Raw genomic sequence first — 53,399 nt, 5'->3', positions numbered from 1 at the left:
CACCCCCGAGGACGCACTCGACACCGCCTGCCACCTCCACCTCACCGGTCTCGACACCTGACACGGGCAAGCGCACGCCAAGCCCGACGTCAACCCCCGAAGGATTTACGACGCAGACCACTTAGCGGCCCGGCGGGGCCCCGGAGCCGCCCGTACGCGCACGAGCGCCGCCGTCCGGCCTGGGCCGGGCGGCGGCGCTCGTGGTGGTGCTCGGTGGTGCGGGGTGCCGGGTGCGGCGCCGGCGAGCGGCGGGTCGGTGGCCGGCTGTCGGGGTCAGGACACGGGGGTCAGGGCGCGGCGGTCAGGGCGTGGCGGAGTTCGGCCTCCAGCCGGTCCAGGTCGTCGGTGTGCCCGTGGGCCGCCACGTGCCCGTCGGGCCGGATCAGGTAGTACCCGGGTCGGGTGCACAGCCCTGCCCGGCCGGGCAGGTCGGGTGTGGCCCGAAGGACGCGGAGCGCCGGCCAGGGGCCGACGGTGTGCTCGACCCGGGCGGTCCAGGCGGTGTCCCGGGCGGGCGGGCGCAGCAGCAGCGTCCAGCCCGCCGGGGCCCGTCCCGGTCCGGCCAGGCCCAGCGCGACGGCGGCGGCCCGGGGGAAGACGGAGCCGGCCCGGATCCCGCCGGGCAGCCGGTCGCGTACCCGGCAGGCACCGGTCGACGGCTGCCGGGTGTCCCGGTCGGGGGTGTAGGCGAGCCGGCGGCCCGCCATCACGGGGGCGTAGAGCCGGGCGGCGGCGCCGGTGCGGTCCAGGATGCGGAACGCGGTGTCGCGGGCGGCGACCCGGCGCCGGGTGCGGGCGGTCAGGGCCCGGGTGTGCAGGTCGGTGTCGCGGACGATGCGGCCGGTCGCCTCGACGCGTTCCCGGCCGTAGCTCTCCAGGAGCGTGGCGGGGGCCTCGCCGGCGAGGACGGCGGCGAGCTTCCAGGCGAGGTTGTGGGCGTCCTGGAGGCCGTTGTTCATGCCCTGGCCGCCCGCGGGGCTGTGCACGTGCGCCGAGTCCCCGGCCAGGAAGACCCGGCCGCGCTGGAAGTCGGTGGCCCGCCGGGCGTGGACCCGGAAGACGGTCTCCCAGACCGGTTCGGTGATCCGTACGCCGTGGGGGCCCCGGGTGTCGATGAGGCGCTGCATGTCGTCGCGGGTCAGGGTGGTGCCCTCGGGCATCACCGACAGGAAGCGGAAGACCCCGTCGGGCTGCGGGACGACGCACAGGGTCCCCGAGGTGCTCTGGTAGTACGAGATCTCGTCGGGCGGCAGGTTCCCCTCGATCCGGGTGTCGAGGAGGGCGAAGGCCATCTCGTAGGTGGATCCCTCGAAGCCGATGCCGAGTTGGCGGCGGACGTCGCTGCCCGCGCCGTCGGCGCCGATGACGAAGGGCGCGGTGAACCGCTCGACGAGGCCGTCGCCGTGTTCCAGTACGGCGGTGACCGTGCCGCCCGGCTCGATCCGGCCGGAGTAGTCGACGTCGTCGAGGCACAGCAGCCGGACGCCGCGCTCGATCTTCCCGCCGAGGGAGTGCAGCCGTTCGGTGAGGATGCGTTCCGTCTCGGGTTGGGGCAGCTGGCGGGCGGCCAGCTCCTCGGTGAAGGTGAGCGAGGCGACCGGCTTGCGGTCGGAGAAGTAGCGGAAGGCGCGTACGGGTACGGAGGCCTCCTGGACGGCCTCGCCGACGCCGAGGTCGGTGAGGATGTCGCGGACCCGGGGCCACAGCGACAGCGCCTTGGGTACCCGGGCGGCTTCGTGGGCCCGGTCGACGATCCGTACGCCCACGCCGCGCCGCAGCAGTTCGCAGGCGGCGAGCAGGCCGGTGGGACCGGCTCCGACGATCAGCACGTCGGCATCGCTGGTGGCGTTCACGGGTGTTCTCCTGCCTGTCGCCGGACGGTGGTCAGGACGACTGCGGGGCGGACAACCGCCGCAGTCGTGCGGTGAGTTCGAGGCGCTGGACCTTCATCGTGGCGGTGCGCGGCAGTTCGGAGAGCTTCATCTGCACCGGCTCCGCGAGCTGCGGCCACGCGGCGGCGGCGGCACGCCAGCGGGCCGGGTCCAGCGGCAGGTCGTCGCGGGTGCAGAGCACGGGGACGCCCGCGCCGTCCGGTCCGGGGACGACGACCAGTTCGGTCAGTTCGTCGAGCCGGCCGAGGACGGTGTCCTCGATCTCCAGGGTGGAGTGGATGCCGGGGATGGCGTCCACCTCGCGGTCCAGGAGGTGGAGGCAGCCCTCGTCGGTGCGGTATCCGAGGTCCATGCCGCGCCACCAGCCGCCGTGCACCTGGGTGTCGTAGCGCTCGCGCTCGCCGAAGTAGCCCAGGGCCCGGCCGGCGGCCTGTACGTCGATGTAGCCGGGGTTGTCGCGGGTGACCTCCTTGCCGTTGCGGCTGACGAGGCGGAACTTGGTGTCGGAGGGGAAGGCGTGGCCCTGGCAGCGGCCGTCCGCGCCCAGGGCGGTGGCGCGGGTGAAGCCGCGGCCGACGAGCGGACCCGTCTCGCTCTGTCCGTAGATCTGGTAGAAGAGCGGCGAGCTGCGGTCGGTGGCGTGCAGCAGCTTGTGCATGGTGCTGGGGTGGATGGCGTCGAAGGTGGTGCTGAAGTACTTGACGTTCGCCAGCGGGCGCAGCGGGTGATCGGCCAACACCTCCCATTCCATGAAGGAGTTGGGGTGGGACTCGATGAAGCCGGGGCGGGTCTCGGCCCACAGTCGCGCCGCGTGCTCGGGCTCGGCGTCGTTCATGATGACCATCGGGTTGCCGCGGGGCAGCAGCACGGCCAGGGCCAGGGGCATCCGCGAGTGGACGTAGCTGACGTGCAGGGCGACCGTCTCGTGCTCGCGGATCATGTCGAAGAGCTTGGCCTGCGGGCGGTAGCGGCCGTGCAGGGTGCGGGCCGAGTGCACGACCAGCTTGGGCAGGCCGGTGGTGCCGGAGGTGTGCGTCATCAGCGCGGGCAGGTCGAGGTGGGGGACGACGGGGGCCTGCCGCGGGGAGCCGGCCAGGTCCGCTAGGGAGACCGTGCCCGGACGGGACCCGGCCACGATGATCACCTGGCCGGCGATCTCCGCGAGGGGGGTGCCGGCGAAGGGTCCGTCGAGCTTGTCGGTGTCGGTGACCAGGTGGGGCGAGCCGAGCCGGCGCAGCAGCGCGAGGACGCTGTCGGCGTCCAGGTACGGGGAGAGCTGGACGGGGACGGCTCCGAGGCGGGCGACGGCGGAGGACAGGATGTTGATGTCGAAGCCGTTGGACTTGTGGAGGGCGACGTGGTCGCTGCGGCGCACCCCGGCCGCGTACAGGCGGGCCGCGGTGTCGTCTGTGTACTCGGCCAGTTCGGCGAACGTCAGGCGTCGCCCCGCCGCGGGGAAGAGGTCCAGGTCGTGGTCGAGGATGATCAGCTGGTCGCCGTGGGTCTGGGCGGCCCGCTCGGCCACGAGACCCATGTACAGGCCCTTGTCACTGCCGTTGACGGGAAGCATTGCGGAACTCCTTCGTGGGAGGGGTGTGGGTGGTGGGCCGGTCAGATCAGGCCGGTGAGCAGGGACTCGACGATGCGGACGCCGTCCCGGGTGAGCACGGATTCGGGGTGGAACTGCATGGAGGCGAAGTGCGGTCCGCGCAGGGCGTGCACCTCGTCGGTCTCCGGGTCGCGGCTGATCTCGAAGACGCCGACGCCCTCGGCCTCGGCCTTGTCCTCGGCGCCGCGGGCGGCGAACGTGTTGTAGAAGCCGACGCGTTCGGTCGAGCCGAAGAGTCGGATCTGTCGCTGTACGCCCTGGTTGGGGTGGTCGCGGCGGACCAGGTCGAGCCCCAGTTCCCGGGAGAGGACCTGGTGGCTGAGGCACACGGCGAGGAAGGGCCGCCGCTTGGCGAGCAGTGCGCGGATGTCGGCCGACAGTCGGGCGATCTTCGGATGGTCGGCGTCGCGCGGGTCGCCGGGTCCGGGTCCCATGACGACCAGGTCGTGGTCGTCGAGGGAGTACGGCTCGTCGAAGCGGCTCACGGTCACCCGCAGGCCCATCGAGCGGAGCTGGTGGGCGATCATCGAGGTGAAGGTGTCCTCCGCGTCCACGACGAGGACCGAGCGTCCGATCAACGAGGCCTGGGGCAGGGCGCGTTCGCCTTCCTCGGCCAGCCAGTAGCCGGCGATGGAGTCGTTGCGACGGGCCAGGGCGGCGCGGACGTCCGGGTGGGCGGAGAACCGGGTGGCGCCGTCCGATTCCAGTGCGGCGAGCAGGCCGGCGGCCTTGGCCTTGGTCTCCGCGACCTCGGACTCGGGATCGGAGTGGCGCACCAGGGTGGCTCCCACGCCGATGGAGACCCGGCCGGCCGCGTCGATGTCGGCGGTGCGGATGAGGATCGACGAGTCGAGTTCCCGTTCGCCCGTCTCGTCCGTGCCGATGAGGGCGACGACTCCGCTGTAGTAGCCGCGGCCCCGGGGTTCGTACCTGCTGATGACGCGGCAGGCGCTCTCCAGCGGGCTGCCGGTGACGGTGGGGGCGAACATCGTCTCGCGCAGGATCTCGCGCGGGTCGCGGGTGGTGCGCCCCTCGATGAGGTACTCGGTGTGCGCGAGGCGCGCCATCTCCTTGAGGTAGGGGCCGACGACCCGGCCGCCCCCCTCGCAGACCCGCGCCATCATCTTGAGTTCCTCGTCGACGACCATGTACAGCTCGTCGGTCTCCTTGCGGTCCGCGAGGAAGTCCATCACCTGCGGCAGGGTGGGGCCGCCGGCCGGGTAGCGGTAGGTGCCGCTGATGGGGTTCATCACGGCGGTGCCGCGGTGCACGCTGATGTGGCGTTCGGGGGTGGCGCCCACGAAGGTGCGGTCCCCGGTGTGGACGACGAAGGTCCAGTAGCCGCCCGACTCCTGCTCCAGGAGCCGGCGGAAGAGGGTCAGGGCGCTGCGCGGGGTGTAGTCGGTGATCTCCGCGGTGAAGGAGCGCTTGATGACGAAGTTCGCCCCCTCGCCGGTGCCGATCTCGTCGGCGATGACGCGACGGACGATGTCCGCGTAGCCGGCGTCGTCGATGTCGAACTCGCCGCCGGTGAGTCGGATGGGCCGGTCGCCGATGCGGGCTGCGGCCTCCGCGAGCGCGAGCCGCTCCTGACCGGTGACGGCGAGGGTGATGAGCGGGGAGCCGTCGTCGGCGGCCTCGAAGCCGCGTTCGCGGATCTGCCGGAAGGGTACGAGGACCAGCGCCTCGTGCCGGCCGGGCTCGGCCGCGCCCCGGTCGGGCAGGGGTACGGACTCCAGGGACTCGGGGTGGGACACGTCGCCGACGAGGACCTCCACCAGGCCCGGCCCGGTGGCGCCGGGCCGGTGCAGCAGGGCGAACGGCGGGGGTGCGGGGGCGAGGATCAGATCGAGCAGGTCGCGCACCGCCGGCTCCCGGGCGGCGGTCATGCCAGGGTCTCCTTCACGGTGGTGACGACGGCGCAGCGCCGGGCGGCGTAGTCGAGGGTCCGGTGGTGGTCCTCCTCGGTGAAGTCGGCCAAGGCGTCCGCGACCAGGAAGGTCTCGATGTCGTGGCTGAACGACTCGACCGCCGTGGCGAGTACGCCGACGTGGGCGTACACCCCGCAGACGACGAGTTGGTCGCGTCCGGCCTCCCGCATCCGGGCCAGCAGGTCGGTGTGGTGGAAGGCGCTGTAGCGCCACTTGGTGAACACCCAGTCCTCGGGGCCGGGCTTCAGTTCGTCGGCGATCTCCCGGTCGGCGCGCGAGGGCTTCATACCGGGCCCCCAGAAGTCCCGCAGCAGTCCGCGCTGGCGCTCGGTCATGCCGCCGGGCTGGGCCGTGTAGGCGACGGGGACGCCGAGTTCGGCGCATCTGTCGCGCAACTGGGCGCAGTTGCGTACGAGTTCGCTGCGCAGGGGTTCCGGCAGCGGGGCCAGGAAGTAGCGCTGCATGTCGTGTACCAGCAGGACGGCGCGGGCCGGGTCGACGGACCAGGCGGCGGTGTTGAGGGGCAGGTCCCCCGATGTCGGCATCGGGTAGGCCTCGATGGTCGGGATGCCGGCCATGGCTTCCTCTCGTGGCTCTGACGTGGTGGAGGGTGCGGGTGGGGGTGGTGCGGGACGGCGGCGGGTCGTGGGCGCGGCGTCAGACGCCGAGAGTGGCGCCGCCGTCGACCGTGAGCGTGTGCAGGGTGATGTGCGCGGCCTCGTCGGAGAGCAGGAACGCCACGGCGTCGGCGATGTGTCGGGGCTGTGCGAGCCGGCCGAGGGGGATGCCGACGCGGTACGTGTCCCCGTGTCCCTCGATGGAGCCGCGCGGGCCGGATTCGTCGTGCCACATGGACCGCAGCATCGGCGTGTCGGTGGAGCCGGGGGCGACGACGTTGCAGCGGATGCCGTGGCGGGCGACTTCCAGGCCGAGGGACTTGGTGAACATGGTGGCCGCGGCCTTGGAGGCGGCGTAGGCGGCCATGTCGGCACGGGGGGTGCCGGCGGCGTTGGAGGCGACGGTGACGAGGGAGCCCCTGGCACGCTCGGCCATCCGGTTGACCACGGCCCGGGAGACGTGGAAGACCCCGGTGGTGTTGACGGCGAAGGTGGCGTTCCAGTCCTCGTCGGTGAACGCGCGGGCCTGGCCCAGGCGCAGGATGCCGGCGGCGTTGACGAGGTGCTCGATGGGGCCGAGTTCACTCTCCGCGGCCGCGACGGTCCGCTCGACGTCGGCGCTGCTGGTGACGTCGGTGGGGAAGGCGACGGCCTTGACGCCCTGGTCGGCCCACTCCTCGACGGCCCGCCGCAACGCCACCGGATCGCGGTCCACGGCGGCGATGAGGACGCCCCGTTCCCCGAGGGTGAGGGCGACCGCGCGGCCTATCCCGCCGGCCGCTCCCGTGACGAGGGCTGTGGTGCCTTCCATCAGAAGCTCCAACTGGATACGACGGATATGGCCTGTCCGGGGTTGAGCCGCGGGTCGCAGTGACTGGTGTAGAACTCGCCGACCCGATCGATGGCGGACGGGTCGGAGACGCATTCGGTGACGGCGTCCGGGGTGGTCTCCAGGTGGAAGCCGCCCGCGACACCGCCGGCCTCGGTGACGGCGAAGTGGAAGGCCACGGCCTCGCGTTCGACCGTCTCGACGTAGCGGGTCTTGTAACCGTCGGGGGTGCTGACGGTGTTGCCGTGCATGGGGTCGGTCAGCCAGATCACCGGGTGTCCGGCCTCGCGGACGGCGGTCACGAGCGGGGGCAGGGCGTCGGGGACGGCGTCGGCGCCCATCCGGGCGATCAGGGTGAGGCGGCCGGGCTCGCGGTCCGGGTCGAGCCGTTCGCACAGGGCGAGGAGCTCCGCCTGGCTCATGTTCGGGCCGACCTTGCAGGCCACCGGGTTGCTCACCCGGGACAACAGCTCGACGTGGGCGCCGTCGACCTGCCGGGTGCGCTCGCCGATCCAGGGCCAGTGGGTGGAGGCCAGCATCAGTCCGCCCGCCTCGTCACCGCGGAGCATCGACACCTCGTAGTCGAGGAGCAGCGCCTCGTGGCTGGTCCACACCATGGGGTCGATGCCGGCGCCGGGGCTGCCGGGGCGCCAGCCGAGGCCCCGCATCACGTCGTCGGCGGCCATGTAGCCGGTGAGCAGCCGCAGCGGGTCGGGGCGGCGGGTGTCGACGTCGGGTTCGGGTCCGTTGACCATGTGGCCCCGGAAGACGGGCATGTCGACCCCGTCGACGACCTCGGTGGGGCGCGAGCGGGGCTTGGCGTACTGGCCGGCGATCCTGCCGACGCGCAGCACCGGCTTGCCGGTGATCAGTCGCAGCGAACCGGCGAGCAGGTCCAGGACGGCGGCCTTGCGGGCGACGTGGTCGGGCGTGCATTCGGCCGGGTCCTCGGCGCAGTCGCCGACCTGGACCACGTGGGCCTGGCCGGCCGCCACCCGGGCCAGCAGCCCGCGCAGGGTCCGTACGTCGTCGGCCGCCACCAGTGAGGGGCGGGCCAGGAGTTCCTCCCTGACCCGACGCAACTGCGCGGGGTCGTCCCAGTCCGGCTGTTGGAGCGCGGGTTTCAGCCGGATGCCGGTATCGGCGTTTTCCACGGGTTGCCTCCGAGTAGACGAGCGAGGGCGCGGTGCGCTCTGCCGCGCGGTGCGGGTCGCGGGAGCGGGGCGCGCGGGCGAATTGCGGGGGTGGTGCGGGGTGCCCGAAGGGGCGGGCGGGACGCGCGGGGCCGCGCCGGGGGCGGGGGCCGCGGGTGTGGGGTGTACGGGCCGAAAAGCGGGGGCGAGCGCCCGGGACGCGGCGCGGTCGGAGGCCGGTCGGTCGGGGCCGGGCGGACGGGCCCGGCCCCGATCGTGCCCCGCGGGACACGGCGCGGGGCGGCACGGGGCGGCATGGGGCGGCATGGGGCCCCGGCCATGCGGATGGCGGGCACGGCACACGGCCGGTGGGCACGCGGCGGCGGGGCGCCCGGGTACGGGACGTACTCGGGTGCCCCGACTGCGCTGCGAGGCGCGCGACCGGGCGCCGCGGCCGGGCGGACCCCCGACGGCAGGGCCTGGGTCCTGTCGTCGAAGGGGCGCCGGGTGGGCCCCCGACGACAGGGCCTAGGCGAGGCCCTTGCGGAGCGCGGCGGTGATCTCGACGGTGCGGCGGGCCTGGTACTCGATGGCGGCGAGGTTGTCCTCGGTGACGTTGCCCGCCTCGTTGCGCGAGACGCTGCTCACTCCGTACGGGTTGCCGTTGGTCGGGGCCAGCTGGATCGGGTCGGCCACACCGGGCGGCACGATGATCGCGCCCCAGTGGTAGAAGGCGTTGTTGAGTGCCAGGAGGGTGCTCTCCTGGCCGCCGTGCAGGGTCGCGGTGGAGGTGAACGAGGACATCACCTTGTTCAGGAGTCCGCGCTTGGAGTGCAGGGGAAGGGTCTGGTCGATGAACTGCTTGAGCGAGGCGGCGGGCAGACCGTAGCGGCCCGGGGTCCCCCACAGCACCGCGTCGGCCCATTCGAGGTCGTCGAGCGTGGCCTCGGGGATGTCCGCGACGGCGGCGAGGTGCTCCTCCCATGCCGCGTTCCAGGTGTCGTTGCCGGGCACGACCGTCTCGGTGGTGAGTTCGGCGGTCCTGCGCAACCGCACCTCCGCGCCCGCCTTCTCGGCGGCGGCCGCGGCGGCCACGGCGAGCTGGTGGACGTTTCCCTGGGAGGAGTAGTAGATGACGGCGACCTTGGTCATGTCCGGGGTCCCTCGGTTCGATCGGTTGGAATGTCCCGATCCTGTGGGACCCGGCGGCCACGGCCAATGGTCGTCCGGGCTATCCGTCAACTGCTCAGCTCGCTAGGTCAGGTCGCCCTCCCAGGTCCGTCAGGTAGCCCCGACCGTGCCGTTCGCGGCGCGCCGGATCGGTCAGGTCCGTCACTTCCGCCGTGGCCCTCCGGGTGTTGGGCCGGCCGCTGAGCAGGGCGATGGCGTGCGCGGCCGAGGCGAGGGTGGCGTGCCGGTGCCAGCCGTTGAAGGAGCGGCCGGAGAAGTCCCGGATGCCGACCTGGTCGGCCACCTCGGCGAGGTCCCGGTCGACCCGGTGGGTGAGCCGGATCAACTGGGTCAACTCCACCGGTCGCACCCCCGTCAGGTCGGTGAGCCACAGTTCGGCCGGGAGTTGGCCGCCGTCCGAGATCCCGAGGAGCAACAGTTCCTCGGCCACGCCGGGGCGGCCTCCGGGGCGTCGGGTGTCGGCGGTCAGGGTGGCGCTGACGGCGACGAGCGAGCCCGGCCGCCGGACGCCGCTGAGCGGTGTCTCCGGTCCGGGTGCCCGGCGGGGTTCCAGCTGACGCAGGTGCCAGGCCGTGGACATGATCTGTTGGGTCGTCATGCTGGCGCCGCGGCGGGGGAAGGTGGGTTCCAGCACGGTGAGGCGTACGGAGGGGTCCACCCGCAGCAGCCAGGGCGTGCCGGCGGCCCGCAGTCGGTGGACGGTGCTCAGGACGTCGGCGTTGCGCGCGTCCATCACCAGGGGGCGGACCGGGAGACCGGAGTCCCTGATCATCGCCAGATAGGCCTCGACCGAGCACTGGGCGAGGCTCTCCTGCACGGTGGTCTCGGGGATGGCGGCCTGGCTGCGCCGGTTCTCGTCCTCCAGCCAGCGGTGGGTGAGGTGGAGCCGCCAGTGCAGGGGCGAGCTCCAGTCGTGGGCGGCGGCCCAGACGCCCACGGCCTGTTGGGCGTTGATGACCTGACCCAGTTCCGGCACGAAGCGCCGCTCGACGCCCACGGAGGTCTCGCCGGCCTTCGGGATGATCATGGGATGGACCACGTACGCCTGCGGTGGCGACACCCGTTCGATGTGCTGGGCCAGGGCCCTCCGGACGGGGGTCCAGTCCCAGGTCGAGCTGGAGATGAAGTGGTGGAGGCTCTGCTCGGCGGCGTCCCCTCCGAGCAGCGTCGCGATGTTGCGGATCGACTTGCGGCCCTCGGCGCCCAACAGGCCCCGCACGTAGTGGATGGCCTTCATCCGCTGGTCGCTCCGCGGCATGGACGCGAAGAGTCCCGAGCACAACTCGAAGACCACCGATTCCTCGTCCCCGGGGCGCCGCGTTCCTTCGCGTGCGATGCATTCGGCGTGCTGATCGCCCGTCGGCTGCTTCCGGACCGTGATGCCGCTCCGCAGGATCGTGCTCCTCATGGAAGTCTCCCCTCCGACCGGGCGTTGCCCGGCCAGCTGCCTGCATGTGTCTGCCGAGCGGCGGCTGTGCTGAGCACATGCCGCCACGGAGACGCAGCTTCACGCGGGGCGACCAAGCGGGGGCAAAGGATCGGGAAGCCCCGCCTCCGTGCCCGCGCGGATCGTGGCGTACGCCGCCGGCCGGCCCGGGGTGCTCGGGGACCGCGGTTCCGGATCGGCGTCCGGGTCTCCGGTGAGGGCGAGTCGGATCAGTTCCGGTATCCGGAACGACGGCACCGACATCTCCCGGGTTCCCGTGGGGATCCGGCCGGACAGTTCGACGGCGTGGTGGTCGAGCAGGGTGCCCAGGAGCTGTTCGGCGGTGCTCGTGGCCACCCCGAGGAGTTGCGCGGCGTCCCGGACCACGAAGGCCCCGGGGGCGGAACGGCTGAGTACGGTGAGCGCCCGACCCGCCGGCTGGGGCAACCGGGCGCAGGACTGCTCGACCCGGGCCAGTACGTCCCAGGTCCCCGAACGCAGTTCTACCCGGCGTTGGCGTTCGTTGGCCAGCCGTTCGGCGAAATCGGCCGTGGACCACATGGGGCGGGCCGCCAGGGTCTCCCCCATCGCCCTGATCCCCAGGGGGACGTGGCCCATCAGCCGGACGATCCCCCGGGCCGCCGGGTGGTCGCCCGGGGGCCGGGCCGCGGGGCCGGCGGCCGCGGCGAACAGTGCGGCGCCGTCCTCGGTGCTCATCGGCCCGAGCGTCAGGTGCGCGGCGCCCGGCAACCCGGGCAGCCGGACCCGGGAGGTGGTGATGACGGTGCTGCGGCTGCCGCCGGGGAGCAGCGGCAGGATCTGCCGGGCGGACGCGGCGTCCTCCAGCAGCAGGAGCAGCGCCCGGCCCGCGGTGTGGTCGCGGAACCTGCGGGCCAGCTCGTCCTCGGCCCATCCGGCGGGGTCCCCGTCCGAGGTGGGCACGGAGTCGAGGTGCAGGTCCCGCAGGAAGGAGCGCAGGATCAGCGTGGGGCTGATCGGCGTCTCCCGGTCGCTGTGCAGCCGGGCGTACAACTGGCCGTCGGGGAAGCGGCCGCTGAGCAGGTGGGCGGCCCGGACGGCCAGCACGCTCTTGCCGGTGCCGATGCCGCCGAGGACGGTGACGATCCGGGGCGCGGCGCGCCGTTCGGGTTCCTCCTCGGGGGCGGCCAGGGCGAGCAGCCGGTCGAGTTCGCGGCGACGTCCGATGAAGTCCGGGGTGTCGGGCGGGAGTTGCGTCAGCCTGGGAAGGGCCGCCGGCGTCGCCGTGGCGGGGCCCCGGGCGGGCCGGCCGGGCGCGAGCAGGTGCGCGGGGGTGGGCGCGCCGAGGCGCGGGTCGGCGCTCAGTACCTCCTGCTGGAGTTTGCGGACCCAGTCGGAGGGTTCGATGCCCAGTTCCCGGACGAGGTTGCGGCGCAGCCGGGTGAACGCGTCCAGGGCGGTGGCGCGTTGGCCGGAGCGGTGTGCGGCGAGGACGAGGTCGGCGGCGAACCTCTCGTTCAGCGGGTGTTCGGCGGTGAGCCGGCGCAGTTCGTCGAGCAGCGATCCGTGGAGGCCGAGTTGGAGGTCCGCCTGGACCCTCATTTCCAGCGCGCTGACCCGGGTGGCCTCGATCCGGCTGATCCGCGAGGCGAGTTCGGGGCCGGCGGGCACGTCGGCGAAGGCGTCCCCGCGCCACAGGGCGAGGGCGGCCCGCAGCGCGCCGGCGGCCTCGCGGGCGTTGCCGGCGTCCAGGTCGACGCGGGCCAGCCCGATGCGGCGTTCGAAGTCCCAGAGGTCCACCTCCTCGGGGCGCAGCCGCAGCAGGTAGCCGTTCGTACGGGTCTCCAGCCGGTCGGAGGAGTGCGGTACGGGAGCGGGGCCGTGCGCGGGGACCGGCCGCCGGGCCAGGGCGCGGCGCAACTGGTACACGTACGTCTGGACCGTCTTGCGGGCGAGTCGCGGCGGGTCGATCTCCCACAGTTCCTCGATGAGGGCGGCGAGCGGCACGGGCCGTCCCGCGCGCAGCAGGAGCACGGCCAGGACCCGCCGGACCTGGGGCGCGGTGGGGGTGCGGGATTCGCCGTCGAGACGCACGTCGAGCGGTCCGAGGACCCCGATCCGCAAGGCGGGGCCCCCGGGTGCGGCGGGGTCCCGCTGGAGCACCGCGGTGGTCTCCATGGACGGCTCCTCTCCGCACGGTGTGCCCTGCCGGCCTGCGACTGCGATGCGAGAACAGTGGCCCACGGCGGTTTATGGCCGGTCACTCGTCGTCCTGCCGGTCCGCGGCGGGCGGGAGGGGAGGTCGGGGAGGGTCAGGGCCTGGTGTTCCAGCCCGCGATGACCGGGAGTTCGTGCTCGGTCGACAGGAGGCTGACCGTCCCGGTGCGCAGCAGGAACAGCCGCCCCTCGGCGGGGGGCAGCCCGAGGTAGCGGGCCGTCAGCACCCGCAGGAAGTGGCCGTGGGCGACCACCACCACGTCACCGCGGTCCTCCCGCAGCACCTCGGCGATCCGGGCCAGCGCGCGGTCCGCGCGGGCCCCGACCTGCTCGGCCTGCTCACCGGGATGCCCGGCGTCCCCGGGCGGCACCCCGTCGGTCCACAGCGACCAGTTCGGCCGGGTCTTTCGGATCTCCGCCGTGGTCACGCCCTCGTAGCCGCCGTAGTCCCATTCGTGCAGGTCGGGGTCGGTGACGCCGTCGCTCAGCCCGGCGAGCTGGGCCGTGGCCACCGCTCGGCGCAGCGGGCTGGTCAGCACCAGGGCGGGCTGCCGGTCCAGGAAGAACGGGGCCAGGGAGATGGCCTCCTCGACCCCGCGCGCGGTCAGCGGGATGTCCGTCAGCCCGGTGTGCTTCCCGTTGGCGCTCCACGCCGTCTCACCGTGCCTCACCAGCATCAGGTCACTCATCCTCCGGACGATAGTCGCTCCGGCATGTCGGCGCCGAAGTCGCCGGGCAGGCGTGTCACTGTCGGGCGTCATGAATGTGAGCACGTTCTACGCCTTGTTCTCCGCCACCTGTTTCACCCTGGTCGGTCTGTGGTGGAACGTCGTGCAGAGCCATGCCGCACGGATGGGTGCTGGGGCACGCGCTGGTGTGGCGGTTCATGGCGGGCGAGGGCCGGGCCGAGGAGGCGACCTGACGCGTGCGGGTCCGACGCGGCGGCGTCCGATCGGGGGCGCCGAGCGGGCGCCGAGCGGGGCTTGCATCGGGCGTCGATCGGGGCTTGGGTCGGCCGCGCGGAAATCGATGCGCAAACGGTGCGAGTTGGTCGGGGACTCCTCCGCTCGCGAGGCTCGGGGCATGGACGACCGGATGGACGACCAGACGTACCGGCACGACCGGCGGTCGCACCCGCGCCCCGCATGGGGCGCGCCGGGCACCCTGGCGTACGAGGACGAGGCGCCGGACGAGGCGCGCATCGCGGCCGGTTTCGCGGCGGGCGACGAGCGCTCCATGGAGGCCGCGTACCGCCGGTGGCGGCCGCTGGTGCACTCCCTGGCGCGCCGCTCGCTCGGCGACGAACGCGAGGCCGAGGACGTGACCCAGCAGGTGTTCCTGGCCGCCTGGCGCGGGCGCGGCGGCTACCGCCCGGGCTCCGGCGGACTCGGGGCCTGGCTGACCGGGATCACCCGCCACAAGGTGGCCGACGCCCTGGAGGCCCGGACCCGGCGGGCCCGGGCGGTCGCGGCCGCCGCCCGCGCCTTCCACGAGTTCGCCCGGTGGCCCGCGGCCTGTGACCGACCGGAGCCGGAGCAGGTCGTGGACCGGGTGTTGATCCTCGGGGAGCTGGCCCGGCTGCCGGCGGCGCAGCAGCGCGTCATGCGGCTCGCCTTCTACGGGGACCTGACCCAGAGCCAGATCGCGGATCGCACGGGGCTGCCGCTGGGCACGGTCAAGAGCCACATGCGGCGGGCCCTGGGCGTCCTGCGCGCGTCGGTGGCGCCGGCCCTGTCACCCCGCACGCCGGAGACCGCGGCCAGGTGACGGGCCGCGCCGGCGGCGCGGATACGCGGCACGGGGCGGCGGTGGAGCGGCGGTGGAGCGGGAGTCCGATCGGTGCCCGGGCGGGGCTTCGACCGGCGCCGGCGGCGCGGCTCCGCGGCGGCGGGACCGGGAGGACCGGGCGGGGTCTACGCCCGTGTCACGGTCGTCGGGCCCGTCCTCGTGGCCGGTTCGGCGTGGTCTGCGGAGCGCACGGCGTTTTCGATGACGGTGAGGCCCGAGCGCAGGCCGAACAGCCGCTCGGTGCGCGGGCCCGGAGTTCCCGTGCCCCAGCCGGGTCCGGCGAGCAGCAGCGCCGAGTGTCCGCGCGCGCCGCGCAGCCCCCATTCGATGGCGGCGACCGAACGCACCAGGGCCCGGTCGGCGGTGCTCCGGGACTGGGACCACAGGACGGCCGCGCGCGGGCCCGTGCGCCGGACCGCCTCGTGGAGGGCCTCGGCGGGCAGGGCGGCGCCGAACATCCTCACCGGCAGGCCCCGTTCACCGAGCACGGCGGCCAGCGCCTCCATCGGCAGGGTGTGCTGCTCCCCCGGCGCGCAGGCCAACAGCACGGGTGAGGAACGCAGTTGCTCCGCCGCGGGTCGTACCCGGCGCAGCGCGCACGAGACGTGCCAGGAGAGCAGGTGCTCGACCTCCACGTAACGTTCCCCGGCCGAGGCCCACTTGCGGCCCACCGCGTGCAGGGTCGGCGCGATGATCTCCTCCCATGCGGTGACCAGGCCGTGTTCCGTGACGGCGGATTCCAGCAGGTGTTCCACCGCCGGGGCGTCGAGTCGTACGGCGGCCCGGGCGAGCCCCCTGCACTCGGGGCGCACCTCGCCGAGCGGGAGCGCGTTGGGGCCGCCGGGCGCCGCCGCCGATTCGGGGACGGCCGCCGGCTCCGGGGCGGGGACCCCGGCGGGGCTCGCGCCGACGGCGGCCCGGGCGGCCTCGGAGGGCGGTACCCCCTGGGCGGTCAGCCGGCACATCAGTTCCAGGCGGGCGATGTCCTGCGCGGTCCAGCGGCGGTGCCTGCCGTCCTCGCGGGTCGCGGGGCCGATGGCGTACCGGCGTTCCCAGGACCGCAGGGTGGTGGGTGACACCCCGAGGCGCCGGGCCACGGCGCCGGTGCTCAGCGCCGCCGCGGGCAGTTCCGGGGGGTTCTCGTGGGGCAGGTGGGGCGGCACGGGGTCCACCCGTTCACGATACGACGAGGTCATGGGGGTCGGCCGTCATTCGATTCCGCGCCCTTCCCGGAAGCGTCCGAGCGCGTCCGCGAGCTCCACCAGCGGGTCCGGGTAGTCGAAGCGCGCCCGTTCGGGGGCGGGCAACCGCCAGGGTTCGTGGACCCGGGGGGCGGGCAGGTCGGCGAGCTCGGGGACCCAGCGGTGCACGTAGGCGCCCTCGGGGTCGTAGCGCAGGCCTTGGCGGACCGGGTTCAGGACGCGGTTGGGTCGGGTGTCGGTGCCCGTGCCGGCCACCCACTGCCAGTTGAGCTGGTTGTTGGCGAGGTCCCCGTCCACGAGGAGGTCGAGGAAGTGTCGGGCGCCGGTCCGCCAGTCCACGTACAGGGTCTTGGCGAGGAAGCTCGCGGCCACGAGCCGGCCGCGGTTGTGCATCCAGCCCTCGTGGGCGAGCTGGCGCATGGCCGCGTCGACCACCGGATAGCCGGTGCGGCCCTCCTTCCAGGCCTGGATCTCCTCCTCGGCGGCGGCGCCGGTGCGCCAGTGGTCCCGGCGGGCGCGGTAGTCCTCGGCGGCCGCGGCGGGGCGGGCGGCCAGCACCTGGTGGTGGAAGTCGCGCCAGCACAGTTGCCGGACGAAGGCCTCGGCGCCCGGCCCGCCGACGGCGCGGGAGCGTTGGACGGCCTCGACGGGCGAGAGCGTGCCGAAGTGCAGGTGGGGGGAGAGCCGGGAGGTGGCGTCGCCGGCGAGGTCGTCGTGGGTGTCCTCGTAGCGGGCGATGCCGTCGTTCAGCCAGCCGGAGAACAGCCGCCGGGCCTCGCGCTCGCCGCCGCGCGCGAGGCCCGGGGAGGTCCCGGTGACGGCGGTGCGCTCGGGCAGCGCCTCGGAGTCGACGTCGTCGGGGACCCGGACGGTGCGGGGGGCCGGGGCCGGCGGTCGCGGCGGCAGTTCGGCCCAGCGGCGCAGGTAGGGGGTGAAGACGGCGAAGTGGTCGCCGCCGGCGGGCCGCACGGCTCCCGGGGCGACCGCCGTGATCACCGCGTCGTGGACGTACAGCCGCCGGCCCTCGGCCTCCAGGGCGGCGCGCAGCCGTTCCTCTCGGGCCTGGGCGTACGCGCTGACCCCGGCGGCCATGTGGACCTCGTCGGCGTCCGCCTCCCGTACGACGGCGCACACCCGGTCGACGACCTCGCCGGAGCGCACCACCAGGCGTCCGCCGCGTTCGCGCAGTCCGGCGTCCAACGCGGCGAGGGAGTCGGCCAGGAAGGCCGACCGGTTGGGCGCGGTGAAACCGGCCGCCTCGATGGCCCGGTCGCGGACGAAGAGCGGCACGACCCGGTCGCAGGAGGACATGGCCGCGCGCAGCGGCGGGTGGTCGTGCAGGCGCAGGTCCGAGGTGTAGAGGACCACCGCGACGTTCATGGGTTCTCGTCTCCGCGTCAGGTTCGTGGGGGACGGTTGTCGTGGGGTGCTTCGGCGGCTCGGGCCGGATCGGATGCGTTCGCGTCCGCCGGTCGTCCGGCCGGGGTGGGGGGCTGCCGCTCGGCGGCCCGGGCGATGTTGCGCGCCATGCCGCCGAAGACCACGGCGTGGAAGGGGGAGATGCTCCACCAGTACATGTGCCCGAGCAGTCCGTGGGGGTGGAACAGGGCGCGTTGCCGGTAGCGGGAACGCGCCCCCGTCGCGGTCCCGGTCGTCGCGGTCGCCGTGGCCGTCCGTCCCGGCTCCCGGTCGGCGTCGGACCCGGTACCCGCAGGGGTGTCCGGGTCGGGGTCCGCGCGCAGTTCCAGCCAGGCCAGCCCCGGCAGCCGCATCTCGGCGCGCAACCGGAGCAGCCGGCCCGGTTCGATCTCCTCCACCCGCCAGAAGTCGAGCGAGTCGCCCACCCGCAGATGGGACGCGTCGCGCCGGCCGCGCCGGATGCCGACTCCGCCGACGAGCCGGTCGAGCCAGCCGCGCACCGCCCAGGCCAGCGGGAAGGAGTACCAGCCGTTCTCCCCGCCGATGCTCTCCACCACCCGCCACAGCGCGGCCGGCGAGGCGTCCACGTCCAGTCCCCGGTTGTCCTCGTACAGGCTGCCGCCGGCCCAGTCGGGGTCGGTGGGCAGCGGGTCGCTGGGGGCGCCGGGCAGGGAGGCGGAGGACCAGCGGGTGACCACGTTGGCGTCGCGCACGCGCTGGAGGGCCAGGGCGAGGGCCTGGTCGAAGCCGAACGGCGTCCCCGGCGGGTCGGTGACGTACTCGGCGATGTCGTGCTCCTCGCACACCACCTCGTGGCGCAGCGATTCGGCGAGCGGTCGGGCGAGGCGCCGCGGCACCGGGGTGACCAGCCCGATCCAGTGGCTGGACAGTCGCGGGGTGAGCATCGGGACGCGCAGGATGAGCCGTTTGGGGAGCTCCGCCACGGAGGCGTAGCGGCGCATCATCTCCTCGTACGTGACCACGTCCGGCCCGCCGATGTCGAAGGTCCGGCTGACCTCGGGCGGCATCGTGGCGCTGCCGACGAGGTAGCGCAGGACGTCACGGACGGCGATGGGCTGGCAGCGGGTGCCGACCCAGCTCGGGGTGACCATGACGGGCAGCCGCTCGGTGAGGTAGCGCAGCATCTCGAAGGAGGCCGAGCCGGATCCGATGATGACGGCGGCGCGCAGCACGGTGGCCGGGACGGCGGAGGCCAGGAAGATCTCCCCGACCTCGGCGCGGGAGCGCAGGTGCGTGGAGAGTTCCCGGACCGGGACCCCGGTGGGGGTGAGCCCGCCCAGGTAGACGATCCGCCGGACCCCTGCCGCGTGGGCCTGCTCGGCGAAGATCCGGGCGGCGGCGCGGTCCCGGTCCTCGAAGCCGGAGCCGGTGCCGAGGGAGTGGACGAGGTAGTAGGCCACGTCGATGTCGCGCAGGGCCTCCCCCACCGAGCGCGGGTCGACGACGTCTCCGCGCACCACCTCGGCCCGGCCGGCCCAGGGGTGGTCGCGTAGTTTCTCCGGGGAGCGGGCGAGGCAACGGACCTGGTGGCCGGCGTCGAGGAGCTCGGGCACCAACCGGCCGCCGATGTAGCCGGTGGCCCCGGTGACCAGACATCGCAGGCTTGTCATGACGTGTCTCCGCTCCTGGTGGTCCCGGTCGGGGACCTCGTACGGAAGATCTCTTGGGATGCCGGGAGATCTCGTGGGCGTGACCTCTCTGGGGATTCGGCCCGGTCGCGGCGATCGGATGCGCCGACCGCCCGATCGGCGCATCCGAATGACGTGTCCCGGCCGAAAGGTGATCCAGAAGGCCCGTCCACCACCTCAGCACAGACTGACCTCTTGTCCGGGAGTGCCATGCGCCCGTCACCGCGGATCACCCGCCTGGCGATTGCGATCCTGTTGTTGCTCGGCTGGCTCGCCGTCGGCGGGGTGCTCGGCCCGTACGCGGGCAAGCTCGGCGAGGTCGCCACCAACGATCAGGCCGCGTTCCTGCCGCGCAGCGCCGAGTCCACCCGGGTGGTGGCGGCGCAGCGGGTCCTGCGGCAGGCCGAGTCGCTGCCCGCGATCGTGGTGTGGACCGCATCGGCCGGCGGGCGGATCACCCCCGCCGGCCAGGGCGCCGCGAGCGCCGCGCTGGCCTCGCTGACCGGGGGCGAGGGGCTCGCCGGCCCACCCTCCCCGGCGCTTCCCTCGCGGGACGGGCAGGCCCTGCGGGGTGTCGTGCCGCTGCGTCCGGACCTCGGCGACGGATTGACGGACGTACTGGACCGGGTGCGCGGGGCGGCCGGGAAGGTGCCGGGCACCACGGTGTCGATCGCCGGTCCGGCCGCGACCCAGGCGGATCTCGGGGACGCCTTCGCGGGCATCGACGGGCTGCTGCTGGGGGTGGCGCTGGCGACGGTCCTGGTGATCCTGCTCGTCGTCTACCGCAGTGTGCTGCTGCCCCTGATCGTGGTCTTCGGCGCGGTGCTCGCCCTCGGTCTGGCCTGCGCGATCGTGTACGGGCTGGCCGATCGCGGGCTGGTCCGGGTGGACGGTCAGGTGCAGGGCATCCTGTCGATCCTGGTCATCGGTGCCGCGACGGACTACGCGCTGCTGCTGACGGCCCGGTTCCGGGAGGAATTCGCGGCGGAGCCCGACCGGTTCGTGGCGATGCGGGCCGCGTGGCGGCGCACGCTGGGGCCGGTCGTCGCGAGCGCGGCCACCGTCGCGCTGGGCCTGTTGGCGCTCCTGCTGAGCGACCTGACCAACAACCGGGCGTTGGGTCCGGTGGGGGCGATCGGCATCGGCTGCGCGGTGCTCGCCGCGTTGACGTTCCTGCCCGCCGCGCTGGTCCTGTCGGGGCGGGCCGCCTACTGGCCGGCCCGCCCGAAGGCCTCCGACGCCGCGCATCCCGTCTGGACCCGGGTGGCGGCGCTGGTGGACCGGGCGCCGCGCCGGGTGTGGGCCGTGACCCTGGCCGGGCTGCTGGCCTGCGCGGCCTTCTCCCCGATGCTGGTCTCCAAGGGGGTGCCGCTCGACGAGATCTTCGTGAACGACGCCCCGTCGGTGTCGGCGCAGGCCACGCTGGGGCGGCACTTCCCGGGCGGCGCGGGCAACCCCGCCGTGGTGATCGCGGACGCCGACCGGGCCACCGAGGTGGCGGCGGCCGCGCGGGCCACCGAGGGCGTCGCCGACGCGGCGCGGGTGGGCGCCCCCGGGCCCGGCGGCCGGGTCCGGATCGACGCGACGCTGGACGACGCGGCCGACAGCGACGCGGCCAAGGAGACGGTGGGCCGGTTGCGGACCGCCGTGCACGCGGTTCCGGGCGCGGACGCGCTGGTCGGCGGGTACACGGCCCAGCAGTACGACACCCAGCGGACGGCGGCCCACGACCGCGCCCTGATCGTGCCGGTGGTGCTCGGGATCATCCTGGTGATCCTGGCGGGGTTGCTGCGCTCGCTGGTGATGCCCGTGCTGCTCGTGGCGACGGTCGCGCTGAACTTCCTCGCCACGCTCGGCGTGTCCGCCCTCGTCTTCCGGGGCGTGTTCGGGTTCACCGGGACGGACGCCTCGGTCCCGTTGTACGGGTCCGTCTTCCTGGTCGCGCTGGGCGTGGACTACAACATCTTCCTGATGTCCCGGGTTCGCGAGGAGACCGTGGCGCACGGTCACCGCGAGGGCATCCGGCGCGGTCTGACCTCCACCGGCGGGGTGATCACCTCGGCGGGCGTGGTCCTCGCGGCGACCTTCGCCGCGCTGGGGGTGATCCCGCTCGCGTTCCTGGCGCAGATCGCGTTCATCGTGGCCTTCGGCGTCCTGCTGGACACCCTCGTCGTGCGTTCGCTGCTGGTTCCGGCCCTGGTCAGGGACATCGGACCGAAATCGTGGTGGCCCGGTTCGCCCGGGGACACATCCGAGCACCCCTCCGGCTCCGAAGTACCGGTCAAGGAGGCAACACGATGAACGAGCGAGGACGATCACGACCGCGTACGGCCGTGGTCGGCGGGGGTGTCTCGGGGCTGACGGCGGCATACGTGCTGGCACGCTCCCACGAGGTGACCCTGTACGAGGCCGACGACCGGCTGGGCGGGCACGCCCACACCCATGAACTGAAGGGGACGGACGGCGAGATCCGGTCGGTGGACTCCGGGTTCATCGTGCACAACGACCGCACCTACCCGCATCTGCTGCGTCTCTTCGGTGAGTTGGGGGTGGCCACCCGACCGACGACGATGAGCCTGTCGGTGCACTGCGAGGGCTGTGGGCTGGAGTACGCGGGGGCGCGCGGTCCGCGCGGGCTGTTCGCGCAGCCGCGGGCCGCCGCGAACCTGGCGTACCTGCGGATGCTGGCCCAGGTGCCGGCCTTCCACCGTCAGGCCCGGCGGCTGCTGGCGACTCCGTCGGCCGGACCCGAGATCACGCTGGCCCGGTTCCTGCGACAGGGCCGGTTCGGCGCGTACTTCACCGGGCACTTCGCGATCCCGCTGGTGGCCTCGGTGTGGTCCTGCCCGCCGGACACCGCGCTGCGCTACCCCGCCCGGTACCTGTTCCGGTTCCTCGCCCATCACGGGCTGCTGTCGGTGAGCGGCTCACCGAACTGGCGTACGGTCGAAGGAGGTTCGGCCCGCTACGTGGAGCTGCTGCGGGAGCGGCTCGGTACTGGGGCGGTCCGGGTGGGCACCCCCGTACGCGCTGTGGAGCGCACCGCGGAGGGCGCCCGGATCACCACCGCGGACGGGACCTCGACGGGGTACGACTCGGTGGTCGTCGCCGTCCACGCCGATCAGGCGCTGCGCCTGCTGGCCGACCCCTCGGACGCCGAACGCGAGGCGCTGGGCGCGTTCGGCTACTCCCGCAACCGGACCGTGCTGCACACCGACGCCTCGGTGCTGCCGCGGGCGGCCGGGGCCCGCGGCTGCTGGAACTACCGGCTGTCCGGCTGCCGTCCCCAGGACGGTCACGTACGGGTCAGCTGCTACGACATGAACCGGCTCCAGAGCCTGGACGCGCCGGAGCCGTACGTGGTGACGCTCAACGCCGACGACCGGGTCCGCCCGGACCTGGTCCTGGCCGAGATGGACTACGAACACCCGGTCTACACGCCGGAGTCGGTGGCCGCCCAGCGTCTGTTGCCGGCGCTTTCGGGTCCGGTGACGGCCTACGCCGGCGCGTACCACGGGTGGGGGTTCCACGAGGACGGCTGCCGCTCGGGCGTGGAGGCGGCGGCGGCGCTGGGGGTGAGGTGGTGAAACCCCGCCTGTACGAGGCCGACATACGACACGTGCGGGCCGGCGAGCGCTCGTACGGTCTGCGCCACCGCTCGTACCTGTGGCTGGTGGACCTCGACGAACTCCCCCGGCTACCGGGCCCGTTGCGGCACCTGGCCCGCTTCGACGCGCGGGACCACTTCGGCGGCGGGCTGCCGACGATCCGGGCCGGGCTCGATCGCTTCCTGGTCTCGAAGGACGCGGCGCTGCCCGCCGGTTCACGGGTGTCGATGCTCGCGCACGCCCGCGTGTTCGGATACGTGTTCAACCCGATCTCGGTGTACTGGTGCCACGGCCCCGGCGGGGAGCTGCGCCACGTGGTCGCCGAGGTGCACAACACGTACGGGGAGCGGCACTGCTACCTGCTCGGTCCGGAGGCCGCGCGGGGCACGGCCCGGGCGGAGAAGGAGTTCTACGTCTCCCCCTTCCTCGACGTGGACGGCGGCTACCGGATGCGGCTGCCCGAACCGGACGACCGGCTGGCGCTGATGGTGCAGCTGTCCGGCGGGGCCGACGGCGCCCGGCTGACGGCGACCGTGCGGGGGGAGCGCCGGCCCGCCGGCGCGTGGGGCGCCGTACGGGCGTCGCTGCGCCACCCCTGGTCCACCGCCGCGGTGGCGGTGGGCATCCGCTTCCACGGCATCCGGCTGTGGCTGCGCGGTCTGCCGGTGCGGCCGCGCCCCCGACACGTACCCCAGGAGGGTGTGAAGTGAGCACGATGACGCTCCCGGTGGTGCCGAGGCTGCCCCGGACGCGGGCGGCCGTGGGGCGGCTGCTGATCCGGCGGGCCCTCGACCGGCTGCCGCTCCAGGTCCGGATGGGACCCGGCGAACTCCTCGGCCGGGGCGGTCCGGCGATGGCGGTGTACGACCCGGCCGCCTTCGAGCGGCGGATCACCGCGGAGGGCCTGATCGGTTTCGGCGAGTCCTACCTCGCCGGGGAGTGGGACGCCCGCGATCCGGTCGCGGTGCTGACCGTGATGGCGGGGCACGTGGCGGGGCTGGTCCCGGCGCCGTTGCAGCGGCTGCGGGGCCTGTGGGCGGCCCGGCACCCGGACACCGACCGCAACACCCCGGACGGCTCCCGCACCAACATCCGACGGCACTACGACCTGTCGAACGAACTGTTCGCCGAGTTCCTCGACCCGACGATGACCTACTCGTCCGCCGTTTTCCGCGCCCTGCCCGCCGGTCCCGGGCAGTTGGCCGACGCCCAACGCCGCAAGATCGACATGCTGTTGGACATGGCGGCCGTCGGCCCGGACACCCGGCTGCTGGAGATCGGCACCGGCTGGGGCGAACTCGCGATCCGGGCTGCCGCGCGCGGCGCCCGCGTGGTGACGCTCACCCTCTCCCGGGAGCAGCGGGAGTTGGCGATGAAGCGGATCGCGGAGGCCGGACTGACGGACCGGGTCGACGTGCGGCTGTGTGACTACCGTGAGGCAACCGGCCGTTACGACGCGATCGTCAGCGTGGAGATGATCGAGGCGGTCGGCGCGGAGTACTGGCCGGTCTACTTCGCCGCGCTGGACCGGCTGGCGGCCCCGGGCGCGCGGGTGGCGCTCCAGGCGATCACCATGCCGCACGAGCGGATGCCGGCCACGAAGGACACGCACACCTGGATCCACAAGTACATCTTCCCGGGCGGCATGCTGCCGTCGGTGCGGGTGGTGCAGGACATGGCCCGGAGGCACACCCGCCTGCGGGTGGAGCGCTGCGAGGGCTACGGGGCGCACTACGCGCAGACCCTGCGGCTGTGGCGGGAGCGGTTCGCGGAGCGGGCCGAGCGGGTCGAGGCGCTGGGCTTCGACGAGACGTTCCGCCGGATGTGGACGTTCTACCTGGCGTACTGCGAGGCCGGCTTCGCGTCGGGCTACCTGGACGTGCACCAGATCCTGCTGACGGCCCCGGACGGCGGCACGTCGTGAACTGGGGAGCCTTCGGGGTCAACCTGGCGGTCTCGGCGGGCGTGGCGCTCGCCGTCCTGCTGATCACCTTCGCGGTGGGCGTCCAGGGCGGGATGCACCGGATGGTCGACGTGGCCTGGGGCCTGGCGTTCGCCGCCGTGGCGGTGGCCACGTACGGGATGTCGGACGGCGGGCAGCCGCTCACGGCCGCCCTGACGGTCCTGTGGGGGCTGCGTCTCGCCGGGCACATCGCGTGGCGGGGCCGCGGGCACGGGGAGGACCCGCGGTACGCGCGGATGCTGGCCAAGGCTCCCGGCAACCCGCACCTGTACGCGCTGCGCATGGTGTACCTGCTGCAGGCGGCTCTGGTGTGGCTGGTCTCCCTGCCGGTCCAGGCGGGCCCGTACGCCACCGGCGGCCCGGGGCCACTCGCGATGGCGGCGGGCACCGCGCTGTGGCTGTGCGGGATCACCTTCGAGGCGGTCGGCGACCACCAGCTGGCCCGGTTCAAGGCGGATCCGGCGAACCGGGGCCGGATCATGGACCGAGGCCTGTGGTCGTGGACCCGGCACCCGAACTACTTCGGCGACTTCTGCGTGTGGTGGGGCCTGTCGCTGACCGCGTGGGGGACCTGGCCGGCGTTCGCCGTGTCGGTGATCGGCCCGCTCGTGATGTCGTACCTGCTGATCGCGGGCAGCGGCAAACGCCTCCTGGAACGCCATATGGCGGACCGCCCGGGATACGCCGCCTACCGGGCCCGGACCAGCGGCTTCCTGCCATGGCCGCCCCGCCGCACCGATTGAGTGTCCGAGCCCGTGGCACGCCCTGGCCGGATACCCTCACGGCATGGCGGTGGACGAGCTCGACACCCGAATCCTGCGCCTGCTGATCGAGCAGCCGCGCACCAGCGTCCGGGAGTACGCCCGGCTCCTCGGCGTGGCGCGCGGCACCCTCCAGGCCCGGTTGGACCGGCTGGAGCGCACCGGGGTGATCACGGGCACGGGCCCCGTGCTGTCGCCGGCCGCGCTGGGTCATCCGGTGCTGGCCTTCGTCCACATCGAGGTCACGCAGGGGCATCTGGACGAGGTCGGGGACGCCCTGTCGGCGGTACCGGAGATCATCGAGGCCTTCTCCATCACCGGGGGCGGCGATCTGCTGACCCGGGTCGCGGCCCGGGACAACGGGCATCTGGAGGACGTCATCCAGCGCCTGATCCGGCTTCCGGGCGTGGTCCGCACCCGGATGGAGGTAGCGCTGCGTGAACGGGTCGCACACCGAGTGTTGCCGCTGGTGGAGGCCGTGGGACGAGCCGCTCGCAAACCCTGACAATATGGTCGGGAAACGTACACGACCGGCAGGACGGGCACAGCGGATGATCTCCGTCATATTCGATCTCGACGGCACTCTCGTGGACAGCGAGCCGAACTACTACGAGTCCGGACGCCGCACCCTGGCGCACCACGGGATCCCCGACTTCACCTGGGAGCAGCACGCGCACTTCATCGGCATCGGCACGATGGAGACGCTGGAGATCCTCAAGGAGCGCCACGCGCTGCGGGCCCCGGTGGAACAACTCCTCGCGGAACAGAACGCCGCCTATCTGGAGCTGGCCCGCACCCGGACCGAGGTCTTCCCCGAGATGCGCAAGTTCGTGGAGCGGCTGCACTGCGAGGGCGTCCCGATGGCGGTCGCCTCCGGTTCCTCTCGGGAGGCCATCGACACGGTGCTGGCCGGGACCGGGCTGGACGCGCTGCTGACGACGGTGGTGTCCGCCGAGGAGGTGCCGCACGGCAAGCCCGCCCCGGACGTGTTCCTGGAGGCGGCCCGCCGGCTCGGCGCGGAACCGGCCGATTGCGTGGTCGTCGAGGACGCGGCGCCCGGCGTGCGGGCCGCGCACGCCGCCGGGATGGAGTGCCTGGCCGTGCCCTATGTGCCGATCGCCGCCGGGGACCCGGCCTTCACGACGGCCGGGCTGCTCTTCCGCGGCGGCCGGGGCGAATTCAGCGCCGACACGGCCTACGAGTGGCTGGGCGAACACCGGGCCGCCTGATCGCCGGGGGCCGCACGCTCCAACTGCCCCTGGGAACTGCCTCTTCGGGGCCGAACGCCCGCCTACGGTCGTGCCGGTACAGGACAGCGGTGGAACCTCCGCCGCCCCACACCGGGAGAGGCCCATGAAGACGAACAGGAAGCTGGCGGCCGGCGGCGCCGCGATCGTGCTGGCCGCGGGCATCGCGATCACGGCGGTCGGCGCGGCCAACGCGGCGCCCGCCCCGACGGAGCGCATCACCTCCGTGAGCGGGCTGCACGAGAGCCTCGCGCAGGCCGTCGCCGAGGAGCAGGCCCTCGGGTTGCAGGGCACCCTCGGCGGGCCCGTCGGCCGCGAGGCGTCGGCGTCGCACGACGCGATCGACGGCTGACGGGAGGGGTGAGCACCGTGGGATCGGACCAGACAGGGGCCGCGCGCCTTCGACGCCGTCAAGCGCGGCACCGGCACCCGGGTCACGGTCGCCGTCGACGACGCGGCGGTCGCCTCCGAACAGAAGATCGCCGACACCTTCACCGAACTGAAGCTGATCCCCGGCAAGGTCGTCTTCAAGGACTTCGTGGACACCCGCTTCAACCGCGATCTGACGCCCTCCACCACCGCCGCCCGCAGCTACGGTAAGGACTCCTGATGACCGTCCGGTTGCACTGGTTCCTGCCGACGGGCGGCGACGGCCGCACCCTGGTCGATCGGCACGCCTACGCGCAGAACCACGCCGCCACCGGGGTGCGCGAGCCCGACATCGAGTATCTGGCGCAGATCGCCAAGGCCGCCGAGCGCCTAGGCTTCGAGGCGGTCCTGACCCCGACCGGCACCTGGTGCGAGGACGCCTGGTTGACCACGGTGGCGCTCGCGCAGCACACGGAACGCCTGAAGTTCCTGGTGGCCTTCCGACCCGGGGTGATCTCGCCGACGCTCGCCGCGCAGATGGCCGCGACGTACCAGCGGATCACCCGGGGGCGACTGCTGCTCAACGTGGTGACGGGCGGGGACTCCGCGGAGCAGCGGCGCTTCGGTGACCATCTGGACCACGATCGGCGGTACGAGCGGACGACCGAGTTCCTGTCGGTCGTCCGGGGGGTCTGGGGCGGGCAGCCGTACGACTTCCGGGGCGAGCACTACCGGATCGACGGCGGGCTGACGGCGGTGCCGCCGGACCCGCTGCCGGAGATCTTCTTCGGCGGTTCCTCGGCGGCGGCCGGGCCGGTCGCCGCCGAGCACGCGGACGGGTACCTGACCTGGGGCGAACCCCCGCAACAGGTGAAGGAGAAGATCGACTGGATCCGCTCGCTGGCCGAGGAGCGGGGGCGTACCGTCCGGTTCGGCATCCGGCTGCACACCATCTCCCGGGACTCCGCAAGGAGGCCTGGGGCGCCGCGGACCGGCTGCTGGGCGACCTGGACGACGCGTCCATCGCGACGGCGCAGTCACTGCTCGGCGCGAGCGAGTCGGTGGGCCGGCAGCGGATGCTCGCCCTGCACGGCGGCTCGCGCGACAAGCTGGAGATCGCGCCGAACCTGTGGGCGGGCGTGGGCCTGGTCCGGGGCGGCGCGGGTACCGCCCTGGTCGGCAGCCACGGCGACGTGGCGGACCGGATCGAGCACTTCGTCCTGTCGGGCTATCCCCACCTGGAGGAGGCCTACTGGTTCGGGGAGTGCGTGACCCCGGAACTCGCGGCCCGCGGGCTGCTCGCCCCCTGACCGGGGCCGGGGGACGAGGACCCGCCGCGCCGGCCGGCGGGTCCCCCGCGGCACGTCGGGAAGATCCCCGCGCCGCCACGGGTTGGTGGAAGCGTGAACGAACTCAGGGAGCGGGAAGCGGCGGCGGTCGACGTGGTGGTCGTCGGCGCGGGGCAGGCGGGCCTGTCCGGCGCGTACCACCTGGCCCGCGCGGGCATCGACCACGTGGTCCTGGACCACGCGCCGCGACCGGGGGGAGCCTGGCAGTTCCGCTGGCCGTCCCTCACCTACGGCAAGGTGCACGGCATGCACGCGCTGCCCGGCATGGAGCTGACGGACGCGGACCCGTTGCGGCCTTCCTCCGAGGTCATCGGGGAGTACTTCGCGGCGTACGAGGAGCGCTTCGGGATACGCGTGCGCCGGCCCGTGGACGTGACCGCCGTACGCGAGGGGTCCGCCGGACGGCTGCTGGTGGAGTCCGGGGCGGGCAGTTGGGCGCCGCGGGCCCTGATCAACGCGACCGGCACCTGGGACCGGCCGTTCTGGCCCCGCTACCCGGGCCAGGAGACCTTCCGCGGTCGTCAGCTGCACACCGCGAACTATCCGGGGCCGCAGGAGTTCGCGGGGGCCCGGGTCGTCGTCGTGGGCGGCGGAACCTCGGCCGTACAACACCTCCTGGAGGTGTCGGAGGTGGCGGCGGAGACCACGTGGGTGACCCGCCGGCCGCCGGTGTTCCGCGACCGCGACTTCGGCGAGTCCGCCGGCCGGGCGGCGGTGGCGCTGGTGGAGGACCGGGTCAGGCGGGGCCTGCCGCCGCAGAGCGTGGTCAGTGTGACGGGCCTGGCACCGACCGACGCCGTCCGGGCGGGGCTCGACTCCGGCGTCCTGGACCGCCGCCCCGTGTTCGACGTGATCACCCCGACCGGGGTGACGTGGGCGGACGGGCGACACGTCGACGCCGACGTGATCCTCTGGGCGACCGGCTTCCGGGCCGCTGTCGACCACCTGGCGCCGCTGCACCTGCGCGAGCCGGGCGGCGGGATCCGCGTCGAGGGCACCAGGGCGGTCCGCGACGAACGGATCCACCTCGTCGGCTACGGCCCGTCGGCGTCGACCATCGGGGCGAACCGGGCCGGCGGCGCGGCGGTCCGCGAGATCCGCCGCCTCCTCACCCGCGAAACCGCCGAAGCGGGCCGCGCCTGACCGGCCCCCGCCGGCCACGGCGACCCTGTCAGCGGTGATGAACCGGTCAGCACCTCCGGTGCCACCACGCCGACTCCGGATCGGCCGCGGGCTCGTGGTGCGTGCGCGCGAGCAACGCCGCGTCCAAGTCCTCTACCCGCGCCCGGAGTTCGCGGGCGGCCTTCGGCGGCAGCAAGAACAGTGCCTCGTGCAGCGTGTCCCGGGCCCACCCCTCGCCGCAGCACGGGCAGGTGAACTCGGCCTCCCAAGGCCTCCACCGGCGTGCGGTGCCGAGGACACGCACGGACCACACGCTCAGCGCCGCCGCCACGACGCCCGGCGACAACCGCTCCCGTTCGAGCACGCGGGGATCACGGCTCCTGGTGGCCGGGGGGTCCTGCCTCGGCGCGGGCGGCGCCCGCCTGCGCGCGCAGCCTGTTGAAGTCCGCCACGTGCTTCTTGTGCTCCTCGTACGTCGCCGAGAAGCGGGTGTCCCCCGGCTTCACCGTGACGAAGAACAGCCAGTCCCCGGGGGTCGGGGCGACGGCCGCCGCCATCGCCTCCAGTCCGGGGCTGTCGATCGGCGTGGGCGGCAGGCCCTGACGTTCGTACGTGTTGAAAGGGCTGTCGATCTTCGTCTCGCTCAGCTTGGTGTCCACCGTGTTGCGGTTCAGCGCGTAGTTGATGGTGGAGTCCATCTGGAGCGGCATCGACTTCGCCAGCCGATTGTGGACCACGCGCGCGACCTTGCCCATGTCGGCGCGCGTGTCGGCCTCCGCCTCGATGATGCTGGCGAGGGTGGTCGTCTGGTAAGGGGTCATCCCGTGGGACTTGGCGCCGTCCGTGACGGCCTTGGTGGCCAACTTCCCGCTCGCCGTGCGCACCATGTACGCGAGTACCGACGCCGGGGTGGACTTCGAGGTCACCGGGTACGTCGCCGGGAAGAGGTAGCCCTCCGGGTTGCCCTTCGCCTCCGGGGGGAGGGTCAGGCCGGCCGTGGCGACCGCCGACTTCGTGGATCCCGACGGGAGTTTGAGCGCGCTGTCCACGGCGGCGTAGACCTGTGGGGCCCGCCAGCCTTCGGGGATCAGCAACTGGCGTGGTTTCTCCGGCGCTTTCTCGCTCGGCAGCAGCGGAATCAGGACTGCGGTCCCGAGTCCGAGCAGCGTGCCGAAGAGGAGCGCCAGCCTGCCCCGGCGGGTGAGCCGGGGGTGGCGCTGTGGCGGCAGATCTTCATGACGCATGCGGGCACGTTAACCCGCGAACTGCGGCATTTCCGTCATCTCCTCCACATTCCGATCATATGATCACACGTTTACCGGGGTCGGTACGGCATCGCCGAACGTCTCACCCTTGGCCGCCTTGACGGTCTCACCCTTGGCCATCTCGTTCACGGCCTTCTCGTTCACGGCACCCTCCGGCAGCACCGCGGCGTCCCGGTCGCGCCGGACGAGCGCGGCGTACCGGCCGTCGGCCTGCAGCAGTTCCTCGTGCGTTCCGCGCTCGGCGATCCGACCGGCGTCCAGGACCACGATCTGGTCGGCGTCGCGAACGGTGGACAGGCGGTGGGCGATGGTGATGGTGGTGCGACCCGCGGAGAGGTTGTCGATGGCTCGCTGCACCGCGTGCTCCGTGCGGGTGTCGAGCGCGCTGGTCGCCTCGTCGAGGATCAGGACCGGCGGGTCGCGCAGGATCGTCCGGGCGATGGCCAGGCGCTGTTTCTCGCCGCCCGAGAAGCGGTAGCCGCGTTCGCCGACCAGGGTGTCGTATCCGTCGGGCAGCGAATCGATGTGTTCGTGGATCTGGGCCGCGCGGGCCGCCTCGACGATCTCCTCATCGGTGGCGTCCGGCTTGGCGAAGCGCAGGTTGTCGGCGACCGAGGCGTGGAAGAGGTAGGTCTCCTGGGAGACCACGCCTATGGACCGGGCCAGCGAGTCGAAGTCCAGGTCGCGTACGTCCACTCCGTCGAGGACGACCCGCCCGCCGGTCACGTCGTAGAGCCGGGGCACCAGGTAGCTCAGGGTGCTCTTGCCCGAACCGGTCGGACCGACCACCGCGAGGGAGCCGCCGGCCGGCACGGTGATGTCGATCGCCGACAGGGTGGGGCCGTTCTTGGCCTCGTACGCGAAGTGCACGTCCTCCAGCCGGACCTCGCCCTTGGCGCGCTCCAGTCGTACGGCGTCGGGGCGCTCGGTGATGTCCACCGGCAGGTCGAGGTACTCGAAGATCCGGGCGAACAGCGCGAGCGAGGTCTGGATCTGCACACCGGTCGACAGCAGGCTCACGGCGGGCCGGAACAGGCCCTGCTGAAGGGTGACGAAGGCGACGAGGGTACCGACGGACAGCGACGGGGAGCCGGTCTGCAGCGCGATGCCCGCCGCCCAGTAGATGAGCGCGGGCATGGCGGCCATGACGATGCCGATGGTGGACATCCGCCAGCGCCCGGCCATGCTGGAGCGCACTTCGAGGCCGACCAGCTTCTCGGACTCCTCCGAGAAGGAACGGGTCAGCGAGTCGGCGCGCCCCATGGTCCGGCCGAGCAGGATGCCGCTGACCGAGAGCGATTCCGTGACCGTCGCCGCCATGGAGGCCATCTGCTTCTGCCGCTGCATCGTGATCCGCTTGCGCTCACGGCCCACCCGCCGGCTGATCCACACGAAGACGGGGAGCAGCAGGAGCGAGACGAGCGTCAGACGCCAGTCCAGGGCGAGCATGGCCACGACCGAGGCGATCACGGCCGTCAGGTTCGAGACGAGGGAGGTGGCGGTGGAGGTGACGGTGGCCTGCATGCCGCCGATGTCGTTGGCGATGCGGGACTGCACCTCGCCGGTGCGGGTGCGGGTGAAGAAGGCCAACGGCATCCGCTGGAGCTGGGCGTACACGGCGGTGCGCAGGTCGTGCATGACGCGCTGGCCGACCGTGGTGGATATGAGGGTCTGGAGCACGCCGAAGACGCTGGTGACGACCGCGGTGAGGATCATGCCGAGCGCCAGCAGGCTCAGCAGTCCGGTCCGGCCCTGGGGGATCGCGACGTCGAGGATCTCCCTCAGCAGGAACGGCGAGGCGACGCCGACGAGGGAGGAGGCGCCGACGAGCGCGCCGACGACGGCGAGCCGGCCGCGGTACGGCCGGAAGAGGGAAACGATGCGGCGCAGCTCCCGGGGCTGGTCCGCGGGGGCGGGTCGGTCGGGGTCGAGGGCTTCTTTCGATGGGGACCACTCGGGCTCTTTGGGGCGCATGGGCCTCCTTCTGACGAGACTCGCATGAGCATAGCTCATTGTTACCTATACTCACAATGAATCTGGTCCCTATACTCTTCCCATTATGAGGACCGCAGCATGAGCACCGCTCCCGAAGCCGACAGCACGGACAGCACGGACGGGGTACTCGCCGAGCAACTGCTCCGCCTGACCCGCCGGCTGCACCGCATCCAGAAGCGCCATCTCGAACCCCTCGGGATCACTCCCGCCCAGTCAAGGCTGCTGCGGCTGGTCTCGCATTACGACGGCACGGAACCGCCCCGCATGGCGGATCTGGCCGCGCGCCTGGAAGTGGTCCCCCGCGCCGTCACCACGCTGGTCGACGGGCTGGAGGCGGCCGAGTGCGTACGCCGCGCGCCCGACCCGGCGAACCGCCGGGTGATCCGGATCGAGCTGACCGACACCGGCCGCGCCACGCTGCGCCGGCTGCGCAACGCGCGAACCGACGCGGCAGAGGAGATCCTGGCTCCATTGACCGCCGAACAGCGCAGGGTGCTCGGTGGCCTGCTCAACGCTCTGGCGGACGCCCCGGCGGAGCCCGCCTGCTGAGATCGCCGCCGAGTCGAGGGGTCGCCGCCATGCCGCTGCTGGAGCCGAAGCCCGGAACCCTGCGGCCGCGCGACGTCGGCGCCCCTTCGCCCGATCGGGTGTCGGACCATCGGGCGGGCGGGACCCCGGAGGCGCTGCGCGACGACCTGTCGGAGCTACTCGGCGCCGAGAAGGTGCTGTGGAAGGTCTCCGATCTGGTCCGGTACGCCTCGGACGCGTCCCCGTACCGGTTCGTGCCCCGGGTCGTGGTGGTCGCCGAGGACATCGACGACGTCTCCGCCGTGCTCTCGTACGCTCACGGCAAGCAGCGCGAGGTGGTCTTCCGCGCCGCCGGGACCTCGCTCAACGGGCAGGCCCAGGGCGAGGACATCCTGGTCGACGTGCGCCGCCACTGGTCCGGCGTCGAGGTGCTCGACGGCGGTCTGCGGGCGCGGATCCGGCCCGGCACCACCGTGCTGCGGGCCAATGCCGCACTCGCCCGCCACGGCCGGATCCTGGGACCCGACCCGGCGAGCGCCATCGCCTGCACGCTGGGCGGGGTCGTGGCGAACAACGCGTCCGGCATGACGGCGGGAATTACCCGGAACTCCTACCGCACCCTGTCCTCCCTCACCCTGGTGCTGCCCACCGGCACCGTCGTGGACACGGCCGACCCGCTCGCCGATGAGGAACTGGCGCGCGCCGAACCGAGCCTGTGCCGCGGGCTGATGGACATCAAGGGGGAGATCGAGGCGAACCCCGCCCTGGTCGCCCGGATCCGCGCCAAGCACGAGATCAAGAACACCACCGGCTACCGGCTCGACGCCTACCTCGACGGCACCACCCCCGTCGAGATCCTGCGCGGCCTGATGGTGGGGTCCGAGGGCACCCTCGGCTTCATCTCGGAGGTCGTCTTCGACACCCTCCCCCTGGACCGCGAGCTGACGAGCGCCCTGCTGTTCTTCCCGTCCCTGCCCGCCGCGGCCGCCGCCGTACCCCTCTTCAACGAGGCCGGGGCGATCGCCGTCGAGGTGATGGACGGCAACACCCTCCGGGCCTCGGTCAGTGTCGCGGGGGTGCCCGCGGACTGGGCCGACCTCCCGAAGGACACCACCGCCCTGCTGGTGGAGTTCCGCGCCCCGGACGAGGCGGGCCGGGTCGACTGCGAGCGGCGCGCGGCCGCGGTGCTCGCGCGGTTGGAACTGGTCGCCCCGGTCGCCTCGGTGACGAACGCCTTCACCCGCGACCGTGGCACCATCTCCGGGTACTGGAAGGCCCGCAAGGCCTTCGTCACCGCCGTCGGCGGGGCCCGCGCGCCCGGAACCACCCTGATCACCGAGGACTTCGCCGTCCCGCCGGGCCGGCTCGCCGAGGCCTGCGAGGCCCTCCTCGCCCTCCAGGCGGAACACGGCTTCGACGCCGCCGTGGCCGGTCACGCCGCGCACGGCAACCTGCACTTCCTGCTCGCGTTCGACGCGGCCCTCCCGGCGGACGTGGCACGGTACGCGGCCTTCATGGACGCGTTCTGCCGGCTCACCGTCGAGCGCTTCGACGGCTCGCTGAAGGCCGAGCACTCCACCGGCCGCAACATGGCCCCCTTCCTGGAACTGGAATGGGGCCCCGAGGCCACCGAACTGATGTGGCGCACCAAGCGGATCATCGACCCCGACCTGGTGCTGGCGCCGCGCGTCCTGCTCGACCGTGACCCGCGGGCCCACCTGCGCGGACTGAAGACCATTCCGCGGGTGGAGGCGGTGGCCGACCCGTGCATCGAGTGCGGCTTCTGCGAACCGACCTGTCCCAGCGAGGACGTGACGACCACGCCGCGGCAACGGATCGTGCTGCGCCGCGAGATGATGCGCCAGCCGCCCGGCTCGCCCGTGCTCGAAGGGCTGCTCGACGCCTACGGCTACGACGCCGTCGACACCTGCGCGGGCGATTCCACCTGCAAGCTCGCCTGCCCCGTCGGCATCGACACCGGCGCGCTGATGAAGGACTTCCGCCACCGACGGCACGGTCCGCGCGAGGAGCGCGTCGCCGAGCTGACCGCCCGGCGGTTCCGTACGGTCGAGTCGGCCGCCCGACTGGCCGTGGCCGCCGCCGACACGATCTCGCAGCGGGGCGGCGACCGGTTCCTGCGGGCCGTGACGGGCGCCGCGCGCAAGGTGGTGAGCCCCGATCTGGTGCCGGAGTGGCTGCCGCGGCTCCCCGGCGCCGCGGCCCGCGCACTGCCCGACACCCTGCGGGTGGGAGCCGTCGCGGTGTACTACCCGGCCTGCGTCAACCGGATCTTCGGCGGCCCCGAGGGCGAGCCCGGGCCCTCCCTCCCCGAGGCCGTGGTGGCCCTGTCGGAGCGGGCCGGGCTGCCGGTGTGGATCCCCCGCGACGTGGCCAGCACCTGTTGCGCGACGATCTGGCACTCCAAGGGCTACGACGCCGGGAACCGGGTGATGGCCAACAGGATGGTGGAGTCGGCCTGGGGCTGGACCGCGGGCGGTCGGCTGCCGCTGGTGGTCGACGCCTCCTCCTGCACCCTGGGCATCGCGCAGGAGGTGGTCCCCTACCTGACGGACGACAACCGGGCCCTGCACGCGGAACTGCGCGTCGTCGACTCCGTCGTCTGGGCGGCCGATGAGCTGCTGCCGCGCCTGGAGATCCTGCGCACCGTCGGCTCGGCGGTGTTGCACCCGACGTGCTCGATGGAGCATCTGGGTGACACGGACCGGCTCCCGGCCGTCGCCGAGGCCTGCGCCGACGAGGTGGTGGTCCCGGACGACGCGGGCTGCTGCGCCTTCGCCGGCGACCGGGGCATGCTGCACCCGGAGCTGACCGCGTCGGCCACGGCCCGCGAGGCGGCGGAGGTCACCGCGCGCGCCTTCGACGTCCACCTGTCGGCGAACCGGATGTGCGAGGTGGGGATGGATCAGGCCACCGGCCGCTCCTACCGTTCGGCCCTGCTCGAACTGGAGCGCGCCACGCGCCCCTGATCCCCATCCACGACCAGGCCGGACGCCCCGCGCCGGGTCCGCGCTGCACGGCGCCGCGCTCCGTCGCCCGCGGAAAACCGATTGCCCCTGGGCGGTCCGGAAGACGAACCTTGTGTGGTTTGAACCACTCGACCAGTCATGGGGCGTCATGCAGATCAGCGATCTTCCGTATCCGGACCCAGGGGTACCCGACGCTCGCTCCGGCCCTCGCTTCCTCGTGTGGCTGGGCCGCAACCAACTCGGCGGACAGGCCAAAAGCCTGTGCTGGGGGCTGTTGCACCACATGGGTATCGCGGGGCTGCCCTTCGCGGTGGGGTTCGGCGTCGAGGCGGTCGTGGACCGCGACGGCCGACGGCTGCTGCTCGTCGGGGCGTTGATCGCGGTGCTCGGCGTCGCGATCTCGCTCGGCGACGCGATGCTGCACCGGACGGCCGTCACCAATTGGATCACCGCTGCCGCCCGCGTGCAGCAGCTCCTGGCCCGCAAGACCGCGGAGTTGGGCTCCGCCCTGACCCGGCGGGTGGCGGCCGGCGAGGTCGTCGCCGTGTCCACCGGCGACGTCGAGAAGATCGGCTGGTTCGTCGAGGCGGTCTCGCGCTTCCTCGCCGCGGCCGTGGCGATCGTGCTCGTCTGCGTGGGCCTCGTCTGGTACGCGCCGTCCCTCGGCGTGGTCGTGGCCGTGGGCATGCCGCTGCTGGCCCTCTCCTCCCTGCCGCTGCTCCCCCGGGCCACCCGACGCGCCGACGTCCAGCGCGAGAAGGCGGGCAAGGCGACCGAGCTGGCCTCGGACACCGTGGCGGGCCTGCGCGTCCTGCGCGGGATCGGCGGCGAGGAGCTCTTCCTCGGCCGCTACCGCGCCGCCTCCCAGGAGGTGCGCGAGGCCGCCGTGCGCAGTGCCCGGATGTGGGCGGTGATCTCGTCGATCCAGGTGTTCCTGCCGGGCCTGCTGATGATCACCGTGGTCTGGTACGGCTCCTCGCTCGTCCTGGACGGTCGGCTCGACGTCGGCGAACTCGTCGCGGTCTTCAGCGCGGTGTCCCTGCTGCTCTACCCCCTGCGGAGCGTGGAGGAGATCGCCATGGCGTACTCGTTCTCGCGGCCCTCCGCCAAACGGGCGGCCCGGGTGCTGAAGCTGACCCGGACCGACGCGGACGAGCCCGAGGCGCGGACCGCTCCCGAGGCCCCGGCCCCGGGCGGGGACCTGTACGACCCGGAGACGGGTCTGTTGGTCCCGGCCGGGCAGTTCACCGCCGTCGTGTGCGGCGACCCGGACCTCGCGGGCCGGCTCGCGGAACGGCTCGGCGGCCATCCGACGGACGACGCCGCCGACGGGCCCCCGGTGCTGTTGGGCGGGGTCGCGTTGGACGAACTCGCGCTGGACACCGCCCGCACGCTGGTCCTCGTACAGGACAAGGACCCGGTGCTGCTGTCCGGGACCCTGCGCGAGCTGTTCGACGTACCGGCGTCCGGAGCGGTGACGCCCTCGGACGCGCTGGTGGCCGCCCAGTGCGCCGACGTGCTGGACGCGCTGCTCCAGTCGGCGCCCGACGGGGTCGAGGACGCCATGGACGCGCGGATCACCGAGCGCGGCCGTTCGCTGTCCGGGGGGCAGCGTCAACGGCTGGCCCTGGCCCGGTCCCTGGTCACCGACCCGGAGGTGTTGGTGTTGGACGAGCCGACCTCGGCCGTCGACTCACACACCGAGGCACGGATCGCGGACGGCATCGCGGCCCTGCGCGCGGGGCGCACCACGGTGGTCCTGGCCTCCTCTCCCCTGTTGCTGGACCGCGCCGACCGGGTGGTGCTCGTGCACGAGGGAACCGCCCTGCCAGCCGGCACGCACCGCGAACTGCTGCACGGCGAACCGCGCTACCGGGCCGTCGTCACCCGCGAGACCGAAGAGGAACAGCGGGCGGCGGGCCTGGAACTGGCGCGCGTCGCAGAATCACTCACAGAGATCGAGGAATCCGCATGATCGGCGTGGCGCCGCCGGACTACGATCCGGCAGCCCCCGAAACGGCCGCGACGCTGCCCGTGGGCACGTCCGCGACCGTTCGGGACTATGTGCGCGGCCTGTTCCGGCGCCACCGGCGGGCCTTCGTGCTCCTGGTGACGGTCAACGCGGTCGCGGTGGTCGCGTCCATGGTCGGCCCGTACCTGCTGGGTCGGGTCGTGGACGATCTCGCGGCCGGGGTCCGCGAGCTGCGTCTGGGCACCGTGACCCTGCTGTTCGCGGGGGCGCTCGTCGTACAGACCCTCTTCGTGCGGCAGGTCCGGTTGCGCGGGGCGATGCTCGGCGAGGAAATGCTGGCCGACCTGCGCGAGGACTTCCTGGTGCGCTCCGTCGGTCTGCCGCCGGGCGTGCTGGAGCGGGCCGGTACCGGTGACCTGCTGTCGCGGATCACCACCGACATCGACCGTCTCGGCAACGCGATGCGCGAGGCCGTGCCACAGCTGGCCATCGGCGTGGTGTGGGCGGGGCTGCTCTTCGGGGCGCTGGCCGTGACCGCGCCGCCGCTGGCGTTGGCGGCGTTGGTGGCCCTGCCGATCCTGGTGATCGGCTGCCGCTGGTACTTCCGGCGGGCCCCTTCGGCGTACCGGTCGGAGTCGGCCGGGTACGCGGCGGTCGCGGCGGCGCTCACCGAGACGGTGGACGCGGGCCGGACCATCGAGGCGCACCGTCTCGGGAACCGTCGGATCACGATGTCGGATCGCCGGATCAAGGAGTGGACGGCGTGGGAGCGGTACACGCTGTTCCTGCGGACGGTCCTCTTCCCCGTCATCAACGTGACCTACGTGACCTACGTGACGATCCTCGGCTCCGTGCTGATGATCGGCGGCTACTGCGTGCTGCGGGGCTGGATGTCGGTCGGGCAGTTGACGACGGGCGCGCTGCTGGCCCAGATGATGGTCGACCCGATCGGCCTGATCCTGCGCTGGTACGACGAGTTGCAGGTGGCGCAGGTGTCGCTGGCCCGTCTGGTGGGCGTGCGCGAGATCGAGCCGGACGCCGGTGACTCGGCGGTGTCCCCGGAGGGCCGGGCCGTCCGGGCGGACGAGGTCCACTTCGGCTACCGCGAGGGCGTGGACGTCCTGCACCGGGTGTCGATGGCCGTGCCGCCGGGCACCCGCATGGCGCTGGTCGGCCCTTCGGGCGCCGGCAAGTCCACCCTGGGCCGGCTGCTCGCCGGCATCTACGCGCCACGGGCGGGGGAGGTCACCCTCGGTGGGGCGCGGCTGTCGCGGATGCCCGCCGAGCGGGTGCGCGAGCACGTGGCGCTGGTCAACCAGGAGCACCACGTGTTCGTAGGCTCGCTGCGGGACAACCTGCGGTTGGCGCGGACGGGCGCGGACGACGCCGAACTGTGGGCGGCGCTGGGCGCGGTGGACGCGGACGGCTGGGCCCGGGCCATGGAGTCCGGGCTGGACACCGAGGTGGGTTCGGGGGCGACGACGCTGACGCCCGCGCAGGCGCAGCAGGTCGCGCTGGCCCGGCTGGTGTTGGCGGACCCGCACACCCTGGTGCTGGACGAGGCGACCTCGTTGCTGGATCCGCGTGCCGCCCGGCATCTGGAGCGTTCGCTGGCCCGGGTGTTGGACGGCCGTACGGTCATCGCGATCGCCCACCGGCTGCACACCGCGCACGACGCGGATGTGATCGCGGTGGTCGAGGAGGGCCGGATCAGCGAGCTCGGTTCGCACGACGAGCTGGTCGCGGCCGACGGCGCGTACGCCGCGCTGTGGCGCTCCTGGCACGGCTGACCCGTGCGTGCGCCGTGGCTCCGGAGTGGAACCACGGCGTACGTGGTGCGGGCCGGTCGGTCGACCCGCGACCGGCCGGCCCGAGCCGTGAGGGTGACGGGTCGGGCCGTGAGGGTGCCGGTGCGGGGGCCGGTGCAGGGCGTGTGGGTGTCGTGCGCAGCGGCGTCGCGCGTGCCGGTGTGGGGGTCGGTGCGTGGGCCTGCTTCGACGGCGTACCCGCCGACCTGGTCGTCGTCGGAGACGGTGAAAGCTCCGCTGTGGCCCGTCTCCGCGAGGCGGGGCAGGGCAGGGCGAGGGTGGGCCCGGCGCCCTTCCACAGGGTGGCCTGGTACGGCGGAGCCGTCTCGGGCGGGAAGGGGCCGACCATCGTCGAGTCCGAGGCGGTGCCGACGCTGACGCCGGTGGTCGGGCTGACGTCCTCGAAGGTGCCCTGGGTGCGCTCACCGAGGTTCGCGACCGTGGTCACCTCCGTGTACGGCGGCTTCCAGACGACGCCGTTGGAGACGATGATGCGCGAGAACTCGTAGGTGCCGGAGATCCGGCCCTTCTCGTCGATGTCCTGCGGCCGGTAGCTGCTGTAGGTGTCGCCCGGGTGGAACGGCTGGAGCTCCTGCGCGGGCGCGGCCTTGTCGGCCGCCCACACGAGTCCGGTCTCGTACCAGTACTCCGCGTCCATCACCCCGGTGCCGCGTCCCACGATCCGGCCGGCGTTGTTGATGCCGGTGATCTCGGCCGGCCCGGTGATCTGCGGGGGCAGGGCCAGCTCGCGGCGGACGGTGGTGCCCACCCATTCCTCGCCCACCACGTGCCAGGGGTCGCTGTGCCGCTCGCCGACGATGTGCCCCGTGTCGTTGATGTCGCTCGCCCGCTCCCCGCCGGGCAGGAGGGCGACCGCCTTCGCTCCTGGCACGTACCGGAAGGCGACCGGGGGCTTGTCCGTACCGCGAAGCCATCCGACCATCGCGCCGAACCGGTTGACGGCCTCCACGCCGCCCGACGTGTACCCGGCGGGCAGCGGTACCCGGTGGACGGAGGCGCCGAGCCAGTAGACGGGCCGGTTCTGCGAGCGGCCGACGGACATCCCCAGGGGGCCGAGTCCCTTGACGTCGGTGGTGGCCGACCAGGGGGACGGGGACTCGCCCGGACCCGGGAGCGAGTCCAGCACCTGGATGCCCGGCGTGCAGCGTCGCGCCGCATCGGCCGGCCCCCAGGCAGCCGCGTGGGCCGCCCGGCCACGACGGCCACGGGCGGCGTGGCGAGAACCGTGCCCGCCGTCACCGCCGGCCGGACACCCGTCCTGTTCCTGCCCGTGGTCCTGTCCCCGCTGTCGTTCCTCTTGCCGTTCCCGTCGCGCTTCATCTCGTCCCCCGGATTCCGCTGCTCGTCCCGCTTCGGCACGTACACCCACCCGCCCCGCAGGTTCGGGCCCGCAGGTTCGGATGACGCGTGGCGGCGACGGATCGGTGCGCCCCGCCCATGTGCCCCCCGGTCATGGTGTGAGCCGACGTGCCTGACGGCTCGTCGGCTCACATGATGTCCGTACGGGGACGGGCTGAACAGAGCGATTCAGGGCGCCCGGCGCGTCGGTTCGGTCCGGTGTCGAAGGGGGACGCGGAGGTCAGATGAAGCCCAGGGCGGACGCGCCGCCGACTCCGCCGAGCAGCATGAACACGGGCATCAGCACCTTCAGCTCCACCCAGCTGCCGGCGCGGAACCGCATCATCTTCGGCGGGCCGATCGGGTACCAGCGCTTGCCGGCGATCGGGAGCGGCCACAGGATCGGGCAGCCGGAGACGGTCAGCGCGTCGCCGATGTCGTGGACCAGGGCCCCGAGCAGGATCGGCAGGCCGAGCCAGAGGTACTCCTGGCCGGGTTCGGTGAACAGCCAGCCGGCGCCGTTGCCCGGCTGGTCGAGTACGCCGGCCAGGATCCAGGCGCTGGTGGCGCCCAGGAGCCACACCAGGACATCGCTGGACATCCGGGCCGCCCGCCAGAGCAGGCCCTCGACGGCCAGCACCAGGTGGACGAAGAGCAGCGCGAGCACGCCCCAGCGATCGGTGGTCACGGCGAGGACGGAGGACCCGCCGCCGATCAGGACCGCCCAGAGCCAGGTGTGGGTCAGCGTCCGGTGGCCGCCGGTGCGCCGGGCGTCGCGCGGGGCCCGGGTGGCCTTGTAGACGGCGTACGAGATCTTGTCGACCACCTCGCACAGGCCCTTGGAGAGGGGCCCGAAGGCGCGCGAGATCGTCGCCGACTTGTGGTCGAGGTCGGGCGCGAGCGCCGCGCCGGCGCAGATGAGCGCGCCGACGACGAGGACGGGCCAGGGCATCGGGTACCCGGCCGCCGCAGCCGCCGCGCCGACCCCCAGCCAGGCCGCCGCGCCGGACAGTGAGTGCGCCGGACCCATCATGGTTGTTTCCCCGCCCCGGTTCTGTGGTGGTCAGGGCCCGTTGACGGTTTCGTCCGGGCCGTGTGGACGGCACAGCGTACCGTCGATGATCTTCTTTCCTCCCGCCGGTTCCCTCATCCGGTCCGAAGCCAGGCAAGATGGGGTGTGTGACCCTCATTGATCAGCTCCCGCCGAACGCCGACCCCGATGCCCTCTTCGAGGCCTTCTCCTCGTGGGCGGAGGGCCAGGGCATCACCCTGTACCCGGCGCAGGAGGAGGCACTGATCGAGGTCGTCTCCGGGGCGAACGTGGTCCTCTCCACCCCGACCGGCTCCGGCAAGAGCCTGGTGGCGGCCGGCGCGCACTTCACCGCGCTGGCCCAGGACAAGGTCACCTTCTACACCGCGCCGATCAAGGCCCTGGTGTCGGAGAAGTTCTTCGACCTGTGCAAGCTCTTCGGCACCGAGAACGTCGGCATGCTGACGGGTGACGCCTCCGTGAACTCGGACGCCCCGGTCATCTGCTGCACCGCCGAGGTGCTGGCCTCCATCGCGCTGCGCGACGGCAAGTACGCCGACATCGGCCAGGTCGTCATGGACGAGTTCCACTTCTATGCCGAGCCGGACCGGGGCTGGGCCTGGCAGATCCCGCTGCTGGAGCTTCCGCAGGCACAGTTCGTCCTGATGTCGGCGACCCTCGGCGACATGAAGCGGTTCGAGGAGGACCTGACCCGGCGCACCGGCCGGCCCACCTCGGTGGTCCGCTCCGCGACCCGGCCCGTCCCGCTGTCGTACGAGTACGTCACCACGCCGATCACCGAAACCATCACCGAGCTGCTGGAGACCCGGCAGGCACCGGTGTACATCGTGCACTTCACCCAGGCCCAGGCGGTCGAGCGGGCGCAGTCGCTGATGAGCATCAACATGTGCACCCGCGAGGAGAAGGACAAGATCGCGGAGCTGATCGGGAACTTCCGTTTCACCACCAAGTTCGGCCAGAACCTCTCCCGCTACGTCCGCCACGGCATCGGCGTGCACCACGCGGGCATGCTGCCCAAGTACCGGCGCCTGGTGGAGAAGCTGGCGCAGGCGGGCCTGCTGAAGGTCATCTGCGGTACGGACACCCTCGGTGTCGGCGTCAACGTGCCCATCCGCACCGTGCTGTTCACCGCGCTCACGAAGTACGACGGCACCCGGGTCCGGACGTTGCGCGCCCGCGAGTTCCACCAGATCGCCGGCCGCGCCGGTCGGGCCGGCTTCGACACGGCGGGCTATGTGGTGGCGCAGGCGCCCGAGCACGTCATCGAGAACGAGAAGGCCCTCGCGAAGGCGGGCGACGACCCGAAGAAGCGCCGCAAGGTGGTCCGCAAGAAGGCCCCCGAGGGCTTCGTGGCCTGGTCGGACACCACGTTCGAGAAGTTGATCGCCGCCGACCCGGAGGCGCTGACCTCGCGCTTCAAGGTCACCAACATCATGCTGTTGTCGGTCATCGCCCGCCCCGGCGACGCGTTCAAGGCCATGCGGCACCTGCTGGAGGACAACCACGAGCCGCGCAAGGCGCAGCTGCGGCACATCCGCCGGGCCATCGCGATCTACCGCTCGCTGCTGGACGGCGGTGTCGTGGAGAAGCTCGACACCCCGGACGCCGCGGGCCGCACCATCCGGCTGACCGTCGATCTCCAGCAGGACTTCGCGCTGAACCAGCCGCTGTCCACCTTCGCGCTGGCCTCCTTCGACCTGCTGGACCCGGAGTCCCCTTCCTACGCGCTGGACATGGTCTCGGTCGTCGAGTCCACGCTGGACGACCCGCGCCAGATCCTGGCCGCCCAGCAGAACAAGGAACGCGGCATGGCCGTGGGCGCGATGAAGGCCGACGGGATCGAGTACGAGGAGCGGATGGAACGGCTCCAGGACGTCACCTATCCCAAGCCGCTCGAAGAGCTCCTCCTGCACGCCTACGACGTGTACAGCAAGAGCCACCCGTGGGTCCGCGACCACCCCGTGTCGCCGAAGTCGATCATCCGTGACATGTACGAGCGGGCGATGACCTTCACGGAGTTCACCTCCTACTACGAGCTGGCCCGTACCGAGGGCATCGTCCTGCGCTACCTGGCGAGCGCGTACAAGGCCCTGGACCACACCATCCCGGACGACCTCAAGTCCGAGGACCTCCAGGACCTCATCGCCTGGCTGGGCGAGCTGGTCCGCCAGGTCGACTCCAGCCTGCTCGACGAGTGGGAGCAGTTGGCGAACCCCGAGGTGGAGACGGCGGAGCAGGCCCAGGAGAAGGCCGACCAGGTCAAGCCGGTCACCGCGAACGCCCGCGCCTTCCGGGTCCTGGTCCGCAACGCCATGTTCCGCCGCGTCGAGCTGGCGGCCCTGGACCACGTCAACGTGCTCGGCGAGCTGGACGGGGAGTCCGGCTGGGACGCCGACGCCTGGGGCGAGGCCCTGGACGGCTACTGGGACGAGTACGACGACCTGGGCACCGGCCCCGACGCGCGCGGCCCGAAGCTGCTGCAGATCGAGGAGGACGCGGAGCACGGCCTGTGGCGCGTCCGCCAGGCCTTCGCCGACCCCGCCGGTGACCATGGTTGGGGCATCAGCGCCGAGGTCGACCTCGCGGCCTCCGACGAGGAGGGCCGGGCGGTCATCCGGGTCACCGCGGTCGGTGAGCTCGGCCTCTGATCCGTCCCCGCAGGCCGCCGGCGTCGCCGGGCCCGCCGATTCCGCCGGACACGACAGTGGAGAACCCCTGATGACGAACCCCGCCGAGAGACTGGTCGATCTGCTCGATCTGGAGCAGATCGAGGTCAACATCTTCCGGGGCGCGAGCCCCCAGGAATCCCTCCAGCGCGTCTTCGGCGGGCAGGTCGCCGGCCAGGCGCTGGTGGCCGCGGGCCGCACGACCGAGACGGACCGCCCGGTCCACTCGCTGCACGCGTACTTCCTGCGCCCCGGCATTCCCGGGGTGCCCATCGTGTACCAGGTGGAGCGGGTGCGCGACGGGCGTTCCTTCACGACGCGTCGTGTCACCGCGGTCCAGCAGGGCAAGACCATCTTCAATCTGACCGCCTCCTTCCATCATCCGGAGGAGGGCAGCATCGAGCACCAGCTGCCCCCTCGCCTCGACTTCCCGCACCCGGACACGCTTCCGACGGTCGCGGAGGAGATCCGCGAGCACCTGGGAGCCCTGCCCGAGGCCCTGGAGCGGATGGCCCGCCGCCAGCCCTTCGACATCCGCTACGTGGACCGGCTCCGCTGGACTCCCGAGGAGCTCAAGAACGCCGACCCGCGCAGCGCGGTGTGGATGCGGGCGGTCGGCCCGCTCGGCGACGATCCGCTCGTGCACACCTGCGCCCTCACCTACGCCAGTGACATGACCCTCCTCGACGCCGTGCGCATCCCGGTGGAGCCCCTGTGGGGCATGCGCGGCTTCGACATGGCCTCGTTGGACCACGCCATGTGGTTCCACCGGCCGTTCCGGGCCGACGAGTGGTTCCTGTACGACCAGGAGTCCCCCATCGCGCACGGTGGTCGGGGCCTGGCGCGCGGCCGCATCTACGACCTGGAGGGCAGGCTGCTGGTCTCCGTGGTCCAGGAGGGCCTCTTCCGCCCCTACGCCCCCAAGACGTCGCAGTCGCCCGACCCGTCCGCGCCGTCGTCCGCCCCGTCCACGAAGAGCTGAGCACGCCCATGTCCACCCCGGTCCTCCCCTGCCCCTGCGGGCTGTCCGCCACGTACCCGGAGTGCTGCGGCCGCTTCCACTCCGGTGACCGGCAGGCGCCCACGGCGGTGTTGCTGATGCGGTCGCGCTTCAGCGCCTTCGCGGTCGGCGACACCGCCTACCTGCTCCGTTCCTGGCACCCGTCCACCCGCCCGGACCGGCTCGAACTGGATCCCGGGCAGCGCTGGGAACGTCTGGAGATCCTCGCCACCGAACGCGGCGGCATGTTCGAGACACAGGGCGCGGTGGAGTTCCGGGCGCACTACCGCGAGGGCCGGCACGCCGGATCCCTGCACGAGCACAGTGGCTTCTCCCGCGAGCACGGGGCCTGGGTCTACGTCGGCCCCCTCTCCCCGGTGGACTTCGACTGACCCCGAGCGCCGGTCAGGGCGAAGTCCAGGCCGGCGCGGTACCACCGGATCTCGTCCGGCGGCCGGGCCCTCAGCAGCGACTCCGCCACGACGGCGGCCGCCGGGATCCGCGGGTGGCCGTAGGGCGGGGGCGGTGCCAGCGCCGCGAGCACGATGCGTTCGGCCGGATCGGGCACCACCTCCCGCACCTCGTCCGTCGGAAGGACGGACGCGAGCACGGCGGCCCGCTCCCAGGGGTCGCCGGTACGTCTCAGCAGTAACTCCACGTGTCGCTCACGCCAGGTGCGGGGGCGCAGGTCGCCTTTGGCCGCGATCAGCTCCCGGTCCTCCGGGGGCGCCGTCCCGCGCAACATGCCGGCGTCCCGGGCGGCGAACGTCCGCAGTTCGGCGGTCAGGTAGAGCCACACCACGGCGCGGTAGCGGTTGATCCGGTAGCCGATCGGGGTGATGTGCCCGCAGCGCGCGAGCCGGGTGAACCGGCTCGGCCCCACCCCGAGCACCTCGGCTCCGGCGTCGGCGCCGGCCACGGTCTCGACCCGCGCGCGCAGGGCTTCCGGGAAGCCCTCGGCCGCCGTCACCCGCTCCAACTCGGCCCGCGTGAAACGTGCTGCCCCGCTCGGCGCCCGGGGTCCGGCGCGCACCAGTCCCAGTTGCACGGCCCGGGCCAACTCGCCCCGCCCCAGGCCCAGCTCCCGCGCGGCCCGGACACCGCCGACCAGCGCCTCCGGCGACGCGGCCGCCGCCGGCCCGGCCGGTGCCCCCGGCCCCGATTCCCGCGCGTCCGATACGGCCACGGCGCGGTCCTGCGTTTCCACCCTCATCACGGTCCTCCCCCACGAGTGGCGATCACTCTGTGTGAAGACCGTAACTCAGCGCGATGATGTGCGGCGAGGCCTGTGGACAACTCCCGCACATGGCCCCGAACTCCCGATCCGAGCCCTGCGCCGGACCCGGTCCGGCTCCCCCTCCGAGTCTCGCTCCGGCCCCGGGTCGAGGCCGTCCGTCAGCCCCCGGTGATGCGTCGTTCCGCGACGCCCAGGTGCTCGCCCACCCGGTTCACCATCAGGGTCATCTCGTACGCGACCTGCACGATGTCCGCCTCGGCGGCGCTGAGCGCGCACAGACAGCTGCCCGAGCCCGCCGCGACGACGAACAGGAACCCCTCGTCGAACTCGACCATCGTCTGGCGCACCTCGCCCGCCCGGAAGTGCCGTCCGGACCCCTTGGCCAGGCTCTGCAACCCGGCCGCGACGGCGGCGAGATGCTCCGCGTCCTCCCGGGCCAGGCCCGCGCTCGCGCCCGTCACCAGCCCGTCGTTCGACAGCACCACCGCGTGCCGGACCTGCGGGACCCTGCGTGTCAGGTCGTCCAGTAGCCAATCGAGCTGCTTGTCCAGTGCCATTTCCAGCCCCTCCCCGTCGACGCGGCCGACGTGGCCGCGTCCCACCCCGCTTGGTCGTGCCGCCAGCCTTCCCCACCAGCGGCTTTCCGGCAAGGAGGATGGACCCATGACGAAGAAGATGACCGAAGAGGAATGGCGGGCGTTCGTCTCGCATTCCACCCGTACCGGGAAGCTCTCCACCGTCCGCGCGGACGGGAGCCCGCACATCGCTCCCATCTGGTTCGTTCTCGATGGGGACACATTCGTGTTCAACACCGGCCGCGACACCGTCAAGGGTCGAAATCTGGCCCGGGACGGCCGGGTCGCCCTCTGCGTGGACGACGACCGGCCGCCCTTCTCCTATGTCGTCCTCCAGGGCCGCGCCGAGCTGGTCGAGTACACCGGCCACGAGCGGGAGATGCTGACCTGGGCGACGAGGATCGGGGGTCGCTACATGGGCGAGGAGCGCGCCGAGGCCTTCGGCCGGCGCAACGCGGTCGACGGGGAACTCCTCGTCCGCGTCACCATCGACAAGGTGATCGCGATGGCCGACGTGGCGGCCTGACCCGGTGCTCGTCGGCGTCCGCACGCTGCGGACGTCCGTCACTCCGGCCCCGTCCGCGGACCCGAACCCACCGACGCGAGCAGCCGGGCGGTGTGCATCCGCCCGGCATACTCGACCAGCCGGATCAGCACTTCCTTGCCCGAGTCCTTGTCCCGGGCGTCGCACAGCACCACGGGCGTGCCCTGTTCCAGATCAAGGGCCCGCGCCACCTCGTTCGAGGCGTAACGCCGCGCGTTCGTGAAGCAGTTGACGGCCACGACGAACGGAATCCGGCGGTGCTCGAAGTAGTCCACGGCCGGGAAGCAGTCCTCCAGCCTTCGCGTGTCGGCCAACACCACCGCGCCGAGGGCGCCTTGCGACAACTCGTCCCACAGGAACCAGAACCGGTCCTGTCCCGGCGTGCCGAACAGGTACAGCGACAGGCCCGAGCGGATGGTGATGCGCCCGAAGTCCATGGCCACCGTCGTGGTGGTCTTCTGATCGACGCCTCCGGTGTCGTCGACGAGTTGGCCCGCCTCGCTGAGCAGTTCCTCCGTGCGCAGTGGTCGGATCTCGCTGACCGCGCCCACCAGCGTGGTCTTGCCCACGCCGAAGCCGCCCGCCACGAGGATCTTCAGCGCGAGCGCCGCCGCTTCCTCGTCCTCGTCGACTTCCGGAGCGGACCCGGTGGATCCGTTGTGGTGCAGTCCCATCACAGCGCTCGCAATCCTTCGATGACTTCACGCAGAATCCGCTCGTCGGGCAGGTGCGCGGGGGGTACCGGGCGGCTGACCTTGACGTGTCCGGCCTCGAGCAGGTCGCCCAGCAGCACCCGCACCACGCCCACGGGCAGGTCGGCGTCGGCGGCGAGTTCCGCCACCGATTGGGTCTCGTCGCGGCACAATCCGAGCAGCGCACGGTGTTCGGGGCCCCACAGGGACCCGGTCGCCTCGTCGCCGCCCTCGGGGTCCACCACGACGACCAGTGCGATCAGGTCGAAGCGGACGCCGTGCGGTCCCGGTCTGGTGCGTCCGCCGGTCATGGCGTAGGGCCGGACGAGCGGCCCCGCCTCGGTGTCGAACCACTGGCCGTTCACCGGTCTGACCGCCGCGCTCACCCTGCGGCCGGCGGGTGGGCCGCGAACCGCGAGGGGGCGTACAGGTGCTCGCCGACCCGCTTGACCAGCCGGGCCATCTCGTAGGCGATGAGCCCGATGTCGGCGCCGCCGGCGCTGAGGACGGCCAGGCAGGAGCCGTCTCCCGCGGCGGCGACGAAGAGGAATCCGTCGTCCATCTCGACCATCGTCTGGCGCACGCCCCCGGCGCGGAAGTGCCGGCCCGCGCCCTTGGCCAGGCTGTGGAAGCCGGAGGCCACGGCGGCCAGGTGCTCGGCGTCCTCCCGGCTGAGCCGGCTGGAGGATCCCACCGCCAGGCCGTCGCCGGACAGGATCACCGCGTGCCGGACCTCGCGGACGCGGGTCACGAGTTCGTCCAGGAGCCAGTCCGACTCGCCGGTCCCGCGGGTTCCGTCGCGCCCGATCCGCTGGTGTTCGATCATCACACTTCTCCTTCGCTGCCTGCGTGGGGGGAGTTCTCGCCGGCGCCCCGGGCCCAGCCGGCCCGATAGGCGGCCATCCGGTCCCGGGCCTGCTCGGGGCTGCGGTCCGGCGGTCCGCCGGACGGACCCGCTTCCGCCGGGTCCTCGGGCTCGGGGACCTCGCGCAGTTGCGGGACCAGGCTGGCCTGGCGGATCCTGCGCGGCAGTTCGGTCACCGAGGCCGCGCCCGCCGGCGCCGCGGCGGGTACCTGGGTACGGGTCGCCGGGGCGCCGGGGCCGCGCGGCCGCAGCGGCGCGACCGCGGCGGGCCGCGGTTCCCCGGGCTCGCCCGCGGGGTCCCGGTCGGGGGTGTCCCGCTCGGGGTCCGGTACGGCATCGGACGCGGCCGGTGTCTCGGCCTCGTCCCGTACGGCGCCGGCGCGGGCGCGCTCCCGGACGGGTCCGGCGGAGGCCCCCTCGTGGGGGGCGCCGGCACGGGAGGACTCGCGTACGGGAACGGCTCCCACGGCGACCGGGGAGGGCGCCGTCGCCTCGGCGGGCTCGTCCGAGACCGCCGTGATGGCGCCCTGGAGCAGGGAGTTCGGCAGCAGGACCACGGCGGTGGTGCCTCCGTACGGTGACGGGCGCAGGTGGACGCGCACCCCCTGTCGGGCGGCGAGCCGGCTGACCACGAACAGTCCGAGGCGGTCGCTGTCGAACAGGTCGAGCGCCTCGGACTGCTCGATCCGGCGGTTGGCGTCGTGGAGCGCCTCGCGGCCCATGCCGAGCCCGCGGTCCTCCACCTCCAGGACGTAACCGGCGCCCACCGGCTCGCCGCTGACCCGGACCTTGGTGTGCGGCGGGGAGAACTGGGTGGCGTTCTCGACGAGTTCGGCCAGCAGGTGGGTGAGGTCGGCCACCGCGCCGCCGACCACGGCCGCCTCCGCGAGCCCGCGGACCTCGACGCGCGGGTAGTCCTCGATCTCGGAGACGGCGGAGCGTACGACATTGGTCAGGGGGATCGGCATGCGCCACGCGCGCCCCGGGGCGGCTCCCGACAGGATGATCAGGCTTTCCGCGTGTCGACGCATCCGCGTGGTCAGGTGGTCGAGGCGGAAGAGGTCGTCGAGTTCGCCCGGGTCGTCGGAGCGGCGTTCCATGGAGTCGAGCAGGGTCAACTGCCTGTGCACCAGGACCTGACTGCGGCGGGCGAGGTTCACGAAGACACCGCTCACCCCGCCGGCGAGTTCGGCGCGCTCGACGGCGGCGCTCAGAGCGGCCCGGTGCACGGTGGAGAGGGCCTCCCCCACCTGGGTGACCTCGTCCTCGGCGGGCGGCCCGGACGAGGTCTCGGCCTCGATGTCGATGTCCTGGCCGGCCCGCAGTCGCTCCATGGCGTACGGGAGCTTGCGACGCGCGATCTCCAGCGCGGTGTTGCGCAACGAGACCAGTTCCACCACCAGTGCACGGCCGATCCGCACGGAGATCACCAGGGAGGCGACGACGGCGGCCAGGCCGAGGACGACGGCCGCGCCGGCTCCGCTGAGCGCCACGCGGGTGAACGGGTCGGCGCGATCGGTGACTTCGGCGCGCGCGGCGGCCTCGGTCTCCCGGATCGAGGCACTGACGCCGCTGTGGGCGGCGTCCCACCCGGCGGGCTTGCCGGCGCCGGAACCGGCGCCGGGTCCCGTACCCGCCGTGAGCGCCCGGTCCTCCGCCGCGATGAGCGCGGCGTGCGTGGCGCTCTTGGACACGGACTCCCACGCGGTCCGCTCCTCGCTCGGCAGGTCCCGGGCGGCGTCCGCGAGCAGTGCGCGGCGGGTCTCGACGGCGCCGGTCAGCCGACGGAGCCCTTCGGCGTTGCGCGGCCCCGGCACGGCGAGCAACGCGTCCTCCCTCGACAGCAGTTCCCCGGCTTCGGCGAACTCCAGCAGGACCCGGGCGTCCGGGCCGAGTTCGGGGTCCTGCGCACCGGAGAGGGCCCCGCCGACGGCGAGCGCGGCGTCGGCGACGCGGGTGTACGTCTCGTAGGCGGCGTCGGCGGTCGTCCGCCGGCCTAAGACGTCCTTGCGCGCGGAGCCGAGTCCCTCGGCGGCGGCCACGAACGCACCGAGCCGGACCACGACGTCGGTGCGGTAGTCACCGGAGTCGGCGACGGTGTTCCGGTCGCCGAGCCGCAGCCGGCGCACGGCGTCGTCGGTGCGCCGGGCCTGCTGTTCGAGGGCGGCGGCCGGCTCGCCGGTACCGGGGTCGGCCAGGAAGCGCACCGCGGCCCGCCGTTCGGCCTGCACCTCGGCGAGCGCGGCGGAGACGGGGGTGCCGATTTCCCGCTCGACCCGTTGGACCCGGCCGAGTCGGGCGAGGTCCTGGGCGGTGCTGACCGTGGCGAAGGCCCAGAGCGCGAGCAGCGAGACCACCGGGACCATCAACAGGGAGACGATCTTGGCCCGGACGGTGCGGGGGCGCAGCCGGATCCGGGGTCTCTCACGGGAGCCGGCCTCGGCGACGGGGTGCGGGGGCGTTCTCTCCTCGGGTTCCTCGGCGGGTGGCCCCGCGTGCGCCCGGCGGCCGCGCGCCGGGGGCCCGGGCGGCCCCGGCGCCACTGCTTCCGGTTTCTTGCGGGGTGTACGCATGGGCTCCTCGTTCCGGGCGGTACGGTCTGGGGGGGGTGGCGGTGGGGGCGCGCGGGCCGGGGGCTCAGTGCGCGGGCGCGGCGCTCTCCCCGAGGTTCCGGACGGCTGCCGACGCCGCCCGTTCGTCCGCGGTCGGGGACAGTGCCACGAAGGCGGCGGTGATGAAGAGGTAGGAGCCGAGCCCGACGGCGAGCGGGAAGATGAACTGCATCGCCGTGGCGCCGGGCAGGGCCACGTCCGAGGGCGCGACCCGCACCGCGACGGCGGCCATCCCCGTGTAGTGCATGCTGCTGACCGCGGCGCCCATGACGAGCGAGGCGCCGGCCACGGCCATCGGCGACGTGATGTTGAGCGCGGCCCACAGCGCGACGGTGGCGGCGATGACGGCGACGACGACCGACAAGCCGACGACGAGCGGATCGTAGGAGACCTCACCGTGCAGCCGCAGGGCCGCCATCCCGAGGTAGTGCATGCTCGCGACGCCGAGGCCGGTGGTGAATCCACCGATGACCAGCGACCGGCGGCGGTTCCTGCCGTACCCGACGGCAAACACACCGGCCCCGACGACCAGCACGGCCACCAGGAGACTGAGGATGGTCAGCGGGACGTCGTAGTGGATCTCGGTGCCGGTGACGTCGAAGCCGAGCATCGCGACGAAGTGCATCGTCCAGATGCCGGTGCCGAGGGCGGATGCCGCGGTGAGGAGCCAGTTGCGGCGGGCGGATCCGGTCGCGGCGAGCGCACGGACGGTGCAGCGCAGGCCGAGGGCGGCGCCGATCGATGCCATCACGTATGACAGCGCGGGTGTCAGCCAGCCGTAGGCGGCGTGGTCCAGGTGTCCCATGGCCACCGGACGCTAGTGCTGCTCCGCGAAAGTTCGTGGAGGGGGGTTCAGGCTTCCTGGAGGGGGCTGGCGGCGTAGGTCCACTTGAAGGGGCGGGCGGTCTCGTTCCGTTTGATCATGTAGTCGTCCATCTTGGC

At 73.0% G+C, this 53,399-nt stretch carries 42 protein-coding genes and 3 pseudogenes; 20 read left to right on the top strand and 25 right to left on the bottom strand.

Going from position 1 to position 53,399, the window contains the following annotated elements:
- Window positions 1–287 precede the first annotated feature (287 nt).
- From OTB19_RS26870 to OTB19_RS26825, 10 genes and pseudogenes are all read right to left on the bottom strand, one after another.
- Window positions 288–1,853, bottom strand: coding sequence for an FAD-dependent monooxygenase (locus OTB19_RS26870; protein ID WP_267801073.1), 1,566 nt, complete (start codon window positions 1,851–1,853; stop codon window positions 288–290).
- Window positions 1,854–1,884: 31 nt separating this feature from the next.
- Window positions 1,885–3,462, bottom strand: coding sequence for a class I adenylate-forming enzyme family protein (locus tag OTB19_RS26865; RefSeq protein WP_267801072.1), 1,578 nt, complete (start codon window positions 3,460–3,462; stop codon window positions 1,885–1,887).
- Between the two features lie 41 nt (window positions 3,463–3,503).
- Window positions 3,504–5,390: an anthranilate synthase family protein gene (locus OTB19_RS26860; protein WP_267801071.1), complete on the bottom strand. Its 1,887-nt coding sequence runs from the start codon at window positions 5,388–5,390 to the stop codon at window positions 3,504–3,506.
- Window positions 5,387–6,010, bottom strand: a complete 624-nt coding sequence (locus tag OTB19_RS26855) for an isochorismatase family protein (RefSeq protein ID WP_267801070.1) — start codon at window positions 6,008–6,010, stop codon at window positions 5,387–5,389. Before OTB19_RS26855 ends, OTB19_RS26860 begins: the two co-directional genes overlap by 4 nt.
- 79 nt (window positions 6,011–6,089) lie before the next feature.
- Entirely contained in the window at window positions 6,090–6,860 is a 771-nt protein-coding gene (locus tag OTB19_RS26850; protein ID WP_267801069.1) for a 2,3-dihydro-2,3-dihydroxybenzoate dehydrogenase, read from the bottom strand.
- The gene (locus OTB19_RS26845) at window positions 6,860–8,032 is read right to left on the bottom strand and encodes a 3-deoxy-7-phosphoheptulonate synthase (RefSeq protein WP_267801068.1); all 1,173 of its coding nucleotides are present in this window, start codon (window positions 8,030–8,032) and stop codon (window positions 6,860–6,862) included. Before OTB19_RS26845 ends, OTB19_RS26850 begins: the two co-directional genes overlap by 1 nt.
- 507 nt (window positions 8,033–8,539) lie before the next feature.
- Window positions 8,540–9,163: an NAD(P)H-dependent oxidoreductase gene (locus OTB19_RS26840; protein ID WP_267801067.1), complete on the bottom strand. Its 624-nt coding sequence runs from the start codon at window positions 9,161–9,163 to the stop codon at window positions 8,540–8,542.
- 205 nt (window positions 9,164–9,368) lie between these two features.
- Window positions 9,369–10,610 (bottom strand): annotated as a pseudogene (locus OTB19_RS26835) (IS701 family transposase); the annotation flags it as partial.
- Window positions 10,611–10,709: 99 nt separating this feature from the next.
- The gene (locus tag OTB19_RS26830) at window positions 10,710–12,785 is read right to left on the bottom strand and encodes an AfsR/SARP family transcriptional regulator (RefSeq protein WP_267801065.1); all 2,076 of its coding nucleotides are present in this window, start codon (window positions 12,783–12,785) and stop codon (window positions 10,710–10,712) included.
- A gap of 134 nt (window positions 12,786–12,919) precedes the next feature.
- The gene (locus tag OTB19_RS26825) at window positions 12,920–13,513 is read right to left on the bottom strand and encodes a histidine phosphatase family protein (RefSeq protein WP_267801064.1); all 594 of its coding nucleotides are present in this window, start codon (window positions 13,511–13,513) and stop codon (window positions 12,920–12,922) included.
- A 394-nt stretch (window positions 13,514–13,907) separates the two neighbouring features.
- Here OTB19_RS26825 and OTB19_RS26820 point away from each other — a divergent pair, with 394 nt between their 5' ends.
- On the top strand, window positions 13,908–14,591 hold the full coding sequence (locus tag OTB19_RS26820) for an RNA polymerase sigma factor (protein WP_267801063.1): 684 nt from the start codon (window positions 13,908–13,910) through the stop codon (window positions 14,589–14,591).
- A 146-nt stretch (window positions 14,592–14,737) separates the two neighbouring features.
- On the opposite strand, the gene OTB19_RS26815 is transcribed toward OTB19_RS26820, so the two are convergent.
- The 3 genes from OTB19_RS26815 to OTB19_RS26805 are packed head-to-tail and all read right to left on the bottom strand — an operon-like array spanning window position 14,738 to window position 18,864.
- A complete protein-coding gene (locus OTB19_RS26815; RefSeq protein WP_267801062.1) occupies window positions 14,738–15,784 on the bottom strand; it encodes a MerR family transcriptional regulator in 1,047 nt (348 codons plus the stop codon).
- Window positions 15,785–15,820: 36 nt separating this feature from the next.
- Window positions 15,821–17,194: a cryptochrome/photolyase family protein gene (locus OTB19_RS26810; RefSeq protein ID WP_267801061.1), complete on the bottom strand. Its 1,374-nt coding sequence runs from the start codon at window positions 17,192–17,194 to the stop codon at window positions 15,821–15,823.
- 17 nt (window positions 17,195–17,211) lie between these two features.
- Window positions 17,212–18,864 carry an SDR family oxidoreductase gene (locus OTB19_RS26805; protein WP_267801060.1) on the bottom strand — a complete coding sequence of 551 codons (1,653 nt, stop codon included), beginning with the start codon at window positions 18,862–18,864 and terminating at the stop codon, window positions 17,212–17,214.
- 228 nt (window positions 18,865–19,092) lie between these two features.
- Here OTB19_RS26805 and OTB19_RS26800 point away from each other — a divergent pair, with 228 nt between their 5' ends.
- From OTB19_RS26800 to OTB19_RS26750, 11 genes and pseudogenes are all read left to right on the top strand, one after another.
- On the top strand, window positions 19,093–21,183 hold the full coding sequence (locus tag OTB19_RS26800) for an MMPL family transporter (RefSeq protein ID WP_267801059.1): 2,091 nt from the start codon (window positions 19,093–19,095) through the stop codon (window positions 21,181–21,183).
- On the top strand, window positions 21,180–22,469 hold the full coding sequence (locus OTB19_RS26795) for an NAD(P)/FAD-dependent oxidoreductase (RefSeq protein ID WP_267801058.1): 1,290 nt from the start codon (window positions 21,180–21,182) through the stop codon (window positions 22,467–22,469). Before OTB19_RS26800 ends, OTB19_RS26795 begins: the two co-directional genes overlap by 4 nt.
- Window positions 22,466–23,200, top strand: coding sequence for a DUF1365 domain-containing protein (locus OTB19_RS26790; protein WP_267801057.1), 735 nt, complete (start codon window positions 22,466–22,468; stop codon window positions 23,198–23,200). The genes OTB19_RS26795 and OTB19_RS26790 overlap by 4 nt, the downstream gene beginning before the upstream one ends.
- A 5-nt stretch (window positions 23,201–23,205) precedes the next feature.
- The gene (locus OTB19_RS26785) at window positions 23,206–24,414 is read left to right on the top strand and encodes an SAM-dependent methyltransferase (protein WP_267801075.1); all 1,209 of its coding nucleotides are present in this window, start codon (window positions 23,206–23,208) and stop codon (window positions 24,412–24,414) included.
- Window positions 24,411–25,196 carry a DUF1295 domain-containing protein gene (locus OTB19_RS26780; protein ID WP_267801056.1) on the top strand — a complete coding sequence of 262 codons (786 nt, stop codon included), beginning with the start codon at window positions 24,411–24,413 and terminating at the stop codon, window positions 25,194–25,196. Before OTB19_RS26785 ends, OTB19_RS26780 begins: the two co-directional genes overlap by 4 nt.
- 43 nt (window positions 25,197–25,239) lie before the next feature.
- The gene (locus OTB19_RS26775) at window positions 25,240–25,719 is read left to right on the top strand and encodes an Lrp/AsnC family transcriptional regulator (RefSeq protein ID WP_267801055.1); all 480 of its coding nucleotides are present in this window, start codon (window positions 25,240–25,242) and stop codon (window positions 25,717–25,719) included.
- Between the two features lie 46 nt (window positions 25,720–25,765).
- A complete protein-coding gene (locus OTB19_RS26770) occupies window positions 25,766–26,443 on the top strand; it encodes an HAD family hydrolase (protein WP_267801054.1) in 678 nt (225 codons plus the stop codon).
- A 124-nt stretch (window positions 26,444–26,567) separates the two neighbouring features.
- Window positions 26,568–26,813 carry a hypothetical protein gene (locus OTB19_RS26765; RefSeq protein ID WP_267801053.1) on the top strand — a complete coding sequence of 82 codons (246 nt, stop codon included), beginning with the start codon at window positions 26,568–26,570 and terminating at the stop codon, window positions 26,811–26,813.
- Between the two features lie 45 nt (window positions 26,814–26,858).
- Window positions 26,859–27,071, top strand: a pseudogene (locus OTB19_RS26760) (ABC transporter substrate-binding protein); the annotation flags it as partial.
- Window positions 27,071–28,134: pseudogene (locus tag OTB19_RS26755) on the top strand (LLM class flavin-dependent oxidoreductase); the annotation flags it as partial. The pseudogenes OTB19_RS26760 and OTB19_RS26755, both read left to right, overlap by 1 nt.
- Window positions 28,135–28,233: 99 nt before the next feature.
- Complete coding sequence (locus OTB19_RS26750) at window positions 28,234–29,322, top strand: FAD-dependent oxidoreductase (protein ID WP_267801052.1); 1,089 nt, start codon at window positions 28,234–28,236, stop codon at window positions 29,320–29,322.
- 46 nt (window positions 29,323–29,368) lie between these two features.
- Here OTB19_RS26750 and OTB19_RS26745 read toward each other — a convergent pair whose 3' ends face one another.
- From OTB19_RS26745 to OTB19_RS26735, 3 genes are all read right to left on the bottom strand, one after another.
- Window positions 29,369–29,665: a hypothetical protein gene (locus OTB19_RS26745; RefSeq protein ID WP_267801051.1), complete on the bottom strand. Its 297-nt coding sequence runs from the start codon at window positions 29,663–29,665 to the stop codon at window positions 29,369–29,371.
- A 7-nt stretch (window positions 29,666–29,672) separates the two neighbouring features.
- The gene (gene mltG / locus OTB19_RS26740) at window positions 29,673–30,545 is read right to left on the bottom strand and encodes an endolytic transglycosylase MltG (protein ID WP_267801050.1); all 873 of its coding nucleotides are present in this window, start codon (window positions 30,543–30,545) and stop codon (window positions 29,673–29,675) included.
- A 63-nt stretch (window positions 30,546–30,608) separates the two neighbouring features.
- Window positions 30,609–32,540, bottom strand: a complete 1,932-nt coding sequence (locus OTB19_RS26735; protein WP_267801049.1) for an ABC transporter ATP-binding protein — start codon at window positions 32,538–32,540, stop codon at window positions 30,609–30,611.
- Between the two features lie 99 nt (window positions 32,541–32,639).
- Between OTB19_RS26735 and OTB19_RS26730 the strand changes: the two genes are divergently transcribed.
- The 4 genes from OTB19_RS26730 (at window position 32,640) to OTB19_RS26715 (ending at window position 39,838) form a co-directional block, all read left to right on the top strand.
- The gene (locus OTB19_RS26730) at window positions 32,640–33,110 is read left to right on the top strand and encodes a MarR family winged helix-turn-helix transcriptional regulator (RefSeq protein ID WP_267801048.1); all 471 of its coding nucleotides are present in this window, start codon (window positions 32,640–32,642) and stop codon (window positions 33,108–33,110) included.
- A 29-nt stretch (window positions 33,111–33,139) separates the two neighbouring features.
- On the top strand, window positions 33,140–36,076 hold the full coding sequence (locus OTB19_RS26725; protein ID WP_267801047.1) for an FAD-binding and (Fe-S)-binding domain-containing protein: 2,937 nt from the start codon (window positions 33,140–33,142) through the stop codon (window positions 36,074–36,076).
- Between the two features lie 148 nt (window positions 36,077–36,224).
- Complete coding sequence (locus tag OTB19_RS26720; protein ID WP_267801046.1) at window positions 36,225–38,051, top strand: ABC transporter ATP-binding protein; 1,827 nt, start codon at window positions 36,225–36,227, stop codon at window positions 38,049–38,051.
- The gene (locus OTB19_RS26715) at window positions 38,048–39,838 is read left to right on the top strand and encodes an ABC transporter ATP-binding protein (protein WP_267801045.1); all 1,791 of its coding nucleotides are present in this window, start codon (window positions 38,048–38,050) and stop codon (window positions 39,836–39,838) included. The genes OTB19_RS26720 and OTB19_RS26715 overlap by 4 nt, the downstream gene beginning before the upstream one ends.
- Here the strand turns inward: OTB19_RS26715 and OTB19_RS26710 are convergent.
- Complete coding sequence (locus OTB19_RS26710) at window positions 39,759–41,003, bottom strand: hypothetical protein (RefSeq protein ID WP_267801044.1); 1,245 nt, start codon at window positions 41,001–41,003, stop codon at window positions 39,759–39,761. The two genes, OTB19_RS26715 and OTB19_RS26710, sit on opposite strands and share 80 nt — an antisense overlap.
- Window positions 41,004–41,456: 453 nt before the next feature.
- Window positions 41,457–42,248, bottom strand: a complete 792-nt coding sequence (locus OTB19_RS26705; protein ID WP_267801043.1) for a metal-dependent hydrolase — start codon at window positions 42,246–42,248, stop codon at window positions 41,457–41,459.
- 146 nt (window positions 42,249–42,394) lie between these two features.
- Here OTB19_RS26705 and OTB19_RS26700 point away from each other — a divergent pair, with 146 nt between their 5' ends.
- The 3 genes from OTB19_RS26700 (at window position 42,395) to OTB19_RS26690 (ending at window position 46,324) form a co-directional block, all read left to right on the top strand.
- Window positions 42,395–44,914, top strand: coding sequence for a DEAD/DEAH box helicase (locus OTB19_RS26700; protein WP_267801042.1), 2,520 nt, complete (start codon window positions 42,395–42,397; stop codon window positions 44,912–44,914).
- A gap of 70 nt (window positions 44,915–44,984) precedes the next feature.
- Complete coding sequence (locus OTB19_RS26695; protein ID WP_267801041.1) at window positions 44,985–45,914, top strand: acyl-CoA thioesterase; 930 nt, start codon at window positions 44,985–44,987, stop codon at window positions 45,912–45,914.
- Window positions 45,915–45,922: 8 nt separating this feature from the next.
- A complete protein-coding gene (locus OTB19_RS26690; protein WP_267801040.1) occupies window positions 45,923–46,324 on the top strand; it encodes a YchJ family protein in 402 nt (133 codons plus the stop codon).
- Here OTB19_RS26690 and OTB19_RS26685 read toward each other — a convergent pair.
- Together OTB19_RS26685 and OTB19_RS26680 are read right to left on the bottom strand one after the other, a co-directional pair.
- Window positions 46,288–47,145 carry a DUF6397 family protein gene (locus OTB19_RS26685; protein ID WP_267801039.1) on the bottom strand — a complete coding sequence of 286 codons (858 nt, stop codon included), beginning with the start codon at window positions 47,143–47,145 and terminating at the stop codon, window positions 46,288–46,290. The genes OTB19_RS26690 and OTB19_RS26685 overlap by 37 nt on opposite strands.
- 182 nt (window positions 47,146–47,327) lie before the next feature.
- Window positions 47,328–47,726, bottom strand: a complete 399-nt coding sequence (locus tag OTB19_RS26680) for a roadblock/LC7 domain-containing protein (protein ID WP_053683454.1) — start codon at window positions 47,724–47,726, stop codon at window positions 47,328–47,330.
- A gap of 106 nt (window positions 47,727–47,832) precedes the next feature.
- On the opposite strand from OTB19_RS26680, the gene OTB19_RS26675 reads away from it, so the two are divergent.
- The gene (locus tag OTB19_RS26675; RefSeq protein WP_267801038.1) at window positions 47,833–48,270 is read left to right on the top strand and encodes a PPOX class F420-dependent oxidoreductase; all 438 of its coding nucleotides are present in this window, start codon (window positions 47,833–47,835) and stop codon (window positions 48,268–48,270) included.
- 38 nt (window positions 48,271–48,308) lie between these two features.
- Here OTB19_RS26675 and OTB19_RS26670 read toward each other — a convergent pair whose 3' ends face one another.
- From OTB19_RS26670 to OTB19_RS26650, 5 genes are all read right to left on the bottom strand, one after another.
- Window positions 48,309–48,962 (bottom strand): GTP-binding protein, encoded by a 654-nt coding sequence (locus tag OTB19_RS26670; RefSeq protein WP_267801037.1) that lies wholly within the window; start codon window positions 48,960–48,962, stop codon window positions 48,309–48,311.
- On the bottom strand, window positions 48,962–49,366 hold the full coding sequence (locus OTB19_RS26665; protein ID WP_420716916.1) for a DUF742 domain-containing protein: 405 nt from the start codon (window positions 49,364–49,366) through the stop codon (window positions 48,962–48,964). Before OTB19_RS26665 ends, OTB19_RS26670 begins: the two co-directional genes overlap by 1 nt.
- Window positions 49,363–49,806, bottom strand: coding sequence for a roadblock/LC7 domain-containing protein (locus OTB19_RS26660; RefSeq protein WP_267801036.1), 444 nt, complete (start codon window positions 49,804–49,806; stop codon window positions 49,363–49,365). Before OTB19_RS26660 ends, OTB19_RS26665 begins: the two co-directional genes overlap by 4 nt.
- A complete protein-coding gene (locus OTB19_RS26655) occupies window positions 49,806–52,418 on the bottom strand; it encodes a nitrate- and nitrite sensing domain-containing protein (RefSeq protein WP_267801035.1) in 2,613 nt (870 codons plus the stop codon). The genes OTB19_RS26660 and OTB19_RS26655 overlap by 1 nt, the downstream gene beginning before the upstream one ends.
- 64 nt (window positions 52,419–52,482) lie before the next feature.
- On the bottom strand, window positions 52,483–53,262 hold the full coding sequence (locus OTB19_RS26650) for an MHYT domain-containing protein (protein ID WP_267801034.1): 780 nt from the start codon (window positions 53,260–53,262) through the stop codon (window positions 52,483–52,485).
- Window positions 53,263–53,399 lie beyond the last annotated feature (137 nt).

The organism is Streptomyces sp. H27-H5 (assembly GCF_026627505.1).
In the GTDB taxonomy this organism is placed as follows: domain Bacteria; phylum Actinomycetota; class Actinomycetes; order Streptomycetales; family Streptomycetaceae; genus Streptomyces.
This window is presented reverse-complemented; position numbering and strand designations above follow the sequence as displayed.

What these genes read in the sequence shown, in the direction of transcription:
- OTB19_RS26690 (WP_267801040.1), top strand. Translation starts at nt 45,923, where the DNA reads ATGTCCACCCCGGTCCTCCCCTGCCCCTGCGGGCTGTCCGCCACGTAC.
- OTB19_RS26705 (WP_267801043.1), bottom strand. Translation starts at nt 42,248, where the DNA reads ATGATGGGTCCGGCGCACTCACTGTCCGGCGCGGCGGCCTGGCTGGGG.
- OTB19_RS26840 (WP_267801067.1), bottom strand. Translation starts at nt 9,163, where the DNA reads ATGACCAAGGTCGCCGTCATCTACTACTCCTCCCAGGGAAACGTCCAC.
- OTB19_RS26830 (WP_267801065.1), bottom strand. Translation starts at nt 12,785, where the DNA reads ATGGAGACCACCGCGGTGCTCCAGCGGGACCCCGCCGCACCCGGGGGC.
- OTB19_RS26810 (WP_267801061.1), bottom strand. Translation starts at nt 17,194, where the DNA reads ATGAACGTCGCGGTGGTCCTCTACACCTCGGACCTGCGCCTGCACGAC.
- OTB19_RS26720 (WP_267801046.1), top strand. Translation starts at nt 36,225, where the DNA reads ATGCAGATCAGCGATCTTCCGTATCCGGACCCAGGGGTACCCGACGCT.
- OTB19_RS26655 (WP_267801035.1), bottom strand. Translation starts at nt 52,418, where the DNA reads ATGCGTACACCCCGCAAGAAACCGGAAGCAGTGGCGCCGGGGCCGCCC.
- OTB19_RS26765 (WP_267801053.1), top strand. Translation starts at nt 26,568, where the DNA reads ATGAAGACGAACAGGAAGCTGGCGGCCGGCGGCGCCGCGATCGTGCTG.
- OTB19_RS26675 (WP_267801038.1), top strand. Translation starts at nt 47,833, where the DNA reads ATGACGAAGAAGATGACCGAAGAGGAATGGCGGGCGTTCGTCTCGCAT.
- OTB19_RS26860 (WP_267801071.1), bottom strand. Translation starts at nt 5,390, where the DNA reads ATGACCGCCGCCCGGGAGCCGGCGGTGCGCGACCTGCTCGATCTGATC.
- OTB19_RS26785 (WP_267801075.1), top strand. Translation starts at nt 23,206, where the DNA reads ATGACGCTCCCGGTGGTGCCGAGGCTGCCCCGGACGCGGGCGGCCGTG.
- OTB19_RS26770 (WP_267801054.1), top strand. Translation starts at nt 25,766, where the DNA reads ATGATCTCCGTCATATTCGATCTCGACGGCACTCTCGTGGACAGCGAG.
- OTB19_RS26775 (WP_267801055.1), top strand. Translation starts at nt 25,240, where the DNA reads ATGGCGGTGGACGAGCTCGACACCCGAATCCTGCGCCTGCTGATCGAG.
- OTB19_RS26730 (WP_267801048.1), top strand. Translation starts at nt 32,640, where the DNA reads ATGAGCACCGCTCCCGAAGCCGACAGCACGGACAGCACGGACGGGGTA.
- OTB19_RS26850 (WP_267801069.1), bottom strand. Translation starts at nt 6,860, where the DNA reads ATGGAAGGCACCACAGCCCTCGTCACGGGAGCGGCCGGCGGGATAGGC.
- OTB19_RS26695 (WP_267801041.1), top strand. Translation starts at nt 44,985, where the DNA reads ATGACGAACCCCGCCGAGAGACTGGTCGATCTGCTCGATCTGGAGCAG.
- OTB19_RS26650 (WP_267801034.1), bottom strand. Translation starts at nt 53,262, where the DNA reads ATGGGACACCTGGACCACGCCGCCTACGGCTGGCTGACACCCGCGCTG.
- OTB19_RS26715 (WP_267801045.1), top strand. Translation starts at nt 38,048, where the DNA reads ATGATCGGCGTGGCGCCGCCGGACTACGATCCGGCAGCCCCCGAAACG.
- OTB19_RS26685 (WP_267801039.1), bottom strand. Translation starts at nt 47,145, where the DNA reads ATGAGGGTGGAAACGCAGGACCGCGCCGTGGCCGTATCGGACGCGCGG.
- OTB19_RS26735 (WP_267801049.1), bottom strand. Translation starts at nt 32,540, where the DNA reads ATGCGCCCCAAAGAGCCCGAGTGGTCCCCATCGAAAGAAGCCCTCGAC.
- OTB19_RS26855 (WP_267801070.1), bottom strand. Translation starts at nt 6,010, where the DNA reads ATGGCCGGCATCCCGACCATCGAGGCCTACCCGATGCCGACATCGGGG.
- OTB19_RS26865 (WP_267801072.1), bottom strand. Translation starts at nt 3,462, where the DNA reads ATGCTTCCCGTCAACGGCAGTGACAAGGGCCTGTACATGGGTCTCGTG.
- OTB19_RS26800 (WP_267801059.1), top strand. Translation starts at nt 19,093, where the DNA reads ATGCGCCCGTCACCGCGGATCACCCGCCTGGCGATTGCGATCCTGTTG.
- OTB19_RS26670 (WP_267801037.1), bottom strand. Translation starts at nt 48,962, where the DNA reads ATGGGACTGCACCACAACGGATCCACCGGGTCCGCTCCGGAAGTCGAC.
- OTB19_RS26825 (WP_267801064.1), bottom strand. Translation starts at nt 13,513, where the DNA reads ATGAGTGACCTGATGCTGGTGAGGCACGGTGAGACGGCGTGGAGCGCC.
- mltG (WP_267801050.1), bottom strand. Translation starts at nt 30,545, where the DNA reads ATGCGTCATGAAGATCTGCCGCCACAGCGCCACCCCCGGCTCACCCGC.
- OTB19_RS26660 (WP_267801036.1), bottom strand. Translation starts at nt 49,806, where the DNA reads ATGATCGAACACCAGCGGATCGGGCGCGACGGAACCCGCGGGACCGGC.
- OTB19_RS26805 (WP_267801060.1), bottom strand. Translation starts at nt 18,864, where the DNA reads ATGACAAGCCTGCGATGTCTGGTCACCGGGGCCACCGGCTACATCGGC.
- OTB19_RS26795 (WP_267801058.1), top strand. Translation starts at nt 21,180, where the DNA reads ATGAACGAGCGAGGACGATCACGACCGCGTACGGCCGTGGTCGGCGGG.
- OTB19_RS26725 (WP_267801047.1), top strand. Translation starts at nt 33,140, where the DNA reads ATGCCGCTGCTGGAGCCGAAGCCCGGAACCCTGCGGCCGCGCGACGTC.
- OTB19_RS26820 (WP_267801063.1), top strand. Translation starts at nt 13,908, where the DNA reads ATGGACGACCGGATGGACGACCAGACGTACCGGCACGACCGGCGGTCG.
- OTB19_RS26680 (WP_053683454.1), bottom strand. Translation starts at nt 47,726, where the DNA reads ATGGCACTGGACAAGCAGCTCGATTGGCTACTGGACGACCTGACACGC.